Annotated in this window: 48 protein-coding genes, 2 tRNA genes, 1 pseudogene and 1 CRISPR repeat array (2 of these 52 running past the window's edge); of the genes and pseudogenes, 20 read left to right on the forward strand and 31 right to left on the reverse strand. The window is 53.2% G+C overall.

Annotated elements, in window-relative coordinates; all coding sequences use genetic code 11:
• From cysH to cysJ, 3 genes are all read right to left on the reverse strand, one after another.
• A protein-coding gene (gene cysH / locus J4650_RS07105; protein ID WP_000039870.1) for a phosphoadenosine phosphosulfate reductase crosses the window boundary here: on the reverse strand, positions 1-139 show its 5' end (the start). 596 nt of this gene lie to the left of the window's left edge; 139 of the gene's 735 nt are visible here — the first part of the coding sequence; its start codon is at positions 137-139; the stop codon falls past the left edge of the window.
• Positions 140-240: 101 nt separating this feature from the next.
• Entirely contained in the window at positions 241-1,953 is a 1,713-nt protein-coding gene (gene cysI / locus J4650_RS07110) for an assimilatory sulfite reductase (NADPH) hemoprotein subunit (protein ID WP_023993661.1), read from the reverse strand.
• Positions 1,953-3,752 carry an NADPH-dependent assimilatory sulfite reductase flavoprotein subunit gene (cysJ, locus tag J4650_RS07115; RefSeq protein ID WP_023993660.1) on the reverse strand — a complete coding sequence of 600 codons (1,800 nt, stop codon included), beginning with the start codon at positions 3,750-3,752 and terminating at the stop codon, positions 1,953-1,955. The genes cysI and cysJ overlap by 1 nt, the downstream gene beginning before the upstream one ends.
• 423 nt (positions 3,753-4,175) lie before the next feature.
• On the opposite strand from cysJ, the gene queD reads away from it, so the two are divergent.
• Positions 4,176-4,538: a 6-carboxytetrahydropterin synthase QueD gene (gene queD, locus J4650_RS07120; RefSeq protein ID WP_000108313.1), complete on the forward strand. Its 363-nt coding sequence runs from the start codon at positions 4,176-4,178 to the stop codon at positions 4,536-4,538.
• 87 nt (positions 4,539-4,625) lie between these two features.
• Here queD and J4650_RS07125 read toward each other — a convergent pair whose 3' ends face one another.
• From J4650_RS07125 to mazG, 5 genes are all read right to left on the reverse strand, one after another.
• Positions 4,626-5,423, reverse strand: a complete 798-nt coding sequence (locus J4650_RS07125; RefSeq protein WP_023993659.1) for an MBL fold metallo-hydrolase — start codon at positions 5,421-5,423, stop codon at positions 4,626-4,628.
• A 97-nt stretch (positions 5,424-5,520) separates the two neighbouring features.
• A CRISPR array of direct repeats spans positions 5,521-6,954; the repeat unit is 29 nt; unit sequence CGGTTTATCCCCGCTGGCGCGGGGAACAC.
• A gap of 296 nt (positions 6,955-7,250) precedes the next feature.
• Positions 7,251-7,922 carry a 7-carboxy-7-deazaguanine synthase QueE gene (gene queE / locus J4650_RS07130; protein WP_001199961.1) on the reverse strand — a complete coding sequence of 224 codons (672 nt, stop codon included), beginning with the start codon at positions 7,920-7,922 and terminating at the stop codon, positions 7,251-7,253.
• Positions 7,923-8,057: 135 nt separating this feature from the next.
• Positions 8,058-9,356 carry a phosphopyruvate hydratase gene (gene eno / locus J4650_RS07135; protein ID WP_000036734.1) on the reverse strand — a complete coding sequence of 433 codons (1,299 nt, stop codon included), beginning with the start codon at positions 9,354-9,356 and terminating at the stop codon, positions 8,058-8,060.
• 82 nt (positions 9,357-9,438) lie between these two features.
• Entirely contained in the window at positions 9,439-11,076 is a 1,638-nt protein-coding gene (gene pyrG, locus J4650_RS07140) for a CTP synthase (glutamine hydrolyzing) (RefSeq protein WP_000210863.1), read from the reverse strand.
• A 227-nt stretch (positions 11,077-11,303) separates the two neighbouring features.
• Positions 11,304-12,104 (reverse strand): nucleoside triphosphate pyrophosphohydrolase, encoded by an 801-nt coding sequence (mazG, locus tag J4650_RS07145; protein ID WP_000210449.1) that lies wholly within the window; start codon positions 12,102-12,104, stop codon positions 11,304-11,306.
• Positions 12,105-12,712: 608 nt separating this feature from the next.
• Between mazG and J4650_RS22780 the strand changes: the two are divergent.
• Positions 12,713-12,856, forward strand: a pseudogene (locus J4650_RS22780) (fimbrial protein SteA); the annotation flags it as partial.
• 18 nt (positions 12,857-12,874) lie between these two features.
• On the opposite strand, the gene J4650_RS07150 reads toward J4650_RS22780, so the two are convergent.
• The 4 genes from J4650_RS07150 to rlmD form a co-directional block, all read right to left on the reverse strand.
• Positions 12,875-13,171 (reverse strand): type II toxin-antitoxin system RelE/ParE family toxin, encoded by a 297-nt coding sequence (locus tag J4650_RS07150; RefSeq protein WP_023993973.1) that lies wholly within the window; start codon positions 13,169-13,171, stop codon positions 12,875-12,877.
• Complete coding sequence (locus J4650_RS07155) at positions 13,137-13,493, reverse strand: type II toxin-antitoxin system ParD family antitoxin (RefSeq protein WP_000480218.1); 357 nt, start codon at positions 13,491-13,493, stop codon at positions 13,137-13,139. The genes J4650_RS07150 and J4650_RS07155 overlap by 35 nt, the downstream gene beginning before the upstream one ends.
• An 83-nt stretch (positions 13,494-13,576) precedes the next feature.
• Positions 13,577-15,811: a GTP diphosphokinase gene (gene relA / locus J4650_RS07160; protein ID WP_000226841.1), complete on the reverse strand. Its 2,235-nt coding sequence runs from the start codon at positions 15,809-15,811 to the stop codon at positions 13,577-13,579.
• A gap of 51 nt (positions 15,812-15,862) precedes the next feature.
• A complete protein-coding gene (gene rlmD, locus J4650_RS07165) occupies positions 15,863-17,158 on the reverse strand; it encodes a 23S rRNA (uracil(1939)-C(5))-methyltransferase RlmD (protein WP_000046853.1) in 1,296 nt (431 codons plus the stop codon).
• 57 nt (positions 17,159-17,215) lie between these two features.
• On the opposite strand from rlmD, the gene barA reads away from it, so the two are divergent.
• Positions 17,216-19,972: a two-component sensor histidine kinase BarA gene (gene barA, locus J4650_RS07170; RefSeq protein WP_000186399.1), complete on the forward strand. Its 2,757-nt coding sequence runs from the start codon at positions 17,216-17,218 to the stop codon at positions 19,970-19,972.
• Between the two features lie 43 nt (positions 19,973-20,015).
• On the opposite strand, the gene J4650_RS07175 is transcribed toward barA, so the two are convergent.
• The 4 genes from J4650_RS07175 to gudP all read right to left on the reverse strand — a co-directional run bounded on the left by J4650_RS07175 (position 20,016) and on the right by gudP (position 25,292).
• Positions 20,016-21,158 carry a glycerate kinase gene (locus J4650_RS07175; protein ID WP_000706477.1) on the reverse strand — a complete coding sequence of 381 codons (1,143 nt, stop codon included), beginning with the start codon at positions 21,156-21,158 and terminating at the stop codon, positions 20,016-20,018.
• Between the two features lie 77 nt (positions 21,159-21,235).
• Positions 21,236-22,576: a glucarate dehydratase gene (gene gudD / locus J4650_RS07180; protein ID WP_023993972.1), complete on the reverse strand. Its 1,341-nt coding sequence runs from the start codon at positions 22,574-22,576 to the stop codon at positions 21,236-21,238.
• 20 nt (positions 22,577-22,596) lie between these two features.
• Complete coding sequence (locus J4650_RS07185) at positions 22,597-23,937, reverse strand: enolase C-terminal domain-like protein (RefSeq protein ID WP_000211806.1); 1,341 nt, start codon at positions 23,935-23,937, stop codon at positions 22,597-22,599.
• A complete protein-coding gene (gene gudP / locus J4650_RS07190; RefSeq protein ID WP_000097015.1) occupies positions 23,934-25,292 on the reverse strand; it encodes a galactarate/glucarate/glycerate transporter GudP in 1,359 nt (452 codons plus the stop codon). The genes J4650_RS07185 and gudP overlap by 4 nt, the downstream gene beginning before the upstream one ends.
• Before the next feature lie 79 nt (positions 25,293-25,371).
• Here gudP and J4650_RS07195 point away from each other — a divergent pair, with 79 nt between their 5' ends.
• Positions 25,372-25,623 carry a hypothetical protein gene (locus J4650_RS07195; protein WP_001540820.1) on the forward strand — a complete coding sequence of 84 codons (252 nt, stop codon included), beginning with the start codon at positions 25,372-25,374 and terminating at the stop codon, positions 25,621-25,623.
• A 149-nt stretch (positions 25,624-25,772) separates the two neighbouring features.
• Here J4650_RS07195 and J4650_RS07200 read toward each other — a convergent pair whose 3' ends face one another.
• The 4 genes from J4650_RS07200 to syd all read right to left on the reverse strand — a co-directional run bounded on the left by J4650_RS07200 (position 25,773) and on the right by syd (position 28,507).
• On the reverse strand, positions 25,773-26,222 hold the full coding sequence (locus J4650_RS07200; RefSeq protein ID WP_000807731.1) for a flavodoxin: 450 nt from the start codon (positions 26,220-26,222) through the stop codon (positions 25,773-25,775).
• 18 nt (positions 26,223-26,240) lie between these two features.
• Positions 26,241-27,023 (reverse strand): tRNA pseudouridine(65) synthase TruC, encoded by a 783-nt coding sequence (truC, locus tag J4650_RS07205; protein WP_000890028.1) that lies wholly within the window; start codon positions 27,021-27,023, stop codon positions 26,241-26,243.
• On the reverse strand, positions 27,023-27,352 hold the full coding sequence (locus tag J4650_RS07210) for a YqcC family protein (RefSeq protein ID WP_001582196.1): 330 nt from the start codon (positions 27,350-27,352) through the stop codon (positions 27,023-27,025). Before J4650_RS07210 ends, truC begins: the two co-directional genes overlap by 1 nt.
• A 609-nt stretch (positions 27,353-27,961) precedes the next feature.
• Positions 27,962-28,507 carry a SecY-interacting protein gene (gene syd / locus J4650_RS07215; protein WP_000343990.1) on the reverse strand — a complete coding sequence of 182 codons (546 nt, stop codon included), beginning with the start codon at positions 28,505-28,507 and terminating at the stop codon, positions 27,962-27,964.
• Positions 28,508-28,575: 68 nt separating this feature from the next.
• On the opposite strand from syd, the gene queF reads away from it, so the two are divergent.
• From queF to xni, 5 genes are all read left to right on the forward strand, one after another.
• Positions 28,576-29,424, forward strand: a complete 849-nt coding sequence (gene queF, locus J4650_RS07220) for an NADPH-dependent 7-cyano-7-deazaguanine reductase QueF (protein WP_023993971.1) — start codon at positions 28,576-28,578, stop codon at positions 29,422-29,424.
• 112 nt (positions 29,425-29,536) lie between these two features.
• Positions 29,537-30,901, forward strand: coding sequence for a nucleotide 5'-monophosphate nucleosidase PpnN (gene ppnN, locus J4650_RS07225; RefSeq protein ID WP_000627973.1), 1,365 nt, complete (start codon positions 29,537-29,539; stop codon positions 30,899-30,901).
• A gap of 564 nt (positions 30,902-31,465) precedes the next feature.
• Entirely contained in the window at positions 31,466-32,755 is a 1,290-nt protein-coding gene (gene sdaC / locus J4650_RS07230; RefSeq protein WP_000450462.1) for an HAAAP family serine/threonine permease SdaC, read from the forward strand.
• A gap of 58 nt (positions 32,756-32,813) precedes the next feature.
• Positions 32,814-34,181 (forward strand): L-serine ammonia-lyase II, encoded by a 1,368-nt coding sequence (gene sdaB / locus J4650_RS07235; protein WP_000626384.1) that lies wholly within the window; start codon positions 32,814-32,816, stop codon positions 34,179-34,181.
• A 169-nt stretch (positions 34,182-34,350) separates the two neighbouring features.
• Entirely contained in the window at positions 34,351-35,106 is a 756-nt protein-coding gene (xni, locus tag J4650_RS07240; protein ID WP_023993970.1) for a flap endonuclease Xni, read from the forward strand.
• A gap of 91 nt (positions 35,107-35,197) precedes the next feature.
• Here xni and fucO read toward each other — a convergent pair whose 3' ends face one another.
• Together fucO and fucA are read right to left on the reverse strand one after the other, a co-directional pair.
• The gene (gene fucO / locus J4650_RS07245; RefSeq protein ID WP_000013565.1) at positions 35,198-36,346 is read right to left on the reverse strand and encodes a lactaldehyde reductase; all 1,149 of its coding nucleotides are present in this window, start codon (positions 36,344-36,346) and stop codon (positions 35,198-35,200) included.
• A gap of 16 nt (positions 36,347-36,362) precedes the next feature.
• The gene (gene fucA / locus J4650_RS07250; protein WP_000440828.1) at positions 36,363-37,010 is read right to left on the reverse strand and encodes an L-fuculose-phosphate aldolase; all 648 of its coding nucleotides are present in this window, start codon (positions 37,008-37,010) and stop codon (positions 36,363-36,365) included.
• A gap of 555 nt (positions 37,011-37,565) precedes the next feature.
• Between fucA and fucP the strand changes: the two genes are divergently transcribed.
• The 5 genes from fucP to fucR all read left to right on the forward strand — a co-directional run bounded on the left by fucP (position 37,566) and on the right by fucR (position 43,400).
• Positions 37,566-38,882, forward strand: a complete 1,317-nt coding sequence (gene fucP, locus J4650_RS07255) for an L-fucose:H+ symporter permease (protein ID WP_000528625.1) — start codon at positions 37,566-37,568, stop codon at positions 38,880-38,882.
• 31 nt (positions 38,883-38,913) lie between these two features.
• Positions 38,914-40,689: an L-fucose isomerase gene (gene fucI, locus J4650_RS07260; RefSeq protein WP_000724126.1), complete on the forward strand. Its 1,776-nt coding sequence runs from the start codon at positions 38,914-38,916 to the stop codon at positions 40,687-40,689.
• A gap of 100 nt (positions 40,690-40,789) precedes the next feature.
• On the forward strand, positions 40,790-42,208 hold the full coding sequence (fucK, locus tag J4650_RS07265) for an L-fuculokinase (protein ID WP_000806785.1): 1,419 nt from the start codon (positions 40,790-40,792) through the stop codon (positions 42,206-42,208).
• 1 nt (position 42,209) lies between these two features.
• The gene (gene fucU / locus J4650_RS07270) at positions 42,210-42,632 is read left to right on the forward strand and encodes an L-fucose mutarotase (RefSeq protein WP_000920848.1); all 423 of its coding nucleotides are present in this window, start codon (positions 42,210-42,212) and stop codon (positions 42,630-42,632) included.
• 57 nt (positions 42,633-42,689) lie between these two features.
• Positions 42,690-43,400, forward strand: coding sequence for an L-fucose operon activator (gene fucR / locus J4650_RS07275; protein WP_000642330.1), 711 nt, complete (start codon positions 42,690-42,692; stop codon positions 43,398-43,400).
• Between the two features lie 58 nt (positions 43,401-43,458).
• Here fucR and rlmM read toward each other — a convergent pair whose 3' ends face one another.
• From rlmM to J4650_RS07295, 4 genes are all read right to left on the reverse strand, one after another.
• Positions 43,459-44,559, reverse strand: coding sequence for a 23S rRNA (cytidine(2498)-2'-O)-methyltransferase RlmM (gene rlmM / locus J4650_RS07280; protein ID WP_001045494.1), 1,101 nt, complete (start codon positions 44,557-44,559; stop codon positions 43,459-43,461).
• Complete coding sequence (locus tag J4650_RS07285; protein ID WP_000203913.1) at positions 44,552-44,947, reverse strand: DUF423 domain-containing protein; 396 nt, start codon at positions 44,945-44,947, stop codon at positions 44,552-44,554. The genes rlmM and J4650_RS07285 overlap by 8 nt, the downstream gene beginning before the upstream one ends.
• An 18-nt stretch (positions 44,948-44,965) precedes the next feature.
• Positions 44,966-45,883 (reverse strand): glycine cleavage system transcriptional regulator GcvA, encoded by a 918-nt coding sequence (gcvA, locus tag J4650_RS07290; protein ID WP_000044409.1) that lies wholly within the window; start codon positions 45,881-45,883, stop codon positions 44,966-44,968.
• Positions 45,884-46,229: 346 nt separating this feature from the next.
• Positions 46,230-46,457 carry a YgdI/YgdR family lipoprotein gene (locus tag J4650_RS07295; protein WP_000750393.1) on the reverse strand — a complete coding sequence of 76 codons (228 nt, stop codon included), beginning with the start codon at positions 46,455-46,457 and terminating at the stop codon, positions 46,230-46,232.
• 192 nt (positions 46,458-46,649) lie between these two features.
• Here J4650_RS07295 and csdA point away from each other — a divergent pair, with 192 nt between their 5' ends.
• From csdA to rarD, 3 genes are all read left to right on the forward strand, one after another.
• Positions 46,650-47,855 carry a cysteine desulfurase CsdA gene (csdA, locus tag J4650_RS07300; protein ID WP_000991053.1) on the forward strand — a complete coding sequence of 402 codons (1,206 nt, stop codon included), beginning with the start codon at positions 46,650-46,652 and terminating at the stop codon, positions 47,853-47,855.
• Complete coding sequence (csdE, locus tag J4650_RS07305) at positions 47,855-48,298, forward strand: cysteine desulfurase sulfur acceptor subunit CsdE (protein WP_000184199.1); 444 nt, start codon at positions 47,855-47,857, stop codon at positions 48,296-48,298. The genes csdA and csdE overlap by 1 nt, the downstream gene beginning before the upstream one ends.
• A gap of 299 nt (positions 48,299-48,597) precedes the next feature.
• Positions 48,598-49,485, forward strand: coding sequence for an EamA family transporter RarD (rarD, locus tag J4650_RS07310; RefSeq protein ID WP_077248417.1), 888 nt, complete (start codon positions 48,598-48,600; stop codon positions 49,483-49,485).
• 51 nt (positions 49,486-49,536) lie between these two features.
• Here the strand turns inward: rarD and tcdA are convergent, their stop codons facing one another.
• Both tcdA and mltA read right to left on the reverse strand, forming a co-directional pair.
• The gene (gene tcdA / locus J4650_RS07315; RefSeq protein ID WP_000117750.1) at positions 49,537-50,343 is read right to left on the reverse strand and encodes a tRNA cyclic N6-threonylcarbamoyladenosine(37) synthase TcdA; all 807 of its coding nucleotides are present in this window, start codon (positions 50,341-50,343) and stop codon (positions 49,537-49,539) included.
• Between the two features lie 109 nt (positions 50,344-50,452).
• On the reverse strand, positions 50,453-51,550 hold the full coding sequence (gene mltA / locus J4650_RS07320; protein WP_000678626.1) for a murein transglycosylase A: 1,098 nt from the start codon (positions 51,548-51,550) through the stop codon (positions 50,453-50,455).
• 207 nt (positions 51,551-51,757) lie between these two features.
• Here mltA and J4650_RS07325 point away from each other — a divergent pair.
• Positions 51,758-51,834, forward strand: a tRNA-Met gene (locus J4650_RS07325).
• A 29-nt stretch (positions 51,835-51,863) separates the two neighbouring features.
• A tRNA-Met gene (locus J4650_RS07330) sits at positions 51,864-51,940 on the forward strand.
• 109 nt (positions 51,941-52,049) lie between these two features.
• On the opposite strand, the gene amiC is transcribed toward J4650_RS07330, so the two are convergent.
• The gene (gene amiC, locus J4650_RS07335; protein WP_000011919.1) at positions 52,050-53,303 is read right to left on the reverse strand and encodes an N-acetylmuramoyl-L-alanine amidase AmiC; all 1,254 of its coding nucleotides are present in this window, start codon (positions 53,301-53,303) and stop codon (positions 52,050-52,052) included.
• A gap of 232 nt (positions 53,304-53,535) precedes the next feature.
• Here amiC and argA point away from each other — a divergent pair, with 232 nt between their 5' ends.
• The gene (argA, locus tag J4650_RS07340) at positions 53,536-54,867 is read left to right on the forward strand and encodes an amino-acid N-acetyltransferase (protein ID WP_000588964.1); all 1,332 of its coding nucleotides are present in this window, start codon (positions 53,536-53,538) and stop codon (positions 54,865-54,867) included.
• A gap of 102 nt (positions 54,868-54,969) precedes the next feature.
• Here the strand turns inward: argA and recD are convergent, their stop codons facing one another.
• The gene (recD, locus tag J4650_RS07345; RefSeq protein WP_023993969.1) at positions 54,970-56,805 is read right to left on the reverse strand and encodes an exodeoxyribonuclease V subunit alpha; all 1,836 of its coding nucleotides are present in this window, start codon (positions 56,803-56,805) and stop codon (positions 54,970-54,972) included.
• Positions 56,802-57,671: the 3' portion of an exodeoxyribonuclease V subunit beta gene (gene recB / locus J4650_RS07350; RefSeq protein WP_023993968.1), read on the reverse strand. 2,676 nt of this gene lie beyond the right edge of the window; 870 of the gene's 3,546 nt are visible here — the last part of the coding sequence; its start codon lies off the right edge, out of view; it ends in the stop codon at positions 56,802-56,804. Before recB ends, recD begins: the two co-directional genes overlap by 4 nt.

Here is a 57,671-nt window from a genome sequence, read left to right on the forward strand (position 1 = left end):
CGCCGGGCAGATTTTCCAGCGCCCAGGCCACGCGTTCTTCGGCAGTCAGCGTTTCCAGTTGAGCGTTGGTTTCCGCCAACGCCAGTACGCGATCGACTTTTGGCAGTTCATTCAGGGCATTTAGATCGAGTTTGGACATAAGTTCCTCGCGGTATACCTTGCCTGATGGCGCTTCGCTTATCAGGCCTACGCGGGCGGTAGGCCGGATAAGGCATTTATGCCGCCATCCGGCAATTCAGGTTATTCCCAGAAATCACGCGCGGGATCGAGCACCGGGCGAATGATGCCCGCACGCACCGTAAAGTCGCCGAAGCCTTCACCCGCTTCACGCTCTTTCGCCCAACGCCCAACCAGTTCGTCAACAGAATCGAGAATTTCTGATTCCGTAATATTTTCGCGATACATACGCGGAATACGCGTCCCCATGCGGTTGCCGCCCAGATGCACGTTGTAACGACCCGGCGCTTTGCCCACCAGCCCCAGCTCCGCCAGCATCGCACGGCCACAGCCGTTCGGGCAGCCGGTCACGCGCATCACAATATGCTCGTCCGGGATACCGTGTTTTTCCAGAATCGCTTCCACTTTGTCCGTGAACGACGGCAGGAAACGCTCGGCTTCCGCCATTGCCAGCGGGCAGGTCGGGAACGATACACAGGCCATTGAGTTTTCACGCTGCGCGCTCACCGCATTCATCAGCCCATGATCGCGCGCCAGCGTCTCGATTTTCACTTTCTGGCTTTCCGGCACGCTGGCAATAATCAGGTTCTGGTTAGCGGTGATACGGAACTCGCCCTGATGGATCTTCGCGATCTCCAGCAGGCCGGTTTTCAGCGGACGGCCAGGATAATCCAGGATACGACCGTTTTCGATAAACAGCGTCAGGTGCCAGTTGTTGTCGATCCCTTTCACCCAACCGATACGATCGCCGCGACCGGTAAACTCATACGGGCGGATCGGCTCAAATTTGATCCCCGCGCGACGCTCGACTTCCGCTTTAAATGTCTCCAGTCCCACGCGCTCAAGGGTGTATTTGGTTTTGGCATTTTTCCTGTCGGTACGGTTACCCCAGTCGCGCTGCGTCGTCACTACCGCTTCGGCCACCGCCAGGGTGTGCTCCAGCAGCAGATAGCCAAACTCGCTGGCCGTACGAGCGTAGGTTTTCTTATTACCATGCTCAATAGACAGACCGCCGCCCACCAGCAGGTTAAAGCCGACCAGCTTGCCGTTCTCGGCAATCGCCACAAAGTTCATGTCGTTGGCGTGCAGATCGATATCATTTTGCGGCGGGATCACCACCGTGGTTTTAAATTTACGCGGCAGATAGGTTGCGCCGAGGATCGGTTCTTCGTCAGTGGTCGCGACCTTCTCCTGATCGAGCCAGATCTCCGCATACGCACGGGTGCGCGGCAGCAGATGTTCGGAGATCTTCTTCGCCCATTCGTAGGCTTCAGCATGCAGCTGAGACTCGTACGGGTTAGAGGTACACAGCACGTTACGGTTCATGTCGTTGGCGGTTGCCAGCGCATCCAGCCCGACCGAATGCAGCATCTGGTGCACCGGCTTGACGTTCTTCTTCAGAATACCGTGAAACTGGAAGGTCTGGCGGTTGGTCAGACGGATACTGCCGTAAATCGTGTTATCCGCCGCGAATTTATCGATCGCCTGCCATTGCGTCGTAGTAATCACCCCGCCCGGCAGGCGGCAGCGCAGCAGCATCGCATGACGCGGCTCCAGCTTCTGCGCCGCACGCTCGGCGCGAATATCGCGGTCATCCTGCTGATACATGCCATGAAAGCGTATTAGCAGGAAGTTGTCGCCTTTAAAACCGCCGGTGAGACCGTCGTTCAGATCTTCCGCAATGGTACCGCGCAGGTAGTTGCTTTCCAGCTTCATGCGCTCGGCATCGGACAGTTTACCTTCGACCACCAGTGGGCCTGGATGTTTTTCGCTCATTAGTAGACATCTCGCTGATAACGGCGCTCTACGCGCAGCTCACTTAAATATTCATCTGCCGATTCGAGGTCCATACCGCCGAATTCAGCGATCACTTCCAGCAATGCTTTTTCGACATCTGCGGCCATGCGCCTGGCGTCGCCGCAGACATAAATATGCGCGCCATCATTGATCCAGCGCCACAGCTCGGCGCCCTGTTCACGCAGCTTGTCTTGTACGTAAATTTTTTCTTTTTGATCGCGAGACCAGGCCAGATCGATCCGGCTCAGCACGCCTTCTTTCACGTAGCGCTGCCACTCCACCTGATAGAGGAAATCTTCGGTAAAGTGCGGGTTGCCGAAGAACAGCCAGTTCTTACCTTCCGCCCCTTCCGCCGCGCGCTGTTGCATAAAGGCGCGGAACGGCGCGATGCCGGTACCGGGGCCAATCATAATGACCGGCGTTTCCGGGTTAGCTGGCAGGCGGAAGTTATCGTTATGCTCAATAAAGACGCGAACTTCGCCCTCTTCTTCCACGCGGTCGGCGAGGAAGCTGGAAGCGCCACCGGCGCGGGCGCGGCCTTCAATGTCATAACGAACCACGCCAACGGTGATATGCACTTCGCTCTCCACTTCAGCCTGTGCGGAGGCGATGGAGTACAGACGCGGCGTTAGCGGACGCAGCAGGTCGATTAGCGCCTGAGCATCCAGCTGTGCCGGAGAGAAACGCACCATATCAACAATGGGCGTGGTCGCGGCGTAATGCTGGAGCTGCGCTTTGTCGCCCACTAATGGCAACAGCGACTCACTGCGCGTCAGGGTCGCGTAGTTCTCAACAATGTTGGCGGTATTCACCGTCAGCTCGAAGTGCCACTCCAGCGCTTCGGCGAGCGGCAGGGTTTTACCGTCAACCGTCACCGGCTCATCGCCCTTCAGCCACAGCAACTCAACCAGCTCCTTCACCAGAGCCGGATCGTTCTGATACCAGACGCCCAGCGCATCGCCCGGCTGGTAACGCAGACCGGAGTCGCCTAAATCAATCTCAATATGGCGCACATCTTTTTCCGAGTTGCGACCGGTGATTTTCTGATTCACGGAGAGGGTCGCGGCCAGCGGCGCGTCTTTGGTATAGGGGCTGGTGTGGATGTCGTTTACCGAGCCAGTAGCGACGGATTGCGAAGGTGCCGCGACAGGTGCGCGGGACTTCAGAACATCAACCACGCGGGCGCGCCATTCGCTGGCAGCTGCCTGATATTCAACGTCAGCATCGACACGGTCGAGCAGGCGTTCACCGCCCAGTTCCGCCAGTTTGCTGTCGAAATCTTTTCCGGACTGGCAGAAAAATTCATAAGAGGTGTCGCCGAGGCTAAACACGGCAAAAGCGGTGTTTTCCAGTTTCGGCGCTTTTTTCGAGAACAGGAACTTATGCAGCGCGACGGCCTCTTCCGGCGGCTCGCCTTCTCCCTGGGTGGACGTCACTATCACCAGCAGTTTTTCACTGGCAATCTGTTTGAATTTGTAGTCGCCGGCGTTCACCAGTGTCACATTAAGGTTGGCCGCCAGCAGATCATCACGCAGCGCTTCCGCCACACGACGCGCATTGCCGGTTTGCGAAGCGGAGATAAGCGTAACCCCCGGCATCTTCCCCTCAGGAGCAGGCGTGACGGCAACAGCGCCTGAGCGCGGGTTCAGTACGCCCCAAAAATAGCCGGAGACCCAGGCAAGCTGTTCGGGAGTAAGGTCGGTTGTCGCGGCCTGAAGGCGCGCCAGTTGCTCCGGATTAAGCGGAAGCAACCCAGTCAGTGGAGCCGGTGTCGTCATGCGTCGTTATGTTCCAGTAAGCAAAGCGGATCTATACACAAAATCATTCAAGTTCGCTGTAAGCTGAGCGCGCCCCAGGAGCGTACATAAATACGTGACTGGGGTGAGTAAACGCAGTCAACACAGATGCGGCTTGAAAGATGAAATGTATAAGCGATAAATCCCAAACTAAGGATAAGGGTAACGGTGAGAGGAATAACAATTAAAGAAGGGTTGGAAATAACAAATAACCAAATGAACTAACCTGTTTTAGTTATCGTTATTAACGCCAAAATCGATTTCATAATTGATTGATAATTATTAAATTTTCTGGAAATTCTTAAATTAATAGCCCGTCACAAGGCGGAGAATGGTTTTAGTTAATGATAAAAAATGCGCTTTCCGGTACCCTACGGCGGTTTTTTTATTGCCTGAGAGTTCATCATGTCCACCACGTTGTATAAAGATTTCACCTTTGAAGCCGCTCACCGCCTGCCTCACGTGCCTGAAGGGCATAAGTGCGGCCGCCTGCACGGACACTCGTTTATGGTGCGTCTCGAAATTACCGGTGAAGTCGATCCGCATACCGGTTGGATTATGGATTTCGCGGATCTCAAAGCGGCGTTTAAACCTACTTACGATCGTCTTGATCACTACTATCTGAATGATATTCCAGGGCTGTCCAATCCCACCAGCGAAGTGCTGGCGAAATGGATTTGGGATCAGGTTAAGCCCGTCGTGCCGCTACTGAGCGCCGTGATGGTGAAAGAGACCTGTACAGCCGGCTGCGTCTATCGCGGCGAATAAGGTTTATTAACGCGTGGGCTGGATGCCAAATTGATTCCAGCCCATCCACACGACGTTTTATCAGTGAAAACATTGTCCAGCGCGGTGTTAAAAACGCAGCACATCACCGGTTGCAGGTGCGGTTATTTCCGGTAGCCACAACCGCCCCCAGGCCCCTGTACAGTGACAACCGCATAGTTTTTCAGGTTTGTGTTCTTGCAGAAAGCGCCTGACTCGCCACATCGTGAACGGTGATGCGCAGCGGAGATGAAATCCGCCGACAAGCGCGTAAATCCGCTTTATACCGGTAATGTTCTGACAGTGCCGGACAATATTTGCGATCCCCCGATGCCCGCATCCCGTAATGATGACTAATCCTTTTGTCGATTGGTAAATCAGTACGCCCTCATCCAAAATAGAGTCCGGCTCCGCATCGTGGCCGCCAAAAATGCCGTAGGCTTCAGGCGCGACCACCGGTATTTCCCCTGACCAGATAAAGTTTTCGCCAATCGGCAGGGGGTCACGCGTGTACATCATTCGGTAGCGTGAATAGTCCACCTCACGCGACAATTTTTTTATTTTGCGGGTAATATCGAGAAAAGTCATTGCCGCATAACGTTCGCGCGCAATATCGGGATGGCAGATGATTCGACTGTTATCAGGAAGCCATGGCACGCCGCCGCAATGATCGTAATGACCATGCGAAAGCACCACAGCAGACATATCGGACAGGTCGATCCCCATCGCCAACGCGTTTTGCATAAAACTGCCATCAGGACCGGTATCGAACAAGATAGACGTAGACTCATCCTCGACCAACAGGCTTAATCCTGGTCGGGCCTTCAACGATTTATCCGCTCCAGCTCCCTTATGATTTTCGAGCAATACCCTGATCCTTAACGCCATGGCCTTCTCCTGTATAAAAGCCTCCCCGGAAAAACGCGGCCTTTTTACTTTACAGGTTTGTAGCAGCCATTACTGGTACACAGATTATGATTATGCAACGGCTATCCTTGTTGGCGCGGGGAACACTTGATGAAAGTTCATCTAATAATGATTGTGCTGGGTTTATCCCCGCTGGCGCGGGGAACACGCGTATTCTCGCGGCGTTGGCTCCCGATGAGGCGGTTTATCCCCGCTGGCGCGGGGAACACACCACCCTGTCCGACAGTCTGGATAAATATCGCGGTTTATCCCCGCTGGCGCGGGGAACACTGGCACAAGTTCTTAAGTGCGATGTTGAATGGCGGTTTATCCCCGCTGGCGCGGGGAACACTTCGTCTTCATCAAAATCCAGCACCGGTTTTACGGTTTATCCCCGCTGGCGCGGGGAACACCCAGCGTGGCGGGATTTTGCCGAACAGGGCATCGGTTTATCCCCGCTGGCGCGGGGAACACCAGCGCCTGACGAGTGCTGAAAATGACCTCGTCGGTTTATCCCCGCTGGCGCGGGGAACACTTTTCACGTAGCGCACGATTCGGGGATATAGCCGGTTTATCCCCGCTGGCGCGGGGAACACACAAAATCCTTGCATTCCAGACGCTGAATTTCGCGGTTTATCCCCGCTGGCGCGGGGAACACTCCGTTGTGATAACTTCCCACATTGATGATCCCGGTTTATCCCCGCTGGCGCGGGGAACACTGCGTCCCGGTCTAAATATTCACCCTCGGCGTCGGTTTATCCCCGCTGGCGCGGGGAACACCAAAAGCGAGGTTTCCAGCGAGCTAAAACCGGCGGTTTATCCCCGCTGGCGCGGGGAACACAAGTGGCCCTTCGATCCAGTTTGATGAAAGTTCGGTTTATCCCCGCTGGCGCGGGGAACACTGCGTCTTTTTCCCGCTGGAGTTGAATATTCTCGGTTTATCCCCGCTGGCGCGGGGAACACATGTCGGCATTATCGGACGCGATCTCTGTTTCCGGTTTATCCCCGCTGGCGCGGGGAACACGCCCGCCCACGGCGATCAGAATCAATCCACGCCGGTTTATCCCCGCTGGCGCGGGGAACACTTAATAACGTGGTCGATTTTGTTCAGGCGGGACGGTTTATCCCCGCTGGCGCGGGGAACACATCAGCCCCTTCGGAAATAGCAATATTTCAGCCGGTTTATCCCCGCTGGCGCGGGGAACACGCCAGCGGCGCAGGGTTCGCGTCAATGCTGGACGGTTTATCCCCGCTGGCGCGGGGAACACAGCTGGGAAGATTGGGCGCTTTCAATATCTTCCGGTTTATCCCCGCTGGCGCGGGGAACACTCGCTAAGGGAGTCATTTTTCAGGAATGTGATCGGTTTATCCCCGCTGGCGCGGGGAACACGGTTTGCCGACGGGGGTTATCTGATATTTGATCGGTTTATCCCCGCTGGCGCGGGGAACACGCACGGACACTCCGGTAAAGCGCTGGTGTACGACGGTTTATCCCCGCTGGCGCGGGGAACACACTAAACGTATATTGTTGTTTATAAACTGTTTTTTATCAGCACCACATTCCACCAACATAATCGCAACAATTTAAATTATTAAAGAACAGCTAATTTGCTGATTTTGATGCAAAAAAGTTCATAGAATGATTTTTTCTTTAAATTTACCAAAATAGCGCGATCCGTGCATCGCTATGGAAAAATTTATCAGCGCTTTTATACACTCATCGAAATTCACATAGAGAAAATAAACAATGCAAGGTAATGGATGAGTCACAGACGGCATCGGCAGGCCGTCTGTAAGATTAGTAATGCATCAGGCGATATTTAAATATTTATGCGTTTGCATAGACAGCCGCCAGTTACGTGCAATACACGTTTCAATACACAGACGCGTCGCGTCTTCTTTCTGGCTAATGGGCTGCAAAGCAATCACGCGCGGTTTATCATCGCTCAACGTGGCTAACAGTTCATCCAGCGCCTCAATATCACGAACTCGCCCAACGGGATGCTTGATTTCATTGGCGCGCTCCAGCGCCTGGGAAAGCACGTCATATCCCCCGCGCATATTCACTTTTGGTGAAACCGTGACCCAGGTGTTAGGCGTACAGCGCACTTCGTGCGTCCCGCTGGTTTCAATCTGACAACTAAAACCACTCTTTTCAAGCAGATCGGTGAGCGGCATGAGGTCGTGAATACAGGGTTCGCCACCGGTGATGACAACGTGACGCGCGGTATAGCCCTGACGATTAATCACCGCCAGCAGATCTTCACTGCTCGCAGCCCCCCATTTGTCGCTCTCTTTGGTTTTTGCCAGAATGCTGAACAGAGACACTTCCCGATCGCTCAGTTTATCCCAGGTATGCTTAGTATCACACCAGGCACAGCCGACCGGACATCCCTGTAAACGAATAAAAATAGCGGGGACGCCGGTAAAATAACCCTCGCCTTGTAGGGTCTGGAACATCTCGTTAATCGGGTACTGCATAGCGTTCTCTGTTAAGGGGATAATCGTTAATTATTGCAGATTTCGTCTGCCCGGTCATGCACAGCGGCTGCGCTATTGAACCGATACAAAAAAACCCGCCGAAGCGGGTTTATACGTTAAGAGGTAAAAGCAGGATTACGCCTGGCCTTTGATCTCTTTACGACCGTTGTACGGTGCTTTTTCGCCCAGAGCTTCTTCGATACGAATCAGCTGGTTGTATTTAGCAACGCGGTCAGAACGGCTCATAGAACCGGTTTTGATCTGGCCTGCAGCGGTACCAACAGCCAGGTCAGCGATGGTAGCGTCTTCAGTTTCACCAGAACGGTGAGAGATGACAGCAGTGTAGCCAGCGTCTTTCGCCATCTTGATTGCAGCCAGAGTTTCGGTCAGAGAACCGATCTGGTTGAATTTGATCAGGATGGAGTTAGCGATGCCTTTCTCGATGCCTTCTTTCAGGATTTTGGTGTTGGTTACGAACAGGTCGTCACCAACCAGCTGGATTTTGTCGCCCAGTACTTTGGTCTGGTATGCAAAACCGTCCCAGTCAGACTCGTCCAGACCATCTTCGATGGAAACGATCGGGTACTGTTTGGTCAGTTCTTCCAGGAAGTGGGTGAATTCTTCGGAGGTGAACGCTTTGTTGCCTTCGCCAGCCAGAACGTATTTACCGTCTTTGTAGAATTCAGATGCTGCGCAGTCCATCGCCAGGGTGATGTCTTTACCCAGCTCGTAACCAGCCGCTTTAACCGCTTCAGCGATAACAGCCAGTGCTTCCGCGTTGGAGCCCAGGTTCGGCGCATAGCCGCCTTCGTCACCCACAGCGGTGTTCATGCCTTTGCCTTTCAGCACTTTTGCCAGGTGATGGAAAACTTCAGAACCCATACGGATGGCTTCTTTAACCGTTTTCGCGCCAACCGGCTGGATCATGAATTCCTGGATGTCGACGTTGTTGTCAGCGTGCTCGCCGCCGTTGATGATGTTCATCATCGGAACCGGCATGGAGTATTTGCCCGGCGTGCCATTCAGTTCAGCAATGTGCTCGTACAGCGGCATACCTTTAGCGGCAGCAGCAGCTTTGGCGTTAGCCAGAGAGACAGCCAGAATGGCGTTTGCACCGAAGTTAGATTTGTTTTCAGTACCGTCCAGGTCGATCATGATTTTGTCGATGCCAGCCTGGTCTTTAGCGTCTTTGCCAAGAATAGCCTGAGCGATCGGGCCGTTAACCGCGCCAACAGCTTTGGTTACGCCTTTACCCAGGAAACGGGATTTGTCGCCATCGCGCAGTTCCAGCGCTTCGCGGGAACCAGTAGAAGCACCTGACGGAGCCGCCGCCATACCTACGAAACCACCTTCCAGGTGTACTTCAGCTTCAACAGTCGGGTTACCACGGGAGTCGATGATTTCACGACCGATGACTTTAACGATTTTGGACATTAGGTTTTCCTCAAGTCACTAGTTAAACTAAAACTTCAGACAAACGGTGCACCGCTGAGGGTGCACCGCCGTTCTAACTTTTTTACTTCGCCTGACGTTTCTGATGCTCGTTGGCGGCTTTAACAAAGCCAGCGAACAACGGATGTCCATCACGCGGCGTGGAAGTAAATTCCGGATGGAACTGACAGGCCACGAACCACGGATGATTCGGTACCTCAATGATCTCGACTAACTGATCATCACCGGAACGGCCTGCGACACGCAGACCCGCTGCTTCAATTTGTTTCAACAACATATTGTTGACTTCGTAACGATGGCGATGACGTTCAACAATCGTCGACGCGCCGTACAACTGACGTACCAGACTGTCATCGCTAAGCTGGCACTGCTGCGCGCCCAGGCGCATGGTGCCGCCCAGATCACTCTTCTCGCTACGGACTTCAACGTTACCGTCTTCATCGCGCCACTCGGTAATTAACGCCACAACCGGGTACTTACAGTCTGGCACAAATTCCGTTGAGTTGGCGTTGTCCATGCCGGCCACGTTACGAGCGAACTCAATCAACGCAACCTGCATCCCCAGGCAAATGCCCAGATAAGGAATATTGTTTTCACGCGCATAGCGCGCAGTGGCGATTTTACCTTCAACGCCACGATAGCCGAAGCCGCCGGGGATCAGGATAGCGTCCAAATCTTTCAGAATTTCGACGCCGCGCGTTTCAACATCTTGCGAATCGATCAATTTGATGTTGACGGTAACGCGGTTTTTCAGACCACCGTGTTTCAGCGCTTCGATCACCGACTTATAGGCATCCGGCAGTTCAATATATTTGCCGACCATGCCGATAGTCACTTCGCCTGCCGGGTTCGCTTCTTCGTAAATGACCTGTTCCCATTCAGACAGGTTAGCTTCCGGACAGTTCAAGCTGAATCGTTTACAAATATAATCATCAAGCCCCTGAGATTTCAACAGGCCTGGAATTTTATAAATGGAATCGACATCTTTCATTGAAATAACGGCTTTTTCCGGCACATTACAGAACAATGCAATTTTTGCACGCTCGTTGGCAGGAACCGCGCGATCGGAACGACAAATCAGAATATCGGGCTGAATACCGATAGACAGCAGCTCTTTCACGGAGTGCTGAGTCGGTTTAGTTTTCACTTCGCCCGCAGCCGCCAGGTAAGGTACCAGCGTCAGGTGCATAAACAGCGCGTGTTCACGACCGATATCTACCGCCAATTGACGAATCGCCTCAAGAAACGGCAGCGATTCGATATCACCGACGGTACCGCCGATTTCCACCAGTACCACATCGTGGCCTTCGCCACCTTCCAGCACGCGCTCTTTAATCGCGTTAGTGATGTGAGGGATTACCTGTACGGTTGCGCCCAGATAGTCGCCACGGCGTTCTTTACGCAGAACGTCGGAGTAGATGCGGCCAGTCGTGAAGTTGTTGCGGCGAGACATCTTGGTGCGGATGAAACGCTCGTAGTGCCCCAGGTCCAGGTCGGTTTCAGCGCCGTCTTCAGTAACGAACACTTCCCCGTGTTGGATTGGGCTCATAGTACCCGGATCGACGTTGATGTACGGATCCAGTTTCATGATGGTCACGTTGAGACCACGGGCTTCCAGAATGGCTGCGAGGGAGGCTGCGGCAATGCCTTTACCCAGAGAGGATACGACCCCGCCGGTCACAAAAATATAGTTCGTTGTCATGCGGAACCTGAGAAGTTAGGTTTAAAAGACGATGGAATAACCAGGACGGGAAAGCAGTATACCCGAACATGACCTACGCCACAAACTTTCATTATTCCTCCTCTTCGTCAGGCTGACATTCACACAGGGAGGGAGAAAATAGCCCCTTTGAGGTAAATGTTTTTGACGTAAATCAAGCGCTTGTTATTTAAAAAATCACACAAATCGCTCTTGACCGCCTAAAACCTTTAGAGATCAATTTCCTGGCGTTTTACTTCCTGCCAAACTTCTTCCATTGTTTCCAGGTCCACCCCGGTCATTTCCAGGCCTCTGGCTGCGACAATACGTTCAACTTCGCGAAAACGACGTTCAAATTTATCGTTCGCTTTTTGCAAAGCGAGCTCCGCTTTCGTACCTAAATGACGCGCCATGTTGACCGTGGCAAAGAGCAAATCGCCCATTTCCTCTTCCAGTTTAGCCTGATCAACAACCGCCTGCCGCGCCTCGAACATCACCTCATCGATCTCTTCATAGACCTTATCGACGACCGGTCCCAGCGTCGTCCAGTCAAAGCCCACGTTTGAACACCGTTTCTGGATTTTTTGCGCGCGCATTAAGGCCGGGAAGCTGCGCGGAATATCGTCCAGCGCGGAATGCTGCGCTTTTTGCGCGCGCTCTTCCGTTTTGATTTGCTCCCAGCGAACTAATGCTTCTTCGCTATTATCCGCGGAAAGCTCGCCAAAAACATGCGGATGGCGGCGCTCCAGCTTGTCGCTGATGGCAGCGCAGATATCATTAAAATCGAAGCGGCCTTCTTCCTGCGCCATCTGCGCGTAAAACACCACCTGGAACAACAGGTCGCCCAGTTCGCCGCGCAAATCGTCAAAATCCTCACGCGCAATCGCATCCAGTACTTCATAGGTTTCTTCCAGCGTATAAGGCGCGATGCTGGCGAAGGTCTGCTCTTTATCCCACGGGCAGCCGTTTTCCGGGTCGCGCAGGCGCTGCATGAGGGTGAGAAGACGGTCAATTTGATGGTTAGTTGTCATGGTCTTTAATCGGTTGTAAATACCAGCGACAATTGTAACGTATTATTCTTAACCATTCACGCACAGAGACACTACGACAACGCCTATATAATAAAATATATTGTTAACAGGTATTGAATGCTACCTTTCCCGTATAACTTTAAAATTATTAATCGATACACAACAATATAATAATCATATAACTAATTTATTAAAAAAAACAGATATTTGCACCAGGCATTATAAATAACATCAATTAAGTAAAAAAAATTATGCAAACACTATAAGCACCCCACCCAAAGAGCCTTCCCTTTCAAAAAAAATAAATTATTTCACTTTTACGGAAAAACGAGTAGCATGCACGCCAGTTTAATATTCAAAAAAGACCGCTTTTTTTGTTTTTTTCTGGAACATACATGAAATAAATATATTGAAAGTATTACATATAATATTCTATGAGCAGGTACGATCATTCAGCTCATAAGAATATACTCATAGAAATGTAGAAATATAATATTTTTATTATGACCTATTTTTACCCAAAGCCCGCAGCATGGCTCTATGCCGCATATCCCTTGGTATACGCGTACAAAATGTTGCCATAAAACACGTTAATTAAGGATAACACGATGAAGTCATCTCATTTTTGTAAACTGGCAGTAACTGCATCTTTAGTTATGGGAATTGTCTCCGGCGCTCAAGCCGCGGGTAGCAACACAGCGAAGGTCACTTTCCTTGGTAATATTGTTGATTCCCCCTGCTCTGTCACACTTGTTTTTTAAATAAAAAGGCTATAACCAATTTACATGCTTACCAGAATCCTGATGCTGGCTCAGAATACGTATCACGATAACTTCCGTAACTGATTGTATAAAATAGATAATATGCCTTTCAAACGGTAAGGCATAAATGTATTCACCCAGTTCAAGTCGAGGCGTGCCAATGTTATTGGCACTCATAATGCTGAATATTTCTGATAGATGATTAATATATCGATCGGCCTGTATTTCGCCAAAATGCTGCCAGCCGTAATGCCAGATATTTTCCAGATCTTCACTGGCCTTTGGCGTTAATTTTACCATTCTCATCGGGTTTGATCATCCCTGTTTTGACCTTCCGTAAAAAGGCATCCTTTTCCCAGGCCTGCGGCTCTCCGCTGTTCAGACCTTCAGCCAGAAGTTCACGTAACGCCTGAAGTCGTGACTCGGCCTGTTTTTCCCTCAGCAGACGAAGAGACTCTCTGATCACTTCACTTTGTGTTCTGTAATCACCTGATTCTATGAGCGATTCAATAAACTCGCGCAGTTCATCGCCAAGATCAACGGTCATTGTTCTGGCCATAACAGCCTCCACTGTAAGTATAAATCTTACATAAGAGTACACTGGAAATGAAATGTACGTCAAAAACATACCCCATATCTCATGCTTATGGGGTTGCTAATGCGGCTTTGCTGAACGAGTAGCAAAGCCGCTACATGATTACTGTCTGGGGTTTACCCCCCGTGCAGTCGCCGTGCATCAATCACATCCGGCACCTGGTTCAGCTTACCGAGCACGCGGCCCAGCACCTGCAGGTTGTAGATCTCGATGGTCATATCAATGGTGGCGATCTGCTGTTTAATGTCGCTGCGGCTGGCGACGCCCAGCACGTTGACTTTTTCGTTAGCCAGAATGGTGGTGATATCGCGTAGCAAGCCGCTGCGATCGTTGGCCTGGACGCGCACCACCAGCGAATATCCCGCCGAGTAGCTTTCGCCCCATACCGCCTCTACGATCCGCTCCGGCGCATGTGAGCGCAGCTCCGCCAGCTGTTCGCAGTCGGCCCGGTGCACGGAAATCCCTCGCCCCTGAGTAATGAAGCCGACAATTTCATCCCCCGGAATCGGCTGGCAGCAGCGGGCAATGTGGTGCATCAAATTACCCACGCCTTCTACCACCACGCGCCCGTCGTCTTTACGACGATTTTGCGGCGCGTATGTTTTTTGCTGAAGCTGTTTCAGCGCCGCTGCATCCTGCTCCTCTGCACTCGGCTTATTGAACTGCGATTGCAGGAAATTCACCATCTGATTAAGACGGATATCGCCGCCGCCTATCGCCGCCAGCAACTCTTCCAGCTCATTAAAGTTGTAGCGCGGCAGCAGATGTTTCTCGGCCTCTTTCAGGCTAATCCCCAAATGCGCCAGCTCATCATCGAGGATCTGCCGTCCAGCCAGGATATTTTTGTCACGATCCTGTTTACGGAACCAGGCGTGAATTTTCGAGCGTCCGCGGCTGGTCGTCACATAGCCCAGGTTTGGATTCAGCCAGTCACGGCTGGGATTCGGCTGCTTCTGAGTGATAATTTCAACCTGATCGCCCATCTGCAACTGATAGGTGAATGGCACAATACGCCCACCAATTTTCGCGCCGATGCAGCGGTGCCCGACATCGCTGTGGATGTGGTAAGCAAAATCGAGCGGCGTAGATCCGGCAGGCAAGTCAACCACGTCGCCTTTTGGCGTAAAAACGTAGACCCGATCGTCAAACACCTGGCTGCGCACTTCATCCAGCATTTCGCCGGAGTCGGCCATCTCTTCCTGCCAGGCGATCAGCTTACGTAGCCACGCAATTCTGTCTTCATGACCGGAACGCACGCCGCCGGACGCGGCGCCTTCTTTATACTTCCAGTGCGCCGCCACGCCCAGTTCGGCGTCTTCATGCATCTGTTTGGTACGGATCTGGATCTCAACGGTTTTACCGCCCGGTCCCAGGACCACGGTGTGGATAGACTGGTAACCGTTCGGTTTCGGGTTAGCGACATAATCATCGAATTCATCCGGCAGGTGGCGATAGTGCGTATGCACTATCCCCAACGCAGCGTAGCAGTCTTGCAGACGTTCAGCGACAATACGCACGGCGCGCACGTCAAAGAGTTCATCAAACGCCAGATGCTTTTTCTGCATTTTGCGCCAGATGCTATAAATATGTTTTGGTCGTCCGTAGACTTCCGCCTGCACGCCTTCGTTTTTCATTTCAGCGCGCAGATGTCCAACAAACTCTTCGATGTAATGTTCGCGATCGAGACGGCGCTCATGCAGCAGTTTGGCGATGCGTTTGTATTCCGCCGGATGCAGGTAGCGGAAACAGTAGTCTTCCAGTTCCCACTTCAGTTGCCCGATGCCCAGACGATTAGCGAGCGGCGCATAGATGTTGGTACATTCTTTCGCCGCCAGCACGCGCTCATCTTCCGGCGCCTCTTTCACTTCGCGCAAATGAGCGATTCGCTCGGCCAGTTTGATCACCACGCAGCGGAAATCATCCACCATCGCCAATAACATTCGACGGACGTTATCAACCTGCTCCGAAGAAACAGAGTCGTTATGAGTGGCGTTTAGCTGACGGATCGCCGCCATATCGCGCACGCCATGAATCAGGGTAACGATAGATTTGCCGACGCTTTCGCGCAGTACATCTTCGCTGACTACGTTGGCGTCGGCCAGAGGGAACAGTAGCGCCGCCCGCAGCGTGTCGATATCCATACTCAGCGTGGAAAGAATTTCTACCATCTCCACGCCACGCCACAGCAACAGATCCGCATCCGGATGTCCTTGTGTCTGTTGCAGGCAATACGCCCAGGTTTCGGCTAAGCGCTCACACGACTGCTGGCTGGAAATTCCCAGGCTTGCGATCCACTTCTTCGGATCAAATTCACCAGCTTTATTAATATGTGCACTTCTTACCGCGACCATCGTCCTCTCCTTAAGGGACCAGGCCTACCGAAGTCGGTAAGCCGGTAATCATTACATGCGCTCGAACAGAACCATTGATTCCAGATGTCCTGTGTGCGGGAACATGTCGAGCATCGCTAAACGCGTAACCTCATATCCCGCATTGACCAGCGCTTCACTATCGCGCGCCAGCGTCGCCGGGTTACAGGATACATAAACAATGCGAATAGGTTTTAATTTTATAATATGTCGCATCACTCCTGTAGCCCCCGCACGCGCAGGATCGAGTAAGACTTTGTCAAAGCCGTTTTTCGCCCACGGCTGCTTCGTGACATCTTCCTCCAGGTTCTCATGGAAGAATGTCACATTATGTAAACCATTGCGGATGGCGTTTTCACGGCCTTTTTCTACCAGCGCCTGAACGCCCTCAACCCCTACCACGCTTGCCGCGCGCGTTGCCAGCGGCAGCGTAAAATTCCCCATTCCGCAGAACAGATCCAGGACACGATCCTCGGCGCGCACATCAAGCCACTCCAGCGCGCGGGCGACCATTTGCTGGTTTACCGCCTCATTAACCTGAATAAAGTCTCGCGGACTGAAGGCTAAACGTAAGCCGTGCGAATCATACCAGGGCGCTTCGCCAGATACCGTTTCCAGTATCTCGCTAAACGGCGCCAGAAACAGAGACAATCCCTCAGAATGCGAAAAGCGTTCCAGTTTTTCTTTATCCGCCGCACTTAATGGCGCGGTATGGCGCAGAATCATCAGCGTACCGCTTCCCGCCTGTACCAGCTCAACATGCCCAAGATGTCGGGTGCCGTGTAAACTCGCCAGACACGCCCTGATTCTGGGCAGCAATGCTGCAAGCTGGGGCGCCAAAACAGGGCACTGTTCGACATTGACGATATCGCTGGAACCCGCTTTGCGAAATCCCATTTGCAGCGGTTTATCCGGCGGGCAATTCAGACTTAACCGCGCACGACGCCGATAACCCCAGGGCGCGCCGGCGATGATGTCATTCACCTCGTGTTTCATCAAACGCGCCAGCGCCGCGCTTTTGCTGCGTTGTTGCAGGGCGATGCTGACATGCTGTTGCTGACAACCGCCGCAGACGCCAAAATGCGGGCAGCGCGGCGTTTCTCGTTCCGGGCTATCATTCAAACGGCGCGAAACGCGTGCGCGGGCAAATTGCTTTTTATCTTCTGTAATAATGACTTCTGCGCTTTCCTCAGGCAATAAACCGGGGATAAACAGCGCCTTTCCGTTATGACGGGCTACGCCCTGACCAAATGAATCGAGGTCATTGACTTTAACGGTTATGATCTGACGCGTCGTCACGCGCCGTTTTGCAGAGTAGAATTGCGCCATCGACCAGGTTTTTCTCAATTTAACAGTGTGACCCTAATTGTCCCATAACGGAACTCCATGACCAACTACAGCCTGCGCGCACGCATGATGATTCTGATCCTGGCCCCGACCGTCCTGATAGGTTTGCTGCTCAGTATCTTTTTTGTAGTGCACCGCTATAACGACCTGCAGCGTCAACTGGAAGATGCCGGCGCCAGTATTATTGAACCGCTCGCCGTCTCCAGCGAATATGGTATGAACTTACAAAACCGGGAGTCTATCGGCCAACTTATCAGCGTCCTGCACCGCAGACACTCTGATATTGTGCGGGCGATTTCCGTTTATGACGATCATAACCGCCTGTTTGTAACGTCTAATTTCCATCTGGACCCCTCACAGATGCAGCTTCCCGCCGGAGCGCCGTTTCCACGTCGTCTGAGCGTCGATCGCCACGGCGATATTATGATTCTGCGCACCCCGATTATCTCGGAGAGCTATTCGCCGGACGAGTCAGCGATTGCTGACGCGAAAAATACCAAAAATATGCTGGGGTATGTGGCGCTTGAACTGGATCTCAAGTCGGTCAGGCTACAGCAATACAAAGAGATTTTTATCTCCAGCGTGATGATGCTTTTTTGTATTGGCATTGCGCTAATCTTTGGCTGGCGGCTTATGCGCGATGTCACCGGGCCTATCCGTAATATGGTGAATACCGTTGACCGCATTCGCCGCGGACAACTGGATAGCCGTGTGGAAGGATTTATGCTGGGCGAACTGGATATGCTGAAAAACGGCATTAATTCCATGGCGATGTCGCTTGCCGCCTATCACGAAGAGATGCAGCATAATATCGATCAGGCCACTTCAGACCTGCGTGAAACCCTTGAGCAGATGGAAATCCAAAACGTTGAGCTGGATCTGGCGAAAAAGCGCGCCCAGGAAGCGGCGCGTATTAAGTCGGAGTTCCTGGCGAACATGTCGCACGAACTGCGAACGCCGCTGAACGGCGTCATTGGCTTTACCCGCCTGACATTAAAAACGGAGCTGAATCCCACCCAGCGCGACCATCTGAACACCATTGAGCGTTCCGCGAATAATCTGCTGGCGATCATTAATGACGTGCTTGATTTCTCCAAGCTGGAAGCCGGTAAGCTCATTCTGGAAAGTATCCCTTTTCCACTGCGTAATACGCTGGATGAAGTGGTTACGCTGCTGGCTCACTCGTCGCATGATAAAGGGCTGGAGTTGACGTTAAATATTAAAAACGACGTCCCGGATAATGTGATTGGCGACCCGCTGCGCCTGCAACAGGTCATTACTAATCTGGTGGGTAATGCCATTAAGTTCACCGAGAGTGGCAATATCGATATTCTGGTGGAAAAGCGGGCGCTCAGTAACACCAAAGTACAGATTGAAGTGCAGATCCGCGATACGGGGATCGGCATTCCGGAACGCGACCAGTCGCGACTGTTTCAGGCGTTTCGCCAGGCCGATGCCAGTATTTCTCGCCGTCACGGCGGCACCGGCCTTGGGCTGGTGATTACGCAAAAGCTGGTCAACGAAATGGGCGGGGATATCTCTTTCCACAGCCAGCCTAATCGCGGCTCGACCTTCTGGTTTCATATTAATCTTGATCTTAACCCAAATGTTATTATTGACGGGCCGTCGACCGCATGTCTGGCCGGAAAACGGCTGGCTTATGTCGAACCGAATGCTACCGCCGCGCAATGTACCCTGGATCTACTGAGCGACACGCCGGTGGAGGTGGTTTACAGCCCGACCTTCTCCGCGCTGCCGTTAGCGCACTACGATATTATGATTTTGAGCGTTCCGGTGACCTTCCGCGAGCCGCTCACCATGCAGCATGAACGTCTGGCGAAAGCGGCATCAATGACGGACTTTCTACTGCTGGCGCTACCTTGCCATGCGCAAATTAACGCCGAAAAGCTGAAACAAGGAGGCGCGGCGGCCTGTCTGTTAAAACCATTGACGTCAACGCGCCTGTTGCCAGCGCTGACGGAATATTGCCAGTTGAATCACCATCCTGAACCGCTGCTAATGGATACCAGTAAAATCACCATGACGGTTATGGCGGTTGATGATAATCCCGCCAATCTGAAACTTATCGGCGCGTTACTGGAAGATAAAGTCCAGCACGTAGAGCTTTGTGATAGCGGACATCAGGCGGTGGATCGGGCGAAACAAATGCAGTTTGATCTGATTTTGATGGATATTCAGATGCCGGATATGGACGGCATACGCGCCTGCGAATTGATTCACCAGCTTCCTCATCAGCAGCAAACACCGGTTATTGCCGTTACGGCACATGCGATGGCCGGGCAAAAAGAGAAGTTGCTCAGCGCGGGCATGAACGACTATCTGGCTAAACCGATAGAAGAAGAGAAGTTGCATAATCTGTTGCTGCGCTATAAACCTGGCGCCAACGTAGCAGCGCGCCTGATGGCGCCGGAACCGGCTGAGTTTATCTTCAATCCGAATGCAACGCTCGACTGGCAGCTTGCGCTCCGCCAGGCTGCCGGTAAGCCCGATCTGGCACGGGATATGCTGCAAATGCTGATTGATTTTCTGCCGGAAGTGCGCAACAAAATTGAAGAACAACTGGTGGGAGAAAATCCCAACGGCCTGGTCGATCTGATCCATAAGCTACACGGGAGCTGCGGCTATAGCGGCGTACCGCGGATGAAGAACCTTTGCCAGCTTATTGAGCAACAGCTTCGCAGCGGCGTCCACGAAGAGGAGCTGGAGCCTGAGTTTCTGGAGCTGCTGGATGAGATGGATAATGTTGCGCGTGAAGCGAAGAAGATATTAGGATGATATTCGCCGGATGGCGGCGTGACCGCCTTATCCGGCCTATAACTCAGCGTAACTGTTGCCCCGCTTTCAGCGTTGCAGCCACGTTGCGCGCGGTCATTCGTACGTTTTCACTCGCATTCTTCAGCGCGTCCTCCAGCGTGCAGATGGTATAAATCACGCTGAAAACGGCATCAAGCCCATGTTCATGAACCACGCCAACGTCCGCCGTCAGGCTACCCGCAATACCAATTACCGGCTTGTTATACCGTTTGGCGATGTTTGCCACGCCAATAGGGACTTTACCGTGAATGGTCTGGCTGTCGATGCGTCCCTCGCCGGTGATGACTAAATCAGCATCCGCAAGACACGCTTCCAGATGAAGCGCATCGGTGACAATCTCAATACCACGCCGTAGCTGCGCGCCGCAAAACGCGTATAACGCCGCCCCCATGCCGCCTGCCGCTCCGCCGCCTGCCAGATCCAACACATCGACATGCAGATCGCGGGCAATCAAATGCGCATAGCGAGTCAATGCCGTATCCAGGCGTTCAATCATTTCCGGCGTCGCCCCTTTTTGCGGACCAAAAACCGCAGACGCGCCCTCTTTGCCGGTAAGGGGATTCGTGACATCGCAGGCGACCTCTATATGGCACGCCGACAAACGCTTATCCAGGCCGCTGATATCAATGCTGGCGAGTGTTTCCAGCCCAATGCCGCCTTGCGCAATATCATTGCCCTGCGCATCCCGTAGCCTGGCACCCAGCGCCTGTACCATCCCCGCGCCGCCATCGTTGGTGGCGCTACCGCCGATACCAATAATGATATGCTCAACGCCCGCATCCAGCGCATGACGGATCAGCTCGCCGGTTCCCCATGATGTGGTCTTCAACGGATCGCGTTGCGCGGGCGGCACCTGCTCCAGCCCGCTGGCGGCCGCCATTTCAATGAACGCGGAACGCGCATCGCCGGAAAGCCCATAAAACGCATTGACGCGATGCCCCAACGGCCCGGTGACCTCAACATGCACGATTCGACCCGCCGTCGCTTCAACCATCGCTTCGACAGTACCTTCTCCGCCATCAGCCAGCGGCAATTTCAGGTAATCGGCGTCAGGCCAGATCTCGCGAAATCCTTGTTCAATGGCGGTCGCTACCTCAAGAGCACTCAAACTTTCCTTATACGAGTCTGGTGCGATCACTATTTTCATAAGTCGTCCTTACGCATGTTGATCCTGTTAAGCATACACCCAGAGAAGAACCGGTTCCTTACGGAACCGGCTCTGACTTAACGCACCATGCAAGGACGCTTATTATCAAACGTCCAGCCAGGAATTAAGTACTGCATTCCCATCGCGTCGTCACGCGCGCCTAAGCCATGTTTTTGATAGAGCTCATGCGCTTTCATCACCTGATCCATATCGAGCTCAACGCCCAGCCCCGGTTTGGTCGGTACTTGCACCATGCCGCCTTTAATTTCAAACGGTTCTTTAGTCAGACGTTGGTTGCCTTCCTGCCAGATCCAGTGGGTATCGATCGCGGTGATCTTGCCCGGCGCCGCCGCGGCAACATGGGTAAACATCGCCAACGAAATATCAAAGTGGTTGTTAGAGTGCGAGCCCCAGATCAGACCGAACTCATGACACATTTGCGCCACGCGTACAGAGCCTTGCATAGTCCAGAAGTGCGGGTCCGCCAGCGGGATATCGACGGATTGCAGCGACAACGTATGCCCCATTTGACGCCAGTCGGTCGCTATCATATTGGTGGCCGTCGGTAATCCGGTCGCGCGACGGAATTCCGCCATCACTTCACGTCCGGAAAAACCCTGCTCCGCGCCGCACGGATCTTCTGCATAGGCCAGAGAACCTTTCAGGTATTTACCAATGCTGATCGCTTCGTTCAGCGACCAGGCACCGTTTGGATCGAGCGTGACGCGCGCTTGTGGGAAACGTTTCGCCAGCGCCACGATTGACTCGGCCTCTTCTTCGCCCGCCAGCACGCCGCCTTTCAGTTTGAAGTCGTTGAAGCCGTATTTTTCATAGGCGGCTTCCGCCAGACGCACTACCGTTTCCGGCGTCATCGCCTCTTCATGGCGCAGACGATACCAGTCGCATTGCTCATCCGGCTGGCTTTGATACGGCAGCGGTGTAGCCTTGCGATTGCCGACAAAGAACAGATAACCCAGCATTTCGACTTCGCTGCGCTGCTGACCGTCGCCTAACAGCGAAGCGACGTTGACGCCCAGGTGTTGGCCCAAAAGGTCAAGCATTGCCGCTTCAATGCCCGTCACCACATGGATAGTGGTACGGAGATCGAACGTTTGTAAACCGCGTCCGCCCGCATCGCGATCGGCAAACTGGTTGCGAACGGCGGTCAGGACATTTTTATATTCACCCAGCGTTTTTCCCACCACCAGTGGGATCGCATCTTCCAGCGTTTTGCGAATTTTTTCGCCGCCCGGAATCTCGCCGACCCCGGTATGGCCGGAGTTATCTTTAATAATGACGATGTTGCGCGTGAAGAACGGGGCGTGCGCGCCGCTCAGGTTCATCAGCATACTGTCATGACCCGCAACCGGGATAACCTGCATTTCAGTCACTACAGGCGTCGTAAATTGAGTACTCATAACTGTGTCCTTATTCAGAATTAGTGACGACCAAAAACAGGGCGTTTGCGGTCAAAAGTCCAGCCGGGGATCAGGTATTGCATCGGGCCTGCATCATTACGCGCGCCGCCTGGCAGCTTTTTATACGCGTCATGCGCTTTTCGCACCTGTTCCCAGTCAAGCTCTACGCCCAGTCCTGGCGCATCCGGAACGGCAATTTTGCCGTTTTTAATTTCCAGCGGATTTTTAGTCAGGCGGCAATCGCCCTCCTGCCAGATCCAGTGCGTATCAATAGCGGTGGGTTTGCCTGGCGCCGCCGCGCCGACATGGGTAAACATCGCTAGTGAAATATCAAAATGGTTATTCGAATGGCAGCCCCAGGTTAGCCCCCAGTCATCGCACAGTTGCGCCACGCGAACGGCACCGGTGAGGGTCCAGAAATGTGGGTCGGCAAGAGGAATGTCTACCGCGTTGAGCATCACCGCGTGTCCCATTTCACGCCAGTTGGTGGCAATCATATTGGTCGCTACCGGCAGTCCTGTCGCGCGGCGGAACTCCGCCATGACTTCACGACCAGAGAATCCTTGCTCCGCGCCGCACGGATCTTCCGCGTAGGTCAGTACATCATTCAGCCCTTTGCACAACGCAATGGCTTCATCCAGTAGCCAGGCGCCGTTCGGATCCACGGTAATACGCGCGTCCGGGAAGCGTTTTTTTAGCGCGCGAACGGTATCAATCTCTTGTTCGCCCGGCAGCACGCCGCCCTTGAGTTTAAAATCTTTAAAGCCGTAGCGATCCTGAGACGCTTCCGCCAGCCGCACGACCGCGTCGCTGTTCAGCGCTTCCTGATGACGCAGGCGATACCATTCATGACTGCCCGGCGTGCTTTCCAGATACGGCAGATCGGTTTTAGTGCGATCGCCAATATAGAAGAGATAGCCTAACACGGTGACGGCATCGCGCTGTTTACCGGGTCCTAACAGTTCACAGACCGGCACATTAAGCGCCTGTCCCAGAAGATCAAGCAGCGCCGCTTCCAAAGCCGCCACCGCGTTAACCCGCAGTTCAAACGTCCATGCGCCTTTACCAAAGGTGTCAAAATCAGCGGCCTGGTTGCCTTTATGCACCTGCTGCACCACTTTGTTCAGGCGGGCGACTTCCTGGCCTAATACCATCGGAATAGCATCGACCAGCGTCTGATAAATCACTTCTCCGCCCGGCGCCTCGCCGACGCCAGTATGCCCGGCGTTATCGGTGAGGACGACGATGTTACGGGTGAAGTACGCGTTATGCGCGCCGCCGATGTTGAGTAGCATACTGTCATGTCCGGCAACCGGAATGACCTTCATGTCCGTAATAACGGGACTGGATTGCGTTGTCATGATAATTGTCCTGCGACAGGTTTCAGTTCAATACGCTTAATATCGCCTACCAGCACCAGATAGCTGATGATGGCCACCAGGGCATGTACGCCGACATAGATCAACGCGCCGTTGAAGGAACCGGTGGTGCCAACGATGTAACCAATCGCGATTGGCGTCACAATGCCGGAAATATTGCCGAACATATTAAACAAGCCGCCGGAAAGACCGCTGATCTCTTTCGGCGCGGTATCCGCCATTACTGCCCAGCCCAACGCGCCGATACCTTTACCGAAGAAGGCCAACGCCATAAAGCCGATGATCATCCATTCCACGTTCACATAGTTACAGAACACCATAACCATTGACAGCAACATCCCCAGCACAATCGGCGTCTTGCGCGCGATATTCAGGGAGCCAGTACGACGCATCAGCCAGTCGGAAATGATGCCGCCCAACACGCCGCCGATAAAGCCGCAGACTGCAGGAACCGAGGCGACAAAGCCCGCTTTGAGAATCGACATGCCGCGCGCCTGGACCAAATAGACCGGGAACCAGGTAATAAAGAAATAGGTCAATGCGTTAATACAGTACTGACCGATGTAAACGCCAATCATCATACGAGAGCCCAGCAGCTGTTTGATCTGGCCCCATTTGACGCTAAACGGTACTTTCGCTTTGGTGTCTTTCTGATCCATATTGATCAGCGCGCCGCCTTCTGCGATGTACTCCAACTCTTTCTTATTTACGCCCGGATGGTTATTTGGTTCATGGATAACTTTCAACCAGATAAAGCTGATGATGATCCCTAACCCGCCCATAAAGAAGAAGACATGCGACCAGCCCACTTCGTGCGTCAGCCAGCCCATAATTGGCGCGAAAATAACCGTGGCAAAGTATTGCGCGGAGTTAAAGATGGCCACCGCCGTTCCCCTCTCCTGCGCCGGGAACCAGGCTGCAACAATGCGACTGTTGCCCGGGAAAGAAGGCGATTCCGCCAGACCGACCAGGAAACGAAGCGTAAAGAGGGCGACAATAATGCCGAAACCACTAAAGATATCGACAAAACCCTGCAACAGGGTGAAGACTGACCAAATGAAAATAGACCAGAAATAGACGCGTTTGGAACCAAAGCGGTCCAGCAGCCAGCCGCCCGGGATCTGCCCGATAACATAGGCCCATGAAAAAGCAGAAAAAACATAGCCCATGCCTACCGGATCAAGGCCGATATCTTTGGCCATTTCTGAGCCGGCAATGGACAATGTGGCGCGGTCGCCGTAGTTGAAGGATGTGACGATAAACAGCATCACCACTATCCAGTAGCGGGCGTTCGTGCGTTTCTCCGCACTGCTCGCCGCGTGACTTAATGAACTCATTGTTGCACTCCTGAAATTTCGCGTTAGCTACGCTCACTCTGAACTGCACAACCGGTAGGGAATCAGAGATAACGTTTCCTTGTTGCAGCTTTTATTAGGTCGTTTGCTTTGCACGCTGCATGCTTTTATTCACTGGCAGGAGAAGTATAAAAAGCGCGCCACACACACTCACCGTGCAACAACACAGTATTTTGGCGATGAATTACGCCTGTTTATGGCAAAAGCCCAGGACAGTGGAAGCCACTTCACGGAAATGAAATCAGAAGGCGTCGGCGTCGACGCAGGAGGAATAAAAAGAGAAGAATGTGAAACAGGTCGCTTGATTACATGAAAACGCCCGTAAAAAACTGCCGCTTTTGCGGGCATATGCCCAAAGCTAACACGATTCAGTTACTTTACACTGTGTACAGGTCGTGATTTTGCTTACTGGCAACGCAAGCAAACGAAAAGGTACCCTCCCGTAGGGGGGAGGGATTTACCTCAGGAAAGTAAAGTTCCCCAGTTTTCAACCCAGGGATTGGACTGGCTCTCCGGCTCCGGATGTTCGCTGGCGTCAATGAATAACATCTCCCCCACCCGCTGCGCGCTTTGCTCTTGCAACAGGGCATCAAACTGTTTGCCGCCATTACAGAAATTGGGGTAGCTGCTATCACCTAGCGCAATCACCCCGTAACGCAGGTTTGGCTGAAAACCCAACGTATCTTTAATGCCGTGAAAGAGCGGCGCAATGCTATCCGGTAGATCGCCCTGCCCGGTCGTCGAGGTAACGACCAGCGCAACCTTATCCTGATATTGCTGCCAGTCGGACAGTTCAGGATCTTCAAACACGATCGCGCTGTGCCCCTGTCTGGCGAGGATCGCTTCCGCTTCTTCCGCCACCAGCAGTGAGTTGCCATACATGGTCCCGACAAAAATACCAATTTCTGCCATTATGCGTATCTCCCTGAATTATGCCTGATGAGTCTCATCCTGCCGGGACGCCGCCGTAAACTCAACCCTTTCATTGTCAGGGAGAAGTCCACGCCAGCCAAACTGTGTCAGCGCCTGCATCCAGGTTTCATCCAACCCGGCCTGAATTATCAACGGCTGTCCGGTGAAGGGGTGCGTCAGCTCAAGCCGACTGGCATGAAGCATCAGGCGACGACAGGCAAAATGCTCTGCGGCGCTGCGGTTTTGTCGCAAATCGCCATGTTTACTGTCGCCGATGATAGGATGACGCAGATGCGCCAGATGACGACGGAGCTGGTGCTTACGTCCCGTTTTTGGTTCTAGCTCAACCAGACCATAACGCGTGGTGGGATAACGCCCGGTCGGTACCGCCATTTCGACCGTCGCCAGTCCGCGATACTGCGTTACAGCCGGCTGGGGCGCTTTATCTTCGCGGGCGAATTTATCGGCAATTTTATCGCGCTCTTCCACCAGCGGATAATCCAGTACCGCGTCATCCATCAGCCAGCCGCGCACAATGGCATGGTAGCGTTTACGGATGTGGTGCTGCTCGAACTGCTGCGCCAGACGGCGTCCCGCTTCGCTGGACAGCCCCATTAACAGTACGCCCGACGTGGGTCTGTCGAGACGGTGGGCGGTAAAAACATGCTGGCCGATTTGGTCGCGCACCGTTTGCATGACCACAACTTTTTCGTCGCGATCCAGCCAGCTCCGGTGAACAAGCCAGCCTGCGGGTTTATTCACGGCGACCAGCCACGGGTCTTGATAGAGGATCTCCAGCATCAGGATTCATCGCGGGCGAATAGCGCATCCAGATCCTGCAAAACCGCCAGGATCGCCTCCCGCTGCGGATGATCCGCCGCCAGCGCCATTTCATAATAAGGGGCGACGGCAAACGCCTCGGGCAGCGGCTGCGCATTATCAAGTAGGGTATGCATACGTGGGATCAATACCCATTGCAGCCATTCCAGCGGTTCCATGGTATCCATAAAAAATGGTTGGGTGCTGGTAAACAGGTGCGCCTGCGGCGCATCCAGCCGCCAGTGGCGATGCTCGCGCAACAGCGTTTCAAGCGCATGTAACTGCTGACGCACACGGTCATGAGTCGTCATGTTAAAACCTCAATGATGAAAATCTGGCGCGCAGAATAACAAAAAAAGGGAGCACTGTATAAACAGTGCTCCCGGTTCGTTTCGCAGCATTCCAGCTACTTTTCGTGCTCCCTGCTCATCCGTGACAACTTTTCCTGTGACCTTACGGCCTGTTCATCCTGAACGTTTGCATCCTGCGCACATCGCCCGATGTGATAGCTTCTTCCTGAAGCGTCCCTGGTCATCCAGACCCGCCGAACATCCTGATCGGCTCTCGTTCTCCGTCCTGGAGGTGTCCTTTAATGCATCCTGCGCTTTCCACTTTGCTTCATCCTGAAGCCTTTCCTTGTAACACCATCCTGGCGTGTCCTGCTGAAGCGTCATCATCCTGACGTTCGCTTCGTTGTACGACTCCCTGTCGACGAAGATAGAATCGCCTGTTTCACCTTGTCTTACAAGACGCTTACAGACAATACCTTAAGTAAATTTTCATATGAAAGTGCGCAAAAACATTTTAATTAGTTGTTTTATATAGACTTACATAAGAAAACGGGGCTCGGTATCCGCTGATATCCTGGCGATCTCCTACAGACTTTGTAAGAGATCTCTCACACCTGTTAGGGCAAACGATTACAGAAGAGGATTAAGTTGCGTAAGGAATTCCGCAAGCGTTGCGGCAAGAACGGTACGATTGCGGGTGCCCAGCGTTTCTTTAATCACCTCGCCGGACAGATTACAGACCGAAATGACCTCAAGCTCATTTTCCTGCGTCGCAATAAAAAGCGTGGGAGGAAGCTTGAGCCGCTTTTGCGTGACCAGGTGGCCTATCAGATTTTCCTGCACGCGCCGAAAGTCATCCTGACTCCAGGTTTGCAGTAGCGTAAGCTTTTCATCCGCAAACTGCGCGGGCATGTCGCCAGCAAACTGCGTGGTGTAAAACGCGTGGAGCGCAGGTTGTACCATAATATCAAAGGCGCGTTCAACCGCGTTTACATTTTCTTCGCCTTCAAAAGGCTGCGGCTGCCAGTAAACGGCATCGCGGGTTGAAGAAATAATGCACGGAGAAGGTACGCCATACAGTTCTTCGCTCAACGGCCAGCTACCGTGTTTTTCTTGCCACGCGTCGCAGTAACGCGTCGTAAAGGCTTTCAATGCCTGCGCTGTCAGTTCGTCCACCAGTTTCTCTCTTCATAAAAGCCAGGATACACTTGGCGCATAGTGTATCTGGTTTATGACGGTGAAACATGTCTTCTTATGAAAAGCATCAGGCTCTTGATGGCCTGACTCTCGGAAAATCAACGGATTACCGGGACAATTATGACGCCAGCCTGCTGCAGGGCGTACCGCGCAGTTTGAATCGTGACCCGCTCGGATTAACAGCCGATAATTTGCCGTTCCACGGCGCGGATATCTGGACGTTGTATGAACTTTCCTGGCTTAACAGCCAGGGTCTTCCGCAGGTCGCCGTCGGGCATGTCGAACTGGATTACACCAGCGTTAATTTAATCGAATCCAAAAGTTTTAAACTGTATCTGAACAGCTTTAACCAGACGCGCTTTGACACCTGGGAGACGGTGCGCCAGACGCTGGAGCGCGATCTGCGCGCCTGCGCGCAGGGCAACGTTAGCGTGAAGCTTCATCGTCTTGATGAGCTGGAAGGACAGCCTGTCGCCCATTTCCACGGCACCTGTATTGACGATCAGGATATCAGTATCGACAACTACCAGTTTACTACCGACTATCTGCAACATGCGGTCAGCGGCGAGAAGCAAGTAGAGGAGACGCTGGTCAGTCATCTGTTGAAATCCAACTGCCTGATCACCCACCAACCGGACTGGGGCTCGATACAAATTCAGTATCGCGGGCGCAAAATCGACAGGGAAAAACTGCTGCGTTATCTGGTCTCCTTCCGTCACCATAATGAATTTCACGAGCAGTGCGTAGAGCGTATTTTCAATGACATTCTGCGCTTCTGCCAGCCGGAAACGTTAAGCGTTTATGCGCGCTATACCCGCCGCGGCGGGCTGGACATTAATCCCTGGCGCAGCAATACCGATTTCCTGCCCGCCACGGGCAGGCTGGCGCGACAGTAATTTTTTTGTCAATTTTGCGTGCCGGATTGCGCATGTAAGGTTGTGAAAGGTCATCAGCCAGGGCTATTGTAATCAACAGGGAATGGCGTGTTGCGTCCCATAAGGAGTTTACTTGATTACACATATTAGCCCGCTTGGCTCAATGGATATGTTGTCGCAACTGGAAGTGGACATGCTGAAACGCACGGCCAGTAGCGACCTGTATCAACTGTTTCGTAACTGTTCACTTGCCGTTCTTAACTCCGGCAGCCTGACCGACAACAGCAAAGAGCTGCTGTCCCGCTTTGAAAATTTCGATATTAACGTACTGCGCCGCGAGCGCGGCGTGAAGCTGGAATTGATTAATCCGCCTGAAGACGCCTTTGTTGACGGGCGGATTATTCGTGCGCTACAGGCTAACCTGTTCGCGGTGCTGCGCGACATTCTCTTTGTGAATGGGCAGATCCATAATGCTGGTCGTTTCCAGCATCTGGATCTTGAAAGCTCAACACATATCACCAATCTGGTGTTCTCCATTTTGCGCAACGCCCGGGCGCTGCACGTCGGCGAAGCGCCAAACATGGTGGTATGCTGGGGCGGCCACTCAATTAACGAAAACGAGTACCTGTATGCCCGTCGCGTCGGCACGCAGTTGGGATTACGCGAGCTGAACATTTGCACCGGCTGCGGCCCTGGGGCGATGGAAGCCCCCATGAAGGGCGCGGCGGTCGGTCACGCGCAACAGCGTTATAAAGACAGCCGCTTTATCGGCATGACTGAACCTTCCATTATTGCGGCTGAACCGCCTAACCCGCTGGTGAACGAACTGATCATCATGCCGGATATCGAAAAACGCCTGGAAGCGTTCGTCCGTATCGCACACGGTATCATCATCTTCCCGGGCGGCGTGGGTACGGCGGAAGAGCTGCTTTATTTGCTGGGAATTCTGATGAATCCAGCCAATAAAAATCAGGTGCTGCCGCTGATCCTGACCGGACCAAAAGAGAGCGCCGATTACTTCCGCGTGCTGGATGAGTTTATTACCCATACGCTGGGCGAAGCGGCCCGCCGTCATTACCGCATCATCATTGACGATGCGGCGGAGGTAGCGCGACTGATGAAGAAAGCGATGCCGCAAGTGAAAGAGAATCGCCGCGATACCGGCGACGCCTATAGTTTTAACTGGTCGATGCGTATTGCACCGGATCTGCAGGTACCGTTTGAACCGTCGCATGAGAATATGGCCAACCTGAAACTGTACCCGGATCAGCCGGTTGAGATTCTGGCGGCGGATCTGCGGCGCGCCTTCTCCGGTATTGTCGCGGGGAACGTGAAGGAGGTCGGGATACGCGCCATTGAAGCTAATGGTCCGTATAAAATCCACGGCGATCGAGAGATGATGCGTCGCATGGACGATCTGCTGCAGGGATTCGTCGCGCAGCATCGTATGAAATTGCCAGGTTCCGCCTACATCCCCTGTTACGAGATCTGCGCTTAGCGCTTATGCCCGGTTGCCGCCAGCAGCCGGGCGCTTCTCCCATTCCTTTCATTGCGGTATGGCAATTAACGTATGCCTTCATTTTTTATGATGATCATCAGAGGCATAGCCCGCATTGTTTTATAAACACCATTTATAATTCATCATAAATAGATTGTCAGGCAAACGTTTACCTCACTCCTCTTACCGTGATTTATCGGTCCAAACTCTTATTCTTCGCCAGAATCCACTAAAAACCTTGATTTTTATAGTCAAACCTCCGTATCTTGCGCCCCAATCTTTCCGGCCTTATATCGTTAATGGTAGCCTTCGCGCCCGGAAATTCGTTATGACGTTTTTTTAATAGATTAATGGTCCAAATTTATCCATGTAAGAAGCGGATTATTGCATTTGAGATCGGGATCACTGATAGATTCATCACTTAAATGTATCTTTCCGCCCGAAAATTATTACGGCGAAAAATTATATAAAAAGCGTCCCTAAGCAGATTTCATTTTACGATCAGGTCTTTTTTCATTGGATTAGACCAGCAACCTGATTTTTAGCATCCTCCAGGAGAAATAGATGGAAACCACTCAGACCAGCACGATTGCTTCGATTGACTCTCGAAGCGCATGGCGCAAAACGGATACCATGTGGATGCTGGGCCTTTACGGCACGGCTATCGGCGCGGGCGTTCTGTTCCTGCCGATCAACGCAGGCGTCGGCGGCATGATTCCGCTCATCATCATGGCGATTCTCGCTTTCCCGATGACCTTTTTCGCACACCGTGGTTTAACCCGCTTCGTGCTGTCCGGTAAAAATCCGGGTGAAGACATCACTGAAGTCGTTGAGGAACACTTCGGTATCGGCGCAGGTAAACTGATTACCCTGCTTTACTTCTTCGCGATTTACCCCATCCTGCTGGTTTACAGCGTGGCGATTACTAATACCGTGGAAAGCTTCCTGACCCACCAGTTAGCGATTAATCCGCCGCCGCGGGCGATTCTTTCCCTGATCCTGATTGTTGGCATGATGACCATCGTGCGCTTCGGCGAGCAAATGATCGTTAAGGCGATGAGTATCCTGGTATTCCCGTTCGTCGCTGCGCTGATGCTGCTGGCCTTGTACCTGATCCCGCAGTGGAACGGCGCGGCGCTGGAAACTCTGTCCTTTGATTCCGCCGCGTCTACCGGTAACGGTCTGTGGATGACGCTGTGGCTGGCGATTCCGGTGATGGTTTTCTCTTTCAACCACTCCCCGATCATCTCCTCCTTCGCGGTTGCGAAGCGTGAAGAGTACGGTGAAGGCGCTGAGAAGAAATGTTCTAAAATTCTGGCCTTCGCCCACATCATGATGGTGCTGACCGTGATGTTCTTCGTCTTCAGCTGCGTGCTGAGCCTGACGCCGGCAGATCTGGCAGCGGCAAAAGAGCAGAACATCTCTATTCTGTCTTACCTGGCGAACCACTTTAACGCGCCGATCATCGCCTGGATGGCGCCGATCATTGCGATGATTGCTATCACCAAATCCTTCCTCGGCCACTACCTGGGCGCGCGTGAAGGCTTTAACGGGATGGTGATTAAATCGCTGCGTGGTAAAGGTAAATCCATCGAAATCAACAAACTGAATAAAATTACCGCGCTGTTCATGCTGGTCACCACCTGGATTGTGGCGACGCTGAACCCCAGCATCCTGGGCATGATTGAAACCCTGGGCGGCCCGATCATCGCGATGATTCTGTTCCTGATGCCGATGTATGCCATCCAGAAAGTACCGGCAATGCGTAAGTACAGCGGTCATATCAGCAACGTATTCGTTGTGATTATGGGCCTGATTGCCATCTCCGCTATTTTCTACTCACTGTTCAGCTAAGTCCTTTAGCGCCGCTTACCGCGGCGCTTCTCTATGATACAACCGCAATGGATGCCCTATGATTAGCGTATTCGATATTTTTAAAATCGGCATTGGCCCTTCCAGTTCTCACACCGTCGGACCAATGAAAGCAGGCAAGCAGTTCACGGACGATCTGATTGCCCGCCATATTCTTACAGATGTCACCCGCGTCGTGGTGGATGTCTACGGCTCTCTGTCATTGACGGGTAAAGGCCACCACACTGATATCGCCATTATTATGGGCCTGGCGGGGAATCTGCCGGACACCGTCGATATCGACGCCATTCCGTCCTTTATCCAGGATGTGAACACCCATGGGCGTTTACTACTGGCCAATGGGCAGCATGAAGTCGAATTTCCGGTCGATAAGTGCATGAATTTCCACGCCGACAACCTGTCTCTGCATGAGAACGGGATGCGTATTACCGCGCTTGCGGGCGATAAGGTGCTCTACAGCCAAACCTACTACTCCATCGGCGGCGGCTTTATCGTCGATGAAGAGCACTTTGGTTTGACGAATAGCGAACCCGTTAACGTACCGTACCCTTACAAAACCGCCGCGGATTTACAGCGCCACTGCCAGGAGACGGGTTTGTCGCTCTCCGGTCTGATGATGCAAAACGAACTGGCTCTGCACAGTAAAGAAGCGCTGGAGCAGCACTTCGCCAGGGTCTGGGAGGTAATGCGCAGCGGTATTGAGCGCGGTATCACCACCGAGGGCGTATTGCCGGGCAAACTGCGCGTTCCGCGTCGCGCGGCGGCGCTGCGTCGGGTGCTGGTCAGTCAGGATAAGACCACCACCGATCCGATGGCGGTCGTCGACTGGATCAATATGTTCGCGCTGGCAGTGAACGAAGAGAATGCCGCAGGCGGACGAGTAGTCACTGCGCCGACTAACGGCGCATGTGGTATTGTGCCGGCGGTGCTGGCGTACTATGACAAGTTTATCCGCGAAGTAAATGCTAACTCACTTGCTCGCTATATGCTGGTCGCCAGCGCGATTGGCTCGCTGTATAAGATGAACGCCTCTATTTCCGGCGCCGAAGTGGGTTGTCAGGGAGAGGTCGGCGTGGCCTGTTCCATGGCGGCAGCGGGTCTGGCCGAGCTGCTGGGCGGTAGTCCGGCGCAGGTGTGTATCGCCGCAGAAATCGCCATGGAGCACAATCTGGGGTTAACTTGCGATCCGGTTGCCGGTCAGGTACAGGTTCCCTGCATTGAGCGTAACGCAATTGCTTCAGTCAAAGCGGTCAACGCCGCGCGTATGGCGCTGCGCCGTACCAGCGAACCGCGCGTATGCCTCGATAAAGTGATTGAGACCATGTACGAAACCGGTAAAGACATGAACGCTAAGTACCGCGAAACTTCGCGCGGCGGCCTGGCGATGAAGATCGTTACCTGCGATTAATTCTCAGCACATTTTAGGATCTGTAGGCCGGATAAGGCGCTCGTCGCCATCCGGCTTTGTTGCCTGATGTCGCTTCGCTTATCAGGCCTACGGATAGCGCTATTTCGCAATGCTCGCCTCCCCCCGCCGTGAATGTTACCCTACGCGCAGGTTTGTAAGGGAGAACACCGTGGCTGCTCATCTGCTTATCGTCGACGCGCTCAATTTGATTCGCCGTATTCACGCCGTTCAGGGATCGCCCTGTGTGGAAACCTGCCAACACGCGCTCGATCAATTGATTATTCACAGCCAGCCAACCCATGCCGTAGCGGTATTTGATGACGACGCGCGCAGTAGCGGCTGGCGTCATCAGCGTTTGCCGGACTACAAAGCAGGACGTCCGCCGATGCCTAACGATTTACATAATGAAATGCCCGCCCTACGCGCCGCATTTGAACAGCGCGGCGTACGCTGTTGGGCATCAGACGGTAACGAAGCGGACGATCTGGCGGCGACGCTGGCGCTAAAAGTTACCGAAGCCGGACACCAGGCAACCATTGTGTCAACCGATAAAGGCTATTGCCAGTTGCTCTCTCCGGGATTGCGCATTCGCGACTACTTCCAGAAACGCTGGCTGGACGCGCCGTTTATTGAAAAAGAGTTTGGCGTACTTCCCCGGCAGTTGCCGGATTACTGGGGTCTGGCAGGAATCAGTAGTTCGAAAGTCCCCGGCGTTGCCGGTATCGGCCCTAAAAGCGCGACCCAGCTGTTGGTTCAGTTTCAAAATCTGGAGGGAATTTACACCCATCTGGACGAGGTGCCGGAAAAGTGGCGCAAAAAGCTTGAGACGCATAAAGAAATGGCATTTCTTTGCCGCGATATTGCACGTCTGCAAACCGATTTACATATCGACGGAAACTTACAGCAGCTACGGCTGGTACGGTAGTTTTGTTGCCGGATGGCGGCGTGAACGCCTTATCCGGCCTACAGAACTGCACGAAATGTAGAGCGGATAAGCGCAGCGCCATCCGGCAAAATTACCAGGCGGTATGATACAGTTCGACAATGTCCGCCAGACTCGCTTCACGCGGATTGCCGCCCGTACAGACATCATCGAACGCCGCCTGCGCCAGCGCCGGGATATCCTCTTTTCGAACGCCGACATCACGCAAATGCAGCGGAATTCCCACATCGCGATTTAGCGTAAATACGGCTTCCACTGCGGCATTACGCGCCTCTTCAAGGCTCAATCCTTCTACCTTCACCCCCATCGCCCGGGCGATATCACGGAATTTCTCGTTGGTAGACCCGGCATTGAAACGCATCACATGCGGAAGCAAAATAGCATTCGCGACGCCGTGCGGCGTGTTGTAAAACGCGCCCAGCGGATGCGCCATCCCATGCACCAGCCCCAGCCCCACATTGGAAAACCCCATCCCGGCAACGTATTGCCCCAGCGCCATTGCCTCACCGGCCTCTTTTTCTCCGGCCACGGCGCCGCGCAGCGCACCCGCAATAATCTCAATGGCTTTGATATGTAATGCATCCGTCAGCGCCCATGCGGCCCGGGTAATATAGCCTTCAATAGCATGGGTTAGCGCATCCACGCCCGTTGCCGCTTTCAGCGCGGGTGGCATACCGTCCATCATATCGGCATCGATAAATGCCGCCTGCGGAATATCATGCGGATCGACACAAACGAATTTGCGCCGTTTCTCTTCATCGGTAATCACATAATTGATAGTGACTTCCGCCGCGGTTCCCGCCGTTGTCGGGATCGCCATAATCGGCACGCTGGGTTTACGGGTCGGCGATAGCCCTTCCAGACTGCGCACATCGGCAAATTCCGGATTGTTACTGATAATACCGATCGCTTTGCAGGTATCCTGCGGAGAACCGCCGCCAATGGCGATGAGATAGTCCGCGCCACTTTGGGTAAAGACCTTAAGCCCTTCCTGGACAACGGAAATCGTAGGATTAGGGATCACGCCCGCATAGATCTCCCACGCCAGCCCTGCGGCATCCATTCTGCTTGTCACTTTATCGACCACACCGCATTGCACCAGCGTTTTATCGGTAACAATCAGCGCTTTATGATAACCGCGGCGCGTCACCTCATCGGTTAATGCGTCCACCGCTCCCCGGCCAAACCATGCCGTTTCATTCAGAATCATTCTGTTCGCCATCGCCTGTCTCCTGACATCACTCTTCAATACGTAATCCGTAAGTTTTAAATTTCTCCAGTACGATAGCGATCGCCTCGTCATCCAGTACCGGTACCGGATCGACAATGGCCAGCGTACTTAAATAGAGCTGCGCCAGCACTTCCACTTCATGCGCCAGCCACAACGCTTTGTCTAAATTTTCTTCACAAGCGATAAGCCCGTGATGCTGTAACAGCGTCGCTTTACGATTTTTAAGCGCCACGGCAACATGGTCAGAAAGTTCGCGGGTGCCAAAAGTGGCGTAGGGCGCGCAGGGAATAGAGTTTCCTCCTGCGGCGGCAATCATGTAGTGAATCGCCGGAATCGGGCGATTCAGGATCGAGACTGCCGTACAATGGACAGCGTGGTTATGTACCACGGCATTGGCGTCAGGGCGCGTCTGGTATGCCGCCATATGAAAACGCCACTCGCTGGAAGGCAGCTTGCCCTGCTCATGCTGACCGTCAGCATCAATAAAGACAATGTGCGACTCTGTCAGCTTCTCGTAGGGGATCCCCGTCGGCGTAATCAGCATTCCGCCCTGATAACGTACGCTCACGTTACCTGCCGTCCCCTGATTTAACCCTAACCGCGTCATTTCCAGACAGGTATCAATAATCTGCCGCGCCAGTCTATTTCGTTCCATTATTTACCTCTCTCTGTGATTCAAAATGAGACAACAAAACCGCCTTTCGCATCGCGCTGCTGTCCTGTTGAAATAATCGAATAGTTAGCAACTATCATCATACTGAATAAAGAGAAGGGAATTTAAATAACGATATTTTGTGATTCACATCAATTAATTCGCCACGATAAACCAGACGACTACCGTTTCTCTCGCCGATAAATGCCCGCTCTTAATAATATTTTTTAAAACGGGCAAAAATGAAGAATAAGTTACTACTGCCCGTTTTCGTGGCAATAATTTAATTCGGGCATTCAGTCTGTGGTTTTTTAAATTAAACATCTCAAACGGTCATTTTTTTATGGAAATTAAAGTGATGATAATCACAGAACGCTCTGCTCTCAGGTATAAATGTGACCGCCATCATATTAAAAGGCCTTTTTTATTTGAAAATGACTCCATGAGTTCATTCCGGACGCCAATTTATTACCGGTAAGAAAAGCGAACTCACCTAATTTTACGGTCTGGTGACCAGAACCGACCGCACGCAAAAGCTTCTGAACCGATGAGGATGCTATGGGAAACACAACAATACAAACACAGAGTTTTCGTGCTGTGGATGCAGAGCAAAGCAAGAGCAAGCGCTACATTATTCCATTCGCCTTACTTTGCTCGCTATTTTTTCTGTGGGCCGTCGCCAATAATCTGAATGACATTTTATTACCGCAGTTTCAACAAGCTTTTACGCTAACTAACTTCCAGGCCGGGCTTATTCAGTCAGCGTTTTATTTCGGTTATTTCGTCATTCCAATTCCTGCTGGGATTCTGATGAAAAAACTCAGTTATAAAGCAGGGATTATCACCGGGCTTTTTTTGTATGCTGTTGGCGCCGCATTATTCTGGCCTGCCGCCGAGATAATGAATTACACATTATTTTTAATTGGCCTGTTTATCATCGCCGCCGGTTTGGGCTGCCTTGAAACTGCAGCCAACCCTTTTGTTACGGTATTAGGTCCAGAAAGCGGCGGACATTTCCGGCTTAATCTGGCGCAAACTTTTAACTCCTTTGGCGCTATTATCGCCGTTGTGTTTGGGCAAAGCCTTATTTTGTCTAACGTGCCGCATCAATCGCAAGAAGCGCTTGATAAAATGACGCCGGATCAGCTTAGCGCCTATAAACACAGCCTGGTGTTATCGGTACAAACGCCATACATGATTATCGTCGCCATCGTATTAGTAGTTGCGCTGCTGATTATGCTGACCAAATTTCCGGCCCTGCAAAGTGACGATCATAGCGATGCTAAACAAAGCTCTTTCTTATCTTCTCTCTCCCGACTCATCCGTATCCGCCACTGGCGCTGGGCGGTGCTGGCGCAGTTCTGCTACGTGGGGGCGCAAACCGCCTGCTGGAGCTATCTGATCCGCTACGCCATTGAGGAGATCCCTGGAATGACACCCGGTTTCGCCGCCAATTACCTGACCGGCACGATGGTGTGCTTCTTTATCGGCCGTTTCACCGGGACCTGGCTTATCAGCCGCTTCGCGCCGCATAAAGTGCTGGCCGCCTACGCCCTGCTTGCCATGCTCCTGTGTCTGATTTCCGCCTTTAGCGGCGGACATATCGGCCTGCTGGCGCTGACGTTGTGTAGCGCATTTATGTCAATCCAGTACCCGACCATCTTCTCGTTGGGTATCAAAAATCTGGGACAGGACACTAAGTACGGCTCGTCTTTTATCGTCATGACCATTATTGGCGGCGGTATTGTCACGCCAGTAATGGGCTTCGTTAGCGACGCCGCAGGCAAAATCCCGACCGCCGAACTGGTTCCGGCATTGTGCTTTGCCGTCATCTTCATTTTTGCCCGTTTCCGTTCACAAGCGGCGACAAACTGAACATTTATCCGAATAACGTGAGGAATCTGTCATGAAAAAAATCAGCTTACCGAAAATCGGTATCCGCCCGGTGATTGATGGACGTCGTATGGGCGTACGCGAGTCGCTCGAAGAGCAAACCATGAACATGGCGAAAGCGACGGCGGCGCTCATCACCGAGAAAATCCGCCACGCCTGCGGGGCTCAGGTGGAGTGCGTCATTGCGGATACCTGTATTGCCGGAATGGCGGAATCCGCCGCCTGTGAAGAAAAATTCAGCAGCCAGAACGTGGGCGTGACCATTACCGTTACGCCGTGCTGGTGCTATGGCAGCGAAACCATTGATATGGACCCGATGCGTCCGAAAGCCATCTGGGGCTTTAACGGCACAGAGCGTCCTGGGGCGGTTTACCTTGCCGCGGCGCTGGCGGCGCACAGCCAGAAAGGCATTCCAGCGTTCTCCATTTATGGCCATGACGTGCAGGATGCCGACGATACCTCCATTCCTGCCGACGTCGAAGAAAAACTGCTGCGTTTTGCGCGGGCAGGGTTAGCGGTAGCCAGTATGAAAGGCAAAAGCTACCTCTCCGTCGGCGGCGTGTCGATGGGGATCGCGGGTTCCATTGTCGATCATAACTTCTTTGAATCCTGGCTGGGCATGAAGGTGCAAGCGGTAGATATGACCGAACTGCGCCGCCGTATCGATCAAAAAATTTATGATGAGGCCGAACTGGAGATGGCGCTGGCGTGGGCGGATAAAAACTTCCGCTACGGCGAAGATCAGAACGCCTCGCAGTATAAGCGCAATGAAGCCCAGAACCGCGCGGTGCTAAAAGAGAGCCTGCTGATGGCGATGTGTATTCGCGATATGATGCAGGGCAACAAGACGCTGGCGGACAAAGGGTTAGTTGAAGAATCGCTGGGCTACAACGCCATTGCCGCCGGCTTTCAGGGCCAGCGCCACTGGACCGATCAATACCCGAATGGCGATACCGCCGAAGCGCTGCTCAATAGCTCTTTTGACTGGAACGGCGTACGCGAACCGTTTGTCGTCGCCACCGAAAATGACAGTCTGAACGGCGTAGCGATGCTGTTTGGCCATCAACTCACTGGTACCGCGCAGATATTCGCCGACGTACGAACCTACTGGTCGCCGGAAGCCGTAGAACGCGTCACCGGCCAGGCGCTCAGCGGACTGGCGGAGCACGGCATTATTCACCTGATTAACTCCGGTTCTGCCGCTCTGGACGGTGCCTGTAAACAGCGCGACAGCGAAGGCAAGCCGACCATGAAACCGCACTGGGAAATCAGCCAACAAGAGGCGGATGCGTGTCTGGCGGCCACCGAATGGTGCCCGGCGATTCACGAATACTTCCGCGGCGGCGGCTACTCATCCCGTTTCCTGACCGAAGGCGGCGTACCATTCACCATGACCCGCGTGAATATCATCAAAGGCCTGGGGCCAGTACTGCAAATCGCCGAGGGCTGGAGCGTCGAACTGCCGAAAGCGATGCACGATCAGCTTGATGCCCGCACCAACTCTACCTGGCCTACTACCTGGTTTGCGCCGCGTCTTACCGGCAAAGGCCCGTTTACCGATGTCTATTCGGTGATGGCGAACTGGGGCGCTAACCACGGCGTACTCACCATCGGCCATGTAGGGGCGGACTTTATTACTCTCGCCGCGATGCTGCGTATCCCGGTATGTATGCACAACGTGGAGGAGGCGAAGATCTACCGTCCTTCCGCCTGGGCGGCTCACGGTATGGATATCGAAGGCCAGGATTATCGCGCCTGCCAGAATTATGGCCCGCTGTATAAACGTTAATGCGGCTTAGCCCGGTGGCGCAGGCTTACCGGGCCTACGGGCGCGTGAACCGTAGGCCGGATAAGCGTAGCGCCATCGGGCGGCGTTTATGGAGTTATCTATGAAACAAGACGTTATCCTGGTTCTCGACTGCGGTGCGACTAACGTTCGGGCGATCGCCGTTGATCGCCAGGGGAAAATTGTCGCCCGCGCCTCAACCGCTAACGCCAGCGACATTGCCGCAGAAAATAGCGCCTGGCATCAGTGGTCGCTGGACGCCATCCTGCAACGTTTCGCCGACTGCTGCAGGTCACTCTCCAGCGCCCTGTCGGAGTGTGTTGTTCGCGGTATTACGGTGACTACTTTCGGCGTCGATGGCGCGCTGGTCGATGCGCAGGGTAAGCTGCTCTACCCGGTCATCAGTTGGAAATGCCCGCGAACCGCCGCCGTGATGGAAACGATTGAGCGCTTTATCTCGCCCCGGCAATTGCAGACGCTCTCCGGCGTTGGCGCGTTCAGCTTTAACACGCTGTATAAACTGGTCTGGCTTAAAGAGAATCATCCGCGCCTGCTGGAACAAGCTCACTGCTGGCTGTTTATCTCGTCGCTGATTAACCACCGTCTGACCGGCGAGTTTACAACCGATATCACTATGGCAGGCACCAGCCAGCTCCTGGATATCCATCAGCGCGACTTTAGTCCGGAAATCTTGCAGGCGACGGGCCTGGCGCGCCGCCTGTTCCCGCGTATCGTGGAAGCAGGCGCCCAGATAGGCACGCTACAGACAGACGCGGCCAGGCTACTCGGTCTCCCGGCGGGTGTGCCGGTGATCTCTGCCGGACACGATACTCAGTTCGCGTTATTCGGCGCTGGCGCGCAGCAAGGTGAACCGGTGCTCTCCTCCGGAACCTGGGAGATTCTGATGGTGCGCAGCGGTCAGGTGGATACCTCGCTGCTCAGTCAGTATCCAGGCTCGACCTGTGAACTGGACAGTCAGTCGGGGCTTTATAACCCCGGAATGCAGTGGCTGGCCTCCGGCGTACTCGAATGGGTACGAAAACTGCTGTGGACGCCGGAAACACCATGGCAAACGCTGATCGACGAAGCGCGCGCTATTCCCGCTGGCGCGGAAGGCGTACGGATGCAGTGCGATCTGCTCGCCTGCCAAAATGCAGGCTGGCAGGGCGTGACGCTCAATACCACCCGCGGCCATTTCTATCGCGCCGCGCTGGAAGGCCTGACGGCGCAACTGCAGCGTAATCTGCGCACGCTGGAGAAAATCGGTCATTTTAACGCCACAGAACTGTTACTGGTTGGCGGCGGCAGTCGCAACGCTTTGTGGAATCAAATTAAAGCGAATCAGCTTGATATCCCTATCAAAGTGCTGGACGACGCGGAAACCACCGTGGCCGGCGCTGCCATGTTTGGCTGGTACGGCGTAGGCGAATTTAGTAGCCCGGAACAGGCGCGCGCGCAGGTCAATTATCAGTATCGCTATTTCTGGCCGCAAACCGAACCTGAAATTATTGAGGGAGTATGAAATGCTAAAAACCATTTCACCGTTAATTTCCCCGACACTGCTCAAAGTGCTGGCCGAGATGGGCCACGGGGACGAAATCATTTTTTCCGACGCTCACTTTCCCGCGCATAGCCTGGGCCCACAGGTGATTCGCGCCGATGGTCTTAGCGTCAGCGATCTACTGCGGGCAATTATTCCGCTCTTTGAGCTGGATAGCTACGCCCCGCCGCTGGTAATGATGGCCGCCGTGGAAGGCGACACGCTCGACCCCAGCGTTGAAGCGCGCTATCGCGATGCCTTGTCATTAGAAGCGCCGTGCCCGGATATCGTTCGTATCGACCGTTATGCGTTTTATGAGCGGGCGCAAAAAGCGTTTGCGATCGTTATCACAGGTGAGTGCGCGAAGTACGGAAATATTCTTTTAAAAAAAGGGGTAACGCCGTAATCTCTTGCCGGTGCGCCCGCATGACGCGGGCGTTCATCGAATGATGGGGTGAGAAAAATGAAAGCGGCACGCCAACAAGCGATAGTCGATCTGCTGATCAATCATAAAAGTCTGACCACCGAAGCGCTGGCCACCCGGCTTAACGTCAGTAAAGAGACCATCCGCCGCGATCTCAGTGAACTACAGACGCAGGGAAAAGTGCTGCGTAATCACGGACGAGCTAAATATATTCATCGTGAAAATCAGGACAGCGGCGATCCATTCCATATCCGCCTGAAAAGCCATTATGCGCACAAAGCCGATATTGCCCGTGAAGCGTTAGCGTGGATAGAAGAAGGAATGACGATTGCGCTGGATGCCAGTTCAACCTGCTGGTATCTGGCCCGCCAGTTGCCGGATATTCCCATTCAGGTTTTTACCAATAGCCATCCTATCTGTCAGGAGCTGGGAAAACGCGAACGCATTGCGCTGATAAGTTCCGGCGGCCAGCTTGAACGTAAATATGGCTGTTATGTTAATCCGTCGCTTATCTCACAGCTAAAATCGCTTGATATCGATCTGTTCATCTTTTCCTGTGAGGGGATCGACGGCGGCGGCGATCTGTGGGACTCCAATGCGATCAACGCCGATTTTAAATCTATCCTGCTCAGGCGCGCCTCGCAGTCTTTATTATTGATTGATAAAAGTAAATTTAATCGTTCAGGAGAGGCGCGCATCGGCCATCTGGATGACGTGACGCATATTGTTTCAGATGCGCCGCAATCGTAGACCGGATAAGCGTGCGTCATCCGGCGCTGATGACGCGCCGGACGACGGCAACGCGTTTTTATCGCTCGTCGCGACGTCCGCCAACAGCCGCCCACAACCGACGCACGTGTACCGTCACTTCTTCGCGATCGTGATAAAGCTGACGCGCCTGGATCTGCGCATTAACGCCGTGCTCATCCAACTGCGCCTGAAGATACGCCAGGTTATGCGACACCTCTTCATAGCGTTTTTTCATCGGCAGTTTAAGGTTAAAAATCGTCTCCCGACACCAGCCGTTCACCAGCCACTGCGCCATTAACGCGGTGACTTTGGCCGGCTTCTCCACCATATCGCAGACCATCCATGAAATATTATTCCGGTTCGGACGGTACCTGAAGCCATCCTCACGCAACCAGGTCACCTGTCCGGTGTCCATCAGGCTTTGCGCCATCGGGCCGTTATCTACGGAGTAGACCCACATATTGCGCTTCACTAACTGGTACGTCCATCCGCCGGGACAGGCGCCCAAATCCACCGCATACATGCCGTTCGCCAGACGTTCATCCCACTCATCTTCCGGGATGAAAACGTGGAGCGCCTCTTCCAGTTTCAGCGTTGAGCGGCTCGGCGCATCAGACGGAAACTTCAAACGCGGGATGCCCATATAAAACGGTGAATTGTTATGCGCGAACGAATAACCGGTATAGCAACATCCTGGCGCGATAAAAAAGACATGAACGACCGGACGCTTCGGCGTTTCATAATTCGTCAATACGCCCGCATCACGCAAAGCCGCGCGCAGCGGTACCGTAAATTTGCGGCAGAACTTCATCAGTTCTTTACTTTCATTGGTGTCGGCGACTTCAACCCGCAGCTCGCCGCCCTTTTCCACTACGCCCTGCAACATGCCGACAATCGGCGTAATTCTGTCTTCCGGCGGTAAATGTTGCAGCAGTTCACCCACCACAAACCACTGGCGGGCGAAAATCAACGAACTGAACGGCAGTTCTGAAATCAGCTTTTCGCCATCTTCCGGCTGATAGCATTCATAAATGACATAGCCTGCGTTCTCTTTTACGCGTGCAAAACCAAATATTTCCCGTTTTCCCGCTTTATCGGTAATTTCTGCAGCGCACTCTTTTTCAAACCCCGGACGGCAGAGCAATACAACTTTATTCATGGCTCGCGCCCTTACGTTTCATACGAATAGCGCCAATCAGCAATAGCGCCCAGCCCACCAGGAAACTGACGCCGCCGACAGGCGTGATATACGCCCACAGGCGCAGATGCGAAAGCGCAAGGCAGTACAGGCTGCCGCTAAACAGCACCGTGCCCAGCGCCAGAAAAACGCTGCTCCAGTAAAACCAGATGCTGATACGGCGCTGCATCGCCACCGCCAGGCCAAAGATCGCCAGCGTATGGAACGCCTGATATTGCAGGCCGGTCTGAATCCAGCCCATTTCAACCACGCCCAGGGTTTTACTCAAAACATGCGCCCCGAACGCGCCCAGAGCAACGTAAATAAAACCGCTGATAGCGGCGACAATCAGCATAAAACGGCTGGTCATGGTCATACCCTAAGTTAATTATTGTTCGTAACGAAAACGGAATTTTTCTTGCTCCGTCGCCGCCTTCGCCAAAATCCACTGACGGAAGGCGGCTATTTTACCCAGTTCTGCCTGGCTGTCATGACAAACCAGATAAAAAGCATTCTTACTCACCAGAACATCGTTAAATGGACACACCAGTCGCCCGGCTTCAATTTCCGACTGCGCCATAACATTATTCGCCAGCGCGATCCCCTGTCCGTGAATAGCGGCCTGTAGCACCATCGCGCTGTGGCTAAATATCGGCCCTTGCTGAACGTTAATATGGTTGAGCCCTAACTGACGAGTATAGGCCTGCCAGTCACGCCGGGAGGCATCGTGCAATAACGTGTGTTTCGCCAGATCTTCCGGCGTTTTTAACGGTTTTTCGCCTGTGAGCAATAAAGGAGAACAGACGGGCAGTAAATATTCTGCGTATAATTTTTCGACGCGCAAGCCCGGCCAGTTTCCCCGGCCATAAAAAATCGCGACATCGACATCGTCTGCCAGTTTATCCTCCTGACGGTCAACGGCTTGTATCCGAACGTCAATTCCCGGATAAGCTGAGTTAAAGCTGGAGAGTCTGGGCACCAGCCACTGGATGGCAAAACTGGGCGGTAAACTCACCGTCAGCGCCCCTTTGGCACTGCGCGCCTGGAGCTTACGCGTTGCTTCCGTGAGCTGGGAAAATATCTCTTTAATGTCGAGAAAATAGCTTTGGCCTTCTTCCGTCAGCAGCAGCGAACGATTGCGGCGGCGGAACAGTTTTAGCCCCAAAAAATCCTCAAGTGACTTAATTTGGTGGCTTACTGCGGCCTGCGTCACAAAAAGTTCTTCCGCTGCTCGTGTAAAGCTCAAATGGCGCGCGGCAGCATCAAAAACGCGTAACGCATTTAAAGGAGGTAATCGTTTTGACATGGCCTCTGGACTTAATGTCGAATGAATTTAACAAATAGGTAACAACATGTAACCTATTAGTTTTTTTAATCTGAGACATTATAAATTGTCCGTTGAGGTTCTACCAGCAAATACCTATAGTGGCGGCACTTCCTGAGCCGGAACGAAAAGTTTTATCGGAATGCGTGTTCTGATGGGCTTTTGGCTTACGGTTGTGATGTTGTGTTGTTGTGTTTGCAATTGGTCTGCGATTCAGACCACGGTAGCGAGACTACCCTTTTTCACTTCCTGTACATTTACCCTGTCTGTCCATAGTGATTAATGTAGCACCGCCATATTGCGGTGCTTTTTTTTGTATAACAAACGGTTAGTTTTCCAGAGCCACCATCTCTTTCACGTCAGTACGATTGATCTGCTGTTTGTTGCCATTAGCGTCTTTATACGAAATCATACCGGTATCGTTATCGGTCTGGGGTTTACCGTCGGTCACAATGCTACGTCCATCATTGGTGTGCATAACGTAATTAGGACCGGAACAGGCGCTCAGGGCAAAAGTCAGCATACATGCAGAGATAATTGCGGCAGTCTTTTTCATCTTCTTCTCCTTAAAGCTGTTTGTGCTATTTAAAGCGGACTCCGTAACAGGCTTAAACATTCGCCTAACATTATTCAGCATAACCTCCTTTACATAATTCGCCAGGATATACAGACGATTCCGATGGTTAGGACAAACCTTGTATCAGCCGCGCTTTTACGCCACGATCGGTAAACTGAACCGAGGAATATCATGAACGCTTTTAATCCCACGCAGTTTCGCGCGCAGTTTCCCGCGCTAGCCGATGCGGGTGTTTATCTCGATAGCGCCGCTACGGCATTAAAGCCACAGGCAGTCATTGACGCCACGCACCAGTTTTATTGTTTGAGCGCCGGTAACGTTCATCGTAGCCAGTTTGCGCAGGCGCAGCGCCTGACGGCGCAATATGAAGCGGCCAGAGCAAAAGCAGCGCGACTGTTAAACGCGCCCGATGAAAAAAGTATCGTCTGGACACGCGGCACCACCGAAGCGATCAACATGGTGGCGCAGTGTTACGCCCGTCCTCGTCTGCGTCCCGGCGATGAAATTATCGTTAGCGTCGCCGAGCATCACGCCAACCTTGTGCCCTGGCTGATGGTGGCGCAACAAACCGGCGCGCAGGTCATAAAACTGCCGCTTAATGACCGGCGTCTTCCTGATGTTGAGCGTCTGCCGGAACTGATCACGTCGCGCAGCCGCATTCTGGCGCTGGGGCAAATGTCGAACGTAACGGGCGGCTGCCCGGATCTCGCAAGCGCTATCAGCGCCGCTCACGCAGCGGGAATGGTCGTGATGGTAGATGGCGCGCAAGGCGCGGTACACTTCCCGGCGGATGTTCAGCAGCTTGATATCGATTTTTATGCTTTTTCCGCTCACAAACTGTATGGCCCGACCGGTATCGGCGTGCTGTACGGTAAGCCGGAGCTTCTTGAGGCGATGTCGCCCTGGCTCGGCGGCGGCAAGATGATCCGTGACGTTAGCTTTGAAGGCTTCACCACTCAAAGCGCTCCCTGGAAGCTGGAAGCGGGGACGCCGAACGTCGCCGGGGTCATCGGCCTGAGCGCTGCGCTGGAATGGCTGTCCGATATCGATATTGAACAGGCCGAAAACTGGAGCCGGGGGCTGGCGACGCTGGCGGAAGACGCACTGGCGAAACGCCCGGGCTTTCGTTCGTTCCGCTGCCAGGACTCCAGCCTGCTGGCCTTTGATTTTGTCGGCGTGCACCACGGCGATATGGTGACGCTGCTGGCGGAATACGGTATTGCGCTCCGGGCCGGGCAACATTGCGCCCAGCCATTGCTGGCGGAACTTGGCGTCACAGGGACTCTGCGCGCCTCTTTTGCGCCGTATAATACCCAACATGATGTGGATGCGTTGGTTAACGCCGTTGACCGCGCGCTGGAACTGCTGGTGGATTAATGACAAACCCTCTTTATACCGGACACCCGTTCGGCACAACGGTAACGGAAGAGACGTTACGCGCTATCTTTCTCCCGCTGACCCAGTGGGAGGATAAATATCGTCAGTTGATTCTGTTAGGAAAACAGCTCCCCGCTCTGCCGGATGAATGCAAAGCGCAGGCGAAGGAGATAGCCGGCTGCGAGAATCGTGTCTGGCTGGGCTTTACCCGATCAGATAACGGAACAATGCACTTTTTCGGCGACAGTGAGGGGCGGATTGTCCGCGGCCTGCTGGCGGTATTGCTCACCGCAGTGGAAGGAAAAAACGCCGCCGAATTACAGGCTCGTTCACCGCTGGCGCTGTTTGATGAGCTGGGTTTACGCGCCCAGCTTAGCGCCTCACGCAGTCAGGGGCTGAACGCGCTGAGCGAAGCGATTGTTGCCGCAACGCATAAGCGTTGAAATAGCGTAAATATCCTGTCGCCTGACAGTGCCGTCCGCGGCGGTCAGGCGATGCAGATAAAATAATCCAGTCACTTTATTAGTTTCGGCGTCAGATTTCCCTGATAAACATTCTTTTGATTTTTATCAGCTATCACAATGAAATTACAATGTTAGAATCCATGTTAAAACGGCGTGAAGATTTTAGAGTAAATAAAGCCACTCGATGTAGCGTAGCAGGTGAACTGGAAAATTCATACGTATCGGGTGAAGTTATAACAGGATATGGATAAGTGGAAAAATATCTGCGTAGCGGTACCATGTTTGTGGTACTGGCATTTATATTATGGGGGTTAACACCTTTATATTATCAATATTTATCAGGGGGAAATCTCGCACAAATATTGATATACCGGGTGTTCTGGTCAATTCCATTATTACTGGCAGTAAGATTGTTATTTCGGCAGCGAACGCGATTTCATGATGCCTGGAAAGATAAAAAATCTTTTTTCTTCTGCATGATCGCCGGACTTTTGATGATTGTCTCATGGTCATCTTTTATTTATGCGCTAACCCATCATCTGGTACTTGATGCCAGCCTCGGCTATTTTATCAACCCGCTATTTGTTATTGCGCTGGGATGCATTTTTCTTAAAGAAAAACTGTCGTTGTTTCAGGCCATCGCCGTTTTTTCTGGTGTCTGTGGCCTGACTTTTCAAATTATCATGCTACGGCATTTCCCGGCGCTGGCGCTAACCATGGGATTATCATTTGCGCTATATGGCCTGGCGCGAAAGTTTATACATTATGATGTGATGACATCGATAACGATTGAAACATTATGGGCATTGCCTGTCTCACTATTAATTTTTCTCTTTAGCGATAGCGGACCAATTATATCCGCTAATACTCCTTTCTTTTTGTATGTCATGACGGCGCCAGTGACGATCATTCCACTGGTATTATTTGCCATCGCGTTAAATCACACCTCGTTGATTGTCACCGGACTGGCGCAATATATAGAGCCGTCTTTACAGTTCTTACTTGCCATTATGATATTTGGCGAGCACATTAATTACGCGGAACTGCTCTGCTTTTGTGCAGTATGGTTCGGGTTGTTTCTATGCATATCTGAAAATTTATATTCCCATTATCTCCGCGCCCGTCTGAAACCGGTGTTCGGCAGGGTACAGCGCTTCTTTCGCTAACGAAGGGCGCAGGGCCGGATACGCGTCTGCGTGACACTCCGCCCCGTCCTTTTATTCTTGTCGCGCCGCTTTAGCCATGATCTTCTTCAGCGCATGGGAAACGGCGACAAAACCGAACGTTGCCGTCACCATCGTCGCCGCGCCGAAGCCAGAGGCGCAATCCATCCGTTTTGGCCCTTCTGCGGTAGCTTTCATCGCGCATACGGAACCGTCCGCCTGTGGGTAAACCAGCGCTTCAGTGGAAAAAACGCAGTCCACGCCCAGCTTACCTTTACTGTTCTTCACTACGCCAAAATTATGTTTCAATCTCTCACGCAGTTTTGCCGCCAGCGGATCCTGGATGGTTTTCGCCAAATCAGCGACCTGGATTTGCGTCGGATCGATCTGCCCGCCCGCGCCGCCAGTGGTCACTAAAGGAACCTTATATCGGCGACAGTACGCAATCAGCGCGGCTTTTGGACGAACGCTGTCAATGGCGTCAATGACATAGGTAAAACCCGCGCTCATATAACCCGCCACATTATCCGGCGTGATGAAATCATCGATAACCGTTACCCGGCACTCCGGGTTAATTTGCCGAATCCGTTCGGCCATCACTTCCGCTTTCGCCAACCCGACGTTATCACGCAACGCATGGATCTGACGGTTCGTATTGGTCACGCAGACATCGTCCATATCAATCAGCGTAATCGCACCGATGCCCGTACGCGCCAGCGCCTCTGCCGCCCATGATCCCACCCCGCCGATTCCCACGACGCAGATATGCGCCTCAGCAAACCGCTGCAGCGCTTTTTCACCGTACAGACGCGCGGTGCCGCCAAAGCGTTGGCGCCAGGCATCACTTATCACCACTGACATATGACCTCAGAATAAAAAAAGGTGAGGTTATTCCTCACCCCTGCTCACTATTTTCAGGCCCGATAGCGATCGCGTTATCGGGCAATCCGGTTGTCGCAGAATACCACAATCAGCCGCTAAACACGTTACCGGCGCCCGGCGCGCTTTTTAACACCCAGACGCGACCATAGTGATTATACCATCCGGCACGATGCCCGGCATCCGGGCCAATCCCCTGGTAAATATCAAAGTGCTGGCCTTTAATCGCTCCGCCGACATCCAGCGCGACCATCAAACGTAGCTCATACTGACCGCTAAATTTACCGTTGTTATCCAGCAACGGTACTTCCGCCAACAAGGTCGTGCCAGGCGGAATGATGCTGCGGTCGGAGGCGACGGATGCTCGCCCAATCAGCGGTACGGCGCTGGCGCCTTTGACCGGCGCAAAAGATTGCGGCTTAAAGAAGACGAACGACGGGTTCTGCTCCAGTAATTCACGCACTTCCGCTTCGCTGTGCTTCTCTCCCCATTCGCGTATAGCCTGCATTGACATATCTTCTTTTTTCACTTCACCGCGATCGATAAGCACTTTACCAATACTGCGATAAGGCCAGCCGTTTTTACCGGCATAACTAAAGAAGTTCAGCGGACTACCATCACCGAAATCAATATAGCCGCTGCCCTGGACATCCATAATAAAGTTATCCATCAGCGAATTACTCCAGGCCAGGATGTACTTATCGCTCAGCGCGCCTGCGTAGATCTGGGCGCGGGACGGTAAGCGTCCGCGTTTTGGCGGCATACTATAGATAGGGTACTGGAACGCGCCCTGGCGCGTATGGCGAGCCTGAACGACGGGCGTATAGTAGCCCGTGAACTGGACGTTACCGTAGTTGTCGGTACCTTCCATCTGCCAGGCATCGATACCAAACTGACGCATAGTGCGCGTATCGCCTCCGGAACGTAACCAGTTCTGGACAGCGTTATAGACGTTGCTTTGATTGGTGTATAAACGCGGCGACGCGGAACGGATCTGGTTGACCTGCTCGGCAAAGTCACCAGCATTAATCGGCGCGCCCACCGCGTCCGGCTGGTTTACCAGGGAGAAGGGCTGGGTAAATTTCCCGTCCTTATATTGCTGACCGCGATCGGTCGGTTTTGATGAACAGGCAGCCAGCATTGCCAGCATTACGCCTGTCGCCACATATTTTGCCCAACGTCCTTTCATGGTGTCTCGTCTTCTGCGTAATCGAAAGTGCCCGGTGAAGATAACAAACCGTCCGGAGTAATGAAATGCGATCGCGATCTCATTATGTAAATTCGTTTAAAAATCGCGCTATCTGCGGTGTATTTGCGCAATTCATGAGAAATTAGCGATTTATATGAAAAAAGGGTTGCAACAAAAGCTCAGCGGAGTATAGTGCGCATCCACGGACGCGGGGTGGAGCAGCCTGGTAGCTCGTCGGGCTCATAACCCGAAGGTCGTCGGTTCAAATCCGGCCCCCGCAACCAATTACAATGAGAATGCAAGTTTAGACGGACGCGGGGTGGAGCAGCCTGGTAGCTCGTCGGGCTCATAACCCGAAGGTCGTCGGTTCAAATCCGGCCCCCGCAACCAACTTAATGAACACCCTTACGGGTGTTTTTTTGTATCTGTCGTCTGGTCCGCAACGACAGTGCGGGCAGCATCCTACTTACCCGCGCAATAAACTCGCCGTCATCTCAGGTTAACTTCTTCTCGCCAGCGTCGCCCCATCGGCAAAATACGCTTTAATGCCCGCCAGAATCGACTCTGCGACCTGTTGCTGGAACGTCGCGGTCTTGAGCTTGCGTTCTTCTTCAATGTTACTGATAAACGCCGTCTCGACCAGAATAGACGGAATATCGGGCGCCTTTAACACCGCAAACCCCGCCTGCTCAACCTTGTTTTTATGCAGGTCATTAATTTTACCAAGCTGCTTCAACACCGCTTTACCGAATTTCAAACTATCGGCAATGGTCAGCGATTGCACCATATCGAACATCGTATGGTCGACATAACGGTCACCGCTTTTGCTCACGCCGCCAATTAAGTCCGAGGCGTTCTGCGTTTGCGCCAGATATTTCGCCGCGGTACTGGTGGCGCCTTTGGTCGATAGCGCGAATACGGATGAACCGCTAGGCTGCCGGCTGGTGAAGGCATCCGCATGAATAGAGACAAACAGGTCGGCGCGCTGTTTCTGCGCTTTCGCCACCCGGACTTTTAACGGAATGAAGATGTCTTCATTGCGCGTCATATAGACCTTCATGTTGCCTTCTTTTTCGATCAACGCGCGCAGGCGGCGGGCTATCTGGAGCACCACGTCTTTTTCACGCGTTTTGTATTTGCCTATCGCGCCGGGGTCTTCGCCGCCGTGTCCCGGATCAAGCATAATAACAATGGGGCGGTCGCGCCCCGCTTTACCGGGCTGCGGCCCGCTTTGCGAAGGCGGCACCTGTTTATCCAGATCGCCTTTATTGTAGTCTTCCAGGAGCGCCAGCAGCGGATCCTGCATATCCTGCGCATTGGCAGGATAAAGATCCATCACCAGACGTTCTTTAAAGCCTGCCACAGGCGCCAGCGCAAATAGCTGCGGCTTCACGTTTTGTTTTAGCTCAAAGACCATACGCACAGTCTTAGGATCAAACTGCCCTACCCTTGCGGATTTGATATACGGATCGTCGCTGCGAATCTGCGCGCCAATGCCTTTAAGCACCGAGTTCAGATTCACATCCTCAATATCTACCACCACGCGGTCCGGGTTACTTAAGGCAAATTGTTTATATTTCAGCAGACGATTCGACTCTACCGTGACGCGGGTATAGCTGGACGCAGGCCAGATACGCACCGCAACGACCTGGCTTACGGCAGCCAGCCCGACCTGGCTCACGCTTAATAGCCACATGGCGCCCGCGCCTTGTAGTAAACGGCGACGGCTGATTGCTGAATTGGCTCCCGACATGCTTCTCCCGAGCAAAAACTAAATAGAGATCATACAAAGTTCATCCAAATTGACCGGAAACTTTAGCGAATGACGCATAATCTGTCATCTATAAAAGGGTAAACATTCTTTTTATATTCACGGCATTACTAAGAAAAGCGATCGGACCGCATAAAATTTACGCTTGCACAGAGGGCAAAAACAGAATAAAAATACACTAATTTCGAATAATAATTCACTAGTGGGGCGCGCAATGATAAAGGAACGTAAAACCGAACTGGTAGAAGGGTTTCGCCATTCAGTTCCCTATATCAACACCCATCGCGGAAAAACCTTTGTCATTATGCTCGGCGGCGAAGCCATTGAGCATGACAATTTTTCCAGCATCGTTAGCGATATCGGGCTACTGCATAGCCTCGGTATTCGCCTTGTCGTGGTGTATGGCGCGCGACCGCAAATCGACGCCAATCTGGCCGCGCATCATCATGAACCGATTTACCACAAAAACACGCGGGTGACGGACGCCAAAGCACTGGAGCTGGTGAAACAGGCCGCCGGTTTACTCCAGCTTGATATTACCGCCCGTCTGTCGATGAGTCTGAACAATACGCCGTTGCAGGGCGCGCACATTAATGTCGTCAGCGGCAATTTCACCATTGCGCAGCCGCTGGGCGTTGATGATGGCGTGGACTATTGTCATAGCGGCCGTATCCGGCGCATTGATGAAGATGCGATCAACCGCCAGTTGGATAACGGCGCGATCGTTCTGATGGGGCCGGTCGCCGTCTCAGTGACCGGCGAAAGTTTTAATCTGACCTCAGAAGAGATTGCCACTCAACTCGCCGTTAAACTGAAAGCGGAAAAAATGATCGGTTTCTGTTCTTCTCAGGGCGTTACCAATAGCGAGGGCGGCATCATTTCTGAACTCTTCCCGAATGAAGCACAGGCGCGGGTGGAAGAGTTGGAAGCGCAGGGCGATTACAACTCCGGAACCGTACGTTTTTTGCGCGGCGCGGTAAAAGCCTGTCGTAGCGGCGTTCGTCGTTGCCATCTGATCAGCTATCAGGAAGATGGCTCGCTATTACAGGAATTGTTCTCGCGTGACGGTATCGGTACGCAGATCGTCATGGAGAGCGCCGAGCAGATCCGCCGCGCTACCATCAACGATATTGGCGGTATTCTGGAGCTTATCCGCCCACTGGAACAGCAGGGCATTCTGGTACGCCGTTCCCGTGAACAACTGGAGATGGAGATCGATAAATTTACCATTATTCAGCGCGATAATATGACTATCGCCTGCGCGGCGCTGTATCCTTTTGTGGAAGAGAAAATAGGCGAAATGGCCTGCGTAGCGGTACATCCGGATTACCGCAGCTCATCGCGTGGAGAAGTGCTTCTGGAGCGGGTTGCCGCCCAGGCACGGCAAATGGGGCTGCGTAAATTGTTTGTGTTGACGACGCGCAGTATTCACTGGTTCCAGGAGCGCGGTTTTACGCCTGTCGATATTGAGTTACTGCCTGAGAGCAAGAAAAAAATGTATAACTATCAGCGACGTTCAAAGGTGCTGATGGCGGATTTAGGGTAACGAGGGAGGCCTGATGGCGCTGCGCTTATCAGGCCTACGCTCGAAAGCATCATTTGGAGGCCGGATAAGACGCTACGCGTCGCCATCCGGCGAGAACTCGTCTTATCCGGTACGACTGACTTCATCAAATAAGGTGGCTAACCCGCTGCGCCGTTCCGTACGCGTCACAATCGCGCCTGCCAGGATCCGTTCATCGGCATACAGCGATAACCGCCGCCGCGCCCGCGTAACAGCGGTATACACCAGCTCCCGCGTCACGACCGGCGAACGCTGGCTGGGTAAAATCAGCGCGGCGTGATCAAATTCAGACCCCTGTGATTTATGTACCGTCATCGCCCAGGTTGTATCATGTTCCGGCAGACGGCTGGGCTGAACGGACTTGATCGTGCCGTCCGGCATCACAAACCAGACGCGTAACCCCTGCCCGCGATCGAGCGCAATACCAATATCGCCGTTAAATAGCCCCAACGCGCTATCGTTGCGCGCAATCATTACCGGACGCCCTTCATACCAGCGAGAGTGCGGGTGCCGCTGAATTTTTCGTTGCTGCACCATCGCCTGCTCAATGCGGTCATTCAGTCCCCTCACGCCAAATGGGCCTTCACGCAGCGCGCAAAGCAGTTGATACTCATTGAAAGCCTGAAGGATTGCCTCCGGCGTCGCTTTCTCATGCAGCAACCGCAGGTAGCGACCATAGCCCGCCAGCGCTTCATCCAGCATCCCGGCATAATCGTCGCTGCTTTGCAATGTACGCTTCTCTATATCGCTAAACCCCTGCTGAAAAACAGCCTGGATTGCCGACCTGTCGCCGCAGTTAATTGCCGCCGCCAGCTTGCCGATGCCAGAATCGCTGCCGAAACGGTAGCTCTTTTGCAACAAACAGAGGCTATCGCGTAAAGACGCGGCTTGCGTTCCGGCCCCCGCCGGAATGGCGCTCCCTGTTAGTCGACTTAGCTGTCGGGCGCGTTCCGCCGTAAACCCTGCGTTGACATAGGCGCAAATATCGCCCAACACAGCGCCCGCCTCAACGGATGCCAACTGATCGCGATCGCCAAGAAAAATGACCCGCCCGTGCGGCGGCAGAGCGTCAATCAAACGTGACATCATCGGCAAATCAATCATTGATGCTTCATCGACCACCAGCACGTCCAGATGCAGCGGGTTGCCCGCATGATGGCGTAATCGCTGGCTGCCGGGCTGTGCGCCTAGCAGTCGGTGCAGCGTACTGGCGTCCTCCGGTATACGCTTTTTCTGCGCATCGGTAAGTGGAAGCTGACGCAACGCCGCGCCGAGCGACTCCGTCAGGCGTGCGGCCGCTTTCCCGGTCGGCGCCGCCAGCCGGATACGGCAACGTTCGCCATCCGCCATTTGAATTAATGCCGCCAGCAGCTTCGCGACGGTGGTGGTTTTACCGGTGCCGGGACCGCCTGAAATCACGGAGATACGGCGAGTTAGCGCTACGGCGGCGGCCACCTTTTGCCAGTTCACCTCGTCTGTCGGAGGGAATAGCGCGTCCAGAATACGGGATAACTGATCTTCATCTACGGCGATGGCCTGGTTAACCTCGTTAAAAAAGCGCGCAACCGTACGTTCGTTGCACCACATGCGATTCAGGTAGAGACGCTCGCCGCACAGAATTAACGGCGCGGGGCTATCGCCGCAGCTAACCGCCGCAGACGCCAGTAACCGCTTTTTCCAGTCGATTGGCGTAGGCGTTTCGCTTATCCAGGCGACCAGTAAGGGATGCGCCTCCTCCGTTAACGTTAAACGCGACAACGGCAGACACACGTGACCTTCACCTGCGTCATGACTAAGCAGCGCTGCCGCCAGCGTCACGGCGGGATCGTCGTTACCGGCGACGGTTAAAGCAAACTGGGCATCAATGGGCCGTAAGAGTTTTTGTTCAACGGCCTCCAGCAACCGCTCCTGGATTGTCATTGCGCCTCCTCACTCATTTCACCTGCAAACATATCATCCAGTTGGTTAATTAACGCCGCCGCAGGACGAGTGGTAAAAATACCCTGCTGCGGACGTTCGCTATCCACCCCGCGTAAAAAGAGATAGATGACGCCGCCGAAATGGCGTTCATAGTCGTAATTCGCCATTCGATGACGAAGGTAACGGTGCAATGCCAGCGTATAAAGCTGGTACTGCAAATCATAGCGATGCGCCTGCATCGCCGCAGCCATCGCCGTCTGGGTATAAGCGGCGCTATCCTCGCCCAGCCAGTTAGATTTATAGTCGAGCAAGTAATAGCGCCCCTCATAACGGAACACCAGGTCGATAAAGCCCTTTAACATGCCGCGAACCTGCATGAAATCCAGCGCAGGGCAACCTGCTGAAAGCGGGTCGTATCGACGAATCAACGCATCCAGCTCTCCGGCGGTAAGCGGCTGGGCAATCGGCAGATAAAACTCCATTTCGACCTGTTTTTCACGCCCGGTCAGCACGCTCAGACTAACGCCCGTCTCGTTAAGGGGAACATGCAACACGGTGTCCAGCCAGCGGGTAAGTACGGGCTCCCATCGCGTTTCAAAACCACTCAGCTCCAGTTTTTCCTGTACCCATTGGGGGTCTATTGGTTGAGTAAAATCAAGCTCTTCAAACAGGCTGTGCAAAAATGTTCCCGGCGATGCCCCGCGAGGAAAGTGATGCGGCGTCATTGCCGGCGCTTCCGCCGCTTCGCCAACGCCTGCGGCGTCAATGTCGAGACGAGGAATAAGATCTTGCGCCACGCTATGTCCCCGCTGCTGCAAACCGGAATAACTGGTGACGCGCCAGCTATCATAAAGCAGGCGTTGCAG

It is taken from the genome of Salmonella sp. 32120201201600049SM (assembly GCF_017572835.1).
In the GTDB taxonomy this organism is placed as follows: domain Bacteria; phylum Pseudomonadota; class Gammaproteobacteria; order Enterobacterales; family Enterobacteriaceae; genus Salmonella; species Salmonella enterica.

Excerpts from the sequence above, each read along its gene's own strand:
- queD (WP_000108313.1), top strand. The coding sequence starts at position 4,176 with ATGTCCACCACGTTGTATAAAGATTTCACCTTTGAAGCCGCTCACCGC.
- gcvA (WP_000044409.1), bottom strand. The coding sequence starts at position 45,883 with ATGTCAAAACGATTACCTCCTTTAAATGCGTTACGCGTTTTTGATGCT.
- gudD (WP_023993972.1), bottom strand. The coding sequence starts at position 22,576 with ATGAGTACTCAATTTACGACGCCTGTAGTGACTGAAATGCAGGTTATC.
- fucI (WP_000724126.1), top strand. The coding sequence starts at position 38,914 with ATGAAAAAAATCAGCTTACCGAAAATCGGTATCCGCCCGGTGATTGAT.
- queE (WP_001199961.1), bottom strand. The coding sequence starts at position 7,922 with ATGCAGTACCCGATTAACGAGATGTTCCAGACCCTACAAGGCGAGGGT.
- csdE (WP_000184199.1), top strand. The coding sequence starts at position 47,855 with ATGACAAACCCTCTTTATACCGGACACCCGTTCGGCACAACGGTAACG.
- sdaB (WP_000626384.1), top strand. The coding sequence starts at position 32,814 with ATGATTAGCGTATTCGATATTTTTAAAATCGGCATTGGCCCTTCCAGT.
- argA (WP_000588964.1), top strand. The coding sequence starts at position 53,536 with ATGATAAAGGAACGTAAAACCGAACTGGTAGAAGGGTTTCGCCATTCA.
- J4650_RS07155 (WP_000480218.1), bottom strand. The coding sequence starts at position 13,493 with ATGTTTTTGACGTACATTTCATTTCCAGTGTACTCTTATGTAAGATTT.
- mltA (WP_000678626.1), bottom strand. The coding sequence starts at position 51,550 with ATGAAAGGACGTTGGGCAAAATATGTGGCGACAGGCGTAATGCTGGCA.
- barA (WP_000186399.1), top strand. The coding sequence starts at position 17,216 with ATGACCAACTACAGCCTGCGCGCACGCATGATGATTCTGATCCTGGCC.
- tcdA (WP_000117750.1), bottom strand. The coding sequence starts at position 50,343 with ATGTCAGTGGTGATAAGTGATGCCTGGCGCCAACGCTTTGGCGGCACC.
- fucK (WP_000806785.1), top strand. The coding sequence starts at position 40,790 with ATGAAACAAGACGTTATCCTGGTTCTCGACTGCGGTGCGACTAACGTT.
- J4650_RS07200 (WP_000807731.1), bottom strand. The coding sequence starts at position 26,222 with ATGGCAGAAATTGGTATTTTTGTCGGGACCATGTATGGCAACTCACTG.
- pyrG (WP_000210863.1), bottom strand. The coding sequence starts at position 11,076 with ATGACAACGAACTATATTTTTGTGACCGGCGGGGTCGTATCCTCTCTG.
- sdaC (WP_000450462.1), top strand. The coding sequence starts at position 31,466 with ATGGAAACCACTCAGACCAGCACGATTGCTTCGATTGACTCTCGAAGC.
- truC (WP_000890028.1), bottom strand. The coding sequence starts at position 27,023 with ATGCTGGAGATCCTCTATCAAGACCCGTGGCTGGTCGCCGTGAATAAA.
- J4650_RS07150 (WP_023993973.1), bottom strand. The coding sequence starts at position 13,171 with ATGAGAATGGTAAAATTAACGCCAAAGGCCAGTGAAGATCTGGAAAAT.
- J4650_RS07285 (WP_000203913.1), bottom strand. The coding sequence starts at position 44,947 with ATGACCAGCCGTTTTATGCTGATTGTCGCCGCTATCAGCGGTTTTATT.
- gudP (WP_000097015.1), bottom strand. The coding sequence starts at position 25,292 with ATGAGTTCATTAAGTCACGCGGCGAGCAGTGCGGAGAAACGCACGAAC.
- queF (WP_023993971.1), top strand. The coding sequence starts at position 28,576 with ATGTCTTCTTATGAAAAGCATCAGGCTCTTGATGGCCTGACTCTCGGA.
- rlmD (WP_000046853.1), bottom strand. The coding sequence starts at position 17,158 with ATGGCGCAATTCTACTCTGCAAAACGGCGCGTGACGACGCGTCAGATC.
- relA (WP_000226841.1), bottom strand. The coding sequence starts at position 15,811 with ATGGTCGCGGTAAGAAGTGCACATATTAATAAAGCTGGTGAATTTGAT.
- eno (WP_000036734.1), bottom strand. The coding sequence starts at position 9,356 with ATGTCCAAAATCGTTAAAGTCATCGGTCGTGAAATCATCGACTCCCGT.
- fucR (WP_000642330.1), top strand. The coding sequence starts at position 42,690 with ATGAAAGCGGCACGCCAACAAGCGATAGTCGATCTGCTGATCAATCAT.
- fucA (WP_000440828.1), bottom strand. The coding sequence starts at position 37,010 with ATGGAACGAAATAGACTGGCGCGGCAGATTATTGATACCTGTCTGGAA.
- fucO (WP_000013565.1), bottom strand. The coding sequence starts at position 36,346 with ATGGCGAACAGAATGATTCTGAATGAAACGGCATGGTTTGGCCGGGGA.
- cysJ (WP_023993660.1), bottom strand. The coding sequence starts at position 3,752 with ATGACGACACCGGCTCCACTGACTGGGTTGCTTCCGCTTAATCCGGAG.
- J4650_RS07125 (WP_023993659.1), bottom strand. The coding sequence starts at position 5,423 with ATGGCGTTAAGGATCAGGGTATTGCTCGAAAATCATAAGGGAGCTGGA.
- cysI (WP_023993661.1), bottom strand. The coding sequence starts at position 1,953 with ATGAGCGAAAAACATCCAGGCCCACTGGTGGTCGAAGGTAAACTGTCC.
- J4650_RS07185 (WP_000211806.1), bottom strand. The coding sequence starts at position 23,937 with ATGACAACGCAATCCAGTCCCGTTATTACGGACATGAAGGTCATTCCG.
- J4650_RS07210 (WP_001582196.1), bottom strand. The coding sequence starts at position 27,352 with ATGACGACTCATGACCGTGTGCGTCAGCAGTTACATGCGCTTGAAACG.
- rlmM (WP_001045494.1), bottom strand. The coding sequence starts at position 44,559 with ATGAATAAAGTTGTATTGCTCTGCCGTCCGGGGTTTGAAAAAGAGTGC.
- J4650_RS07175 (WP_000706477.1), bottom strand. The coding sequence starts at position 21,158 with ATGAAAATAGTGATCGCACCAGACTCGTATAAGGAAAGTTTGAGTGCT.
- J4650_RS07295 (WP_000750393.1), bottom strand. The coding sequence starts at position 46,457 with ATGAAAAAGACTGCCGCAATTATCTCTGCATGTATGCTGACTTTTGCC.
- fucP (WP_000528625.1), top strand. The coding sequence starts at position 37,566 with ATGGGAAACACAACAATACAAACACAGAGTTTTCGTGCTGTGGATGCA.
- fucU (WP_000920848.1), top strand. The coding sequence starts at position 42,210 with ATGCTAAAAACCATTTCACCGTTAATTTCCCCGACACTGCTCAAAGTG.
- rarD (WP_077248417.1), top strand. The coding sequence starts at position 48,598 with ATGTTTGTGGTACTGGCATTTATATTATGGGGGTTAACACCTTTATAT.
- mazG (WP_000210449.1), bottom strand. The coding sequence starts at position 12,104 with ATGACAACTAACCATCAAATTGACCGTCTTCTCACCCTCATGCAGCGC.
- recD (WP_023993969.1), bottom strand. The coding sequence starts at position 56,805 with ATGACAATCCAGGAGCGGTTGCTGGAGGCCGTTGAACAAAAACTCTTA.
- amiC (WP_000011919.1), bottom strand. The coding sequence starts at position 53,303 with ATGTCGGGAGCCAATTCAGCAATCAGCCGTCGCCGTTTACTACAAGGC.
- csdA (WP_000991053.1), top strand. The coding sequence starts at position 46,650 with ATGAACGCTTTTAATCCCACGCAGTTTCGCGCGCAGTTTCCCGCGCTA.